This is a genomic window from Streptomyces sp. NPDC058457 (genome assembly GCF_042720695.1).
GTDB lineage: Bacteria > Actinomycetota > Actinomycetes > Streptomycetales > Streptomycetaceae > Streptomyces.
The window spans coordinates 1-42,163 of the sequence record NZ_JBHXLU010000101.1 but is presented as its reverse complement, the minus strand read 5'-3'; the positions used below and the strand labels follow the sequence as shown (position 1 = coordinate 42,163).

The following is a 42,163-nucleotide window of genomic DNA, read 5'->3' as shown; positions in this document are numbered from 1 at the left end:
CATCGGGGCGGGGTTCACCGGCTCCGAGATCGCCTCCGTCTGCCGGGAGCGGGACATCCCGGTGACCGTCGCCGAACTCGCGCCGTACCCGCTGGCCGGGGCGTTCGGCGCGATGATCGGCGAGGTGGCGGCGGAGATGCAGCGCGCCCACGGTGTCGACCTGCGGTGCGGGGTCAAGGTCACCCGGCTGGAGAGCGACGCACAGGGGCGGCTGCGCCGTGCCCACTTCGACGACGGCGGCACGGTCGACGCCGACGTGGCGGTGGTGGCACTCGGAAGCATCCGCAACACCGAGTGGCTGCAGGGCTCCGGACTGGCGGCGGGCGTGTGGGGAGTCACCTGTGACACGGGGTGCCGCGCCCTCGACGTCAACGGCCGCGTCACCGACGACGTCTTCGCCGCGGGAGACGTGGCACTCTGCCCGAACCCCCACTACGAATCCCGGCTCATCGCACTGGAGCACTGGGCCAACGCCGTGGAGCAGGCCGAGGTGGCCGCCCACAACATGGTCAGCGCCCCGGCGGACCGCCGCCCCCACGTGTCCGTCCCGCGGTTCTGGTCGATCCAGTTCGGTGTCAACATCAAGTCCGTCGGCGTGCCGACCCTCTCCGACGAGATGGCCGTCGTCCAGGGATCGCTGGACGACCACCGTTTCGTCACGGCATATGGCTGTCGGGGCCGCGTCACGGCCGCCGTGAGCTTCGACAACGGCAAGCGGCTCGACCACTACCGGCGGTTGATCGAGACGGCCGCGCCCTTCCCGCCGCCCTGCCCCACGCCCGACCGGCCGGCCGACGGCAAACCGGTGCCCGTCGACTTCCCCGACCCCGCCCTGCTCGCGCGGGGCGCCACGGTGGTCGTCACAGGCGATGCCCCGGGTGAACCCCGCGTCACGGCCGTACACCGGCATCGGCGGGAGGTGGGCCGGACGGCCACGACCGGGACGGCCGACACACTGCAACGGATCTTCGACCAGTCCGCCCGGGCCGACCCCTACCCGCTGTATGCCGAGTTGCGCAGGACGCCGGTGGCCCGGAAGGAGGACGGCAGTTACGTCGTCAGCACGTATCGCGAGATCACAGACGTGCTGAACGACCCGCATCTGAGTTCTGACGTGCGCAATCTGTCGCGCCCGATGCCCTCGGACGACGGAGGGCCCCCGTCGTCGTTCATCCACATGGACTCGCCCGAGCACGACCGTCTGCGGCGGATGGCGACGCGCCGGTTCGGCCCCCCGCACACCCCTGGACTGGTGACCGGGCTCGAAGGCTTCCTGACCGCCACCGTCGGCAACCTGATCGACGATGTGGCGGGCAAGGAGCGGATCGACGTCGTCGACGATCTCGCCGTCCCGTTCCCCGTGACCGTGACCTGCCACCTGCTCGGCGTGCCCCGCGAGGACGAGCCGAGGTTCCACCTCTGGGTGAACGACATCATGAACTCGATCGACTACAACCCGGCGACCGACCCGAAGGAGAGACTGGACAAGGGCGAACAGGCCCGCAAGGACCTGCTCCAGTGCCTCGGCGCGCTGGTGGAGCAGAGTCACAGCCGGCCGGCAGCCGGCCTGCTGGCACGGTTGGCCAACGACGACGGGCCGGACGGGCGGATGACCGACGCCGATATCGTCGCCACCGCCAGACTGCTCCTCATCGCCGGCCACGAGACCACCGTCAACCTCATCACCAACGGCATGCTGACGCTGCTGCGCCACCCGCAGATCCTGGAACGACTGCGCGGCGAACCGGACCTGGTCGTGCCGCTGGTCGAGGAACTGCTGCGCTACGAGCCGCCCGTGCACGTCATTCCCTGGCGGGCGGCGTACAGCGACATCACCGTCGCCGACACCGTCATCCCCAAGGGCTCGCAGGTCATGCTGATGCTGGCCTCGGGCAGCCGCGATCCGGACCGCTTCCACGAGCCGGACCGCTTCGACCCCGACCGGCGTGACAACCAGCACCTCGGCTTCGGCAGCGGCATCCACCTGTGCTTCGGCGGCCCGCTGGCCCGACGGGAGGCCCAGATCGCACTGGGCGAGCTGGTACGCCGCCTCGACCACCCGGCACTGCTCGCCGACCCGCCACCGTACCGGCGCAGCCCCGTGCTGCGCGGGCCGATCCATCTGCCGGTCGAGCAGGGTGACGATCGGCGCGGCAGCCGAGGGCAGTAGGGGCAGCGTCACTGCGACGGCGCCACTGCGGCGGCCGGCGTCCCCGGGTCAGCGCAACGCCAGCTCCAGCATCTCGATGCCCTCGACCTCGACGGAGGTCTCCGAAGTCTCCATGGACGCGGCCACCGTGGGCACCTCCAGCATCGGCACCGTCGTCCGGGCGTTGTGCCACAGCCACAGCACGTCCCGCCCGAAGGACCACACCAGGGAGCCGAGCGCCAGCAGCACCACGCCCAGGTTGGCCAGGTGGGGCAGCAGGTCCGCGCCGGCCAGCAGCAGGCAGATGCCCTGCATCGCGGCGACCGTCTTGCGGGCCATGGAGTGCGGCAGCGGGGCGTTCAGCCAGGGCGCCGCCTTCGCGGCCGCGACGAACGCGTAGCGCATCCCGCCGATGAGGAGGACCCACGGGCCCAGCTGCGTCGACACGTACACGCTCAGCACCAGGATCAGGAACGCGTCGACCTCCATGTCGAAGCGGGCGCCCAGCGCGGTCGACGTGCCCGTGCGGCGGGCCACCTTGCCGTCCACGCCGTCGAGGATGAGGGCCACGGCCGTCAGGCCGACCAGGAGGGTGACCGGCGGGGAGCTCTCGAAGGAGTCGGCGACCAGGGCGGTCACACCGCCGACCAGGATCGCGCGGCCGAGGGTCACCCGGTTGGCGGGGCCGAAGGAGCGGGGGCGAGTGCGGTGCAGGGCCCGGGAGAGGACCGCCCAGGTGGCCATCGCGAACGCGAGACCCGTCAGCCAGCCGGCCGGCCCCATGCCGATCGCCGTCCCGAGCAGGGCCAGCAACAGGATCTGCACGCCCGCTCCCACAGCGGTCTCCTGCTGGACCAGCCTGGCTTCGTAAGTGTTGTTCAGGGCCACCGCACGTCCTCCGGCCGAATGACAGAGTCGATCAACGCCGCGTACTGTGCGCGGCCTGTGCACTTCTCGCTGTGCACATCTCGGTACGTGAACCACTTCCCGATCGTTCAGGAGGATGCCGATGAACTCCTCGGCCCGCGCGTTCTGGCTCCGCTCTCCGGGCCACGGAGAGCTGCGAGACCTCACCCTCGCGGAGCCCGGCGAGGGCGAGGTCCTGGTGCGCTCGCTGTACTCGGGAGTCAGCCGTGGCACCGAGACACTGGTGTTCCGTGGCGGGGTGCCGGAGAGCCAACACGCCGTGATGCGGGCGCCGTTCCAGGAGGGCGAGTTCCCCGGTCCGGTGAAGTACGGCTACCTCAGCGTCGGCGTGGTCGAGCAGGGTCCCGATGGGCTGATCGGGCGTACGGTCTTCTGTCTGTATCCGCATCAGACGCGTTACGTCGTTCCGGTGAGCGCGGTGACGGTGGTACCGGAGCGGGTACCCCCGGCGCGTGCGGTACTCGCGGGCACGGTCGAGACCGCCGTGAACGCCCTGTGGGACGCGGCGCCGCTGGTCGGCGACCGGATCGCGGTGATCGGCGGCGGCATGGTCGGCTGCTCGGTCGCCGCCCTGCTCGCCCGCTTCCCCGGCCTGCGGCTCCAGCTGGTCGACGCCGACCCGGCCCGGGCCAGGACCGCGGAGGCCCTCGGCGTGGACTTCGCGGCCCCCGAGGACGCCCTCGGCGACTGCGACCTGGTCGTGCACGCCAGCGCCACCGAGCAGGGCCTCACCCGCGCGCTGGAACTCCTCGCGCCGGAGGGCACGGTCCTCGACCTGAGTTGGTACGGCGACCGGCGGATCGCCCTCCCGCTCGGCGAGGCCTTCCACTCCCGCCGCCTCACCGTGCGCAGCAGCCAGGTCGGCACCGTCTCCCCGGCCGCCCGCGCCGGCCGCACGTACGCCGACCGGCTCGCCCTGGCCCTGGACCTGCTGGCCGATCCGGCGCTGGACGCCCTCATCACGGGGGAAAGCGCGTTCGAAGAGCTGCCGGAGGTGCTCCCTAAACTCGCCTCCGGGGAGATCCCGGCCCTCTGCCACCGGGTCCGCTACGGCGACAACGGCTGACGGAACGTCCAATAACGGCCGATGCGGCCGCCAAGAGGTCCTGACCTGAGAAAAGAGTGAGAGTGGACTGAACGCGGGGAAGCCAAGAGCCGTATTAAGGGCATCCCCCGGCAGGGATCAGCCGGGGGACCAGACGCGCCGCACCTGGAGGGTCGTCCGTTGTTCAGCATCACCGTCCGCGATCACATCATGATCGCCCACAGCTTCCGCGGCGAGGTGTTCGGGCCCGCGCAGCGACTGCACGGCGCCACGTTCCTGGTGGACGCCACCTTCCGCCGTGAACAGCTGGACGACGACAACATCGTCGTCGACATCGGTCTTGCCACCCAGGAACTCGGCGCCGTGGTCAGCGAGCTGAACTACAGAAACCTGGACAGCGAGCCCGACTTCGCCGGGATCAACACCTCCACGGAGTTCCTCGCGAAGGTCATCGCCGACCGGCTCGCCGAACGCATCGAGAAGGGCGCGCTGGGCGAGGGTGCCAAAGGCCTCGCCGGACTGACCGTCACCCTCCACGAGTCGCACGTCGCCTGGGCGAGTTACGAGCGTGCCCTGTGACCGACATGGCCATCGGCCGCCCGTCGGCCCTCACCTACGTGCCCGCGCAGCGCGCGGCCACCGCCGACAGCGAAGCCCCCGCGAACATCGGGATCCTCCCCATGTCCCTGCGCACCGTGCACTTCGTCATGCCGGGCGGTGTCGACGACCCGGCCCAGCCGAGCGGCGGCAACGCCTACGACCGGCGGGTCTGCCTGGACCTGCCCGGCTTCGGCTGGCAGGTCACCCGGCACGTGGTGTCCGGCTCCTGGCCGCGCCCCGAGCAGGCCGCCCGGGACGGCCTCGCCCGCACCCTGCGGGAACTGCCCGACGGCGCGGCCGTCCTGCTTGACGGCCTGGTCGCCTGCGGCGTCCCGGAGATCGTCGTCCCCGAGGCGGAGCGGCTGCGGCTCGCCGTCCTCGTGCACCTGCCGCTCGGCGACGAGACCGGGCTCGACCGGGCCGTGGCCGCAGACCTGGACGCCCGCGAGCGCGCCGTCCTGCGCGCCGTACCGGCCGTGATCGCGACCAGCGACTGGGCGGTACGACGGCTGGTCTCGCACCACGGCCTGGCCCCCGACCGGGTCCATGTCGCCGCCCCGGGCGCCGACATCGCCCCGCTGGCCGGCGGCACCGACGGCGTCTCGCACCTGCTGTGCGTCGCCGCCGTCACCCCTCGCAAGGGCCAGCACCGGCTGGTCGAGGCGCTCGCGGCGGTCCGGGACCTGCCGTGGACCTGTACCTGCGTCGGCGGACTCGGCCAGGACCCCGAGTACGTCGCCCACCTGCGGGCGCTCATCGCCGAGCACGGCCTGACCGACCGGCTGCACCTCGCGGGTCCCCGCGCCGGCGCCGACCTCGACGCCAGCTACGCGGCCGCCGACCTGATGGTCCTCACCTCGTACGCCGAGACCTACGGCATGGCGGTCACCGAGGCCCTCGCCCGCGGCATCCCGGTGCTCGCCACCGACGTCGGCGGGCTGCCCGAGGCGGTCGGCCGCGCCCCCGACGGCGGGGTGCCCGGCATCCTCGTGCCGCCGGAGGACCCCGCCGCGCTCGCCGCCGAACTGCGCGGCTGGTTCGGCGAGGCGGACGTACGCCGCCGCCTCAAGGCCGCCGCGCGCGGCCGCCGGGCGGCGCTCGACGGCTGGGCGACCACCGCCCGCAGCCTTGCCGGAGTCCTGCTGAGGCTCCCTGACGAACCCCGGAGGGCGGCATGACCAGCGAGACCACCACCACGACTCCGGTCGGCGCGATCCCCGCGCAGCCCGGGCCGACGGATGTTACGGATGCAGGAGTGGGACGAGAACGCGAACAGGCGCCCTCCGAGGTGATCGCCGGGGCCGGTCCCGTCGTCCGTCCGGGCGAGCGGGCCACCGTACGGCTGCGGGAGACCGGGCCCGAGGAGCCGCCGCGGTACGCCCCCGAGTGGCTGGAGTTGCGGGAGAGCGCCGACGCGGCCGCCCGGGCGCACGACCTGCTGGACCCGCTGCGGATCCGGCTGGCCAACCTGCCCGGCAAGGCGGGCGGCGTGGTCGTGCACGACCTGGGCTGCGGCACCGGGTCCATGGGCCGCTGGCTGGCGCCCCGCCTGGACGGCGCCCAGCACTGGATCCTGCACGACCGCGACCCCTACCTGCTGCACTTCGCCGCCGTCGCCTCGCCGCGTGCGGCCGCCGACGGCAGCCGGGTCACCGTGGAGACCCGGCGCGGTGACGTCGCCCGCCTCACCCCGGACGCGCTGATCGGCGCCTCCCTGGTCACCGCGTCCGCGCTGCTTGACGTGCTCACCCGGGAGGAGGTCGACATACTCGCCGAGGCCTGCGCCGGGGCCGGCTGCCCCGCGCTGCTCACCCTGTCGGTGGCCGGACGGGTCGAGCTGACCCCCTCCCACCCGCTGGACGCGGAGCTCGCCGAGGCGTTCAACGCCCACCAGCGGCGCGGCGGGATGCTCGGCCCGGACGCGGTCACGGCCGCCTGCGAGGCGTTCGCCGACCGGGGCGCCACCGTCAAGGTGCACCCCAGCGCCTGGCGGCTCGGCCCCGACGAGAAGGCGCTCACCGAGCAGTGGCTGCGCGGCTGGGTCGGTGCGGCCGTCGAGCAGCGCCCCGAACTGGCCGAGCGCGCCGACGTGTACCTGGCCGAGCGGCTCGCCGCCAACGCGGCCGGTGAACTGCGGGTCGTCGTGCACCACAGTGACCTGCTCGCGCTCGCCCGGCCGACCGGAGGCACCTCATGAGCAGCCCCACCCTGGTCCGGGAGACCGCGCCCGTCGCCCCGCTCGCCGTGCCCCGGCGCCTCAACCTCCGCGCCCTCCGCACCCACCTGGGCACCCTCGCCGGAGCCGCGATCATCGCCGTGCTGCTGTGGCGGCTCGGCACCGGCGTCTTCCTCGACGGGCTGCGCCGGATCGACACCCCGACGCTGGTCATCGGCCTGGCGGTCGGCGTGGTCACCACCGTACTGAGCGCCTGGCGCTGGCAGTTGGTGGCCCGCAGCCTCGGCCTGCGGCTGCCGCTCGGACCTGCCGTCGGCGACTACTACCGGGCGCTGTTCCTGAACGCGGCCCTGCCCGGCGGGGTGCTCGGCGACGTGCACCGGGCGGTCAAGCACGGGCAGAGCGAGGGCGACATCGGGCGCGGGGTCCGCGCGGTCGTCCTCGAACGCACCGCGGGACAGATCGCGTTGACCGTGTTCGGCGCGGGCGCGCTGCTGATCCTGCCCTCGCCGGTCCGCGACGAGGTGCGCAGCTTCGCCCCGCTGGCGGCGGCCGGGGTGGCCGGCGCGTGCGCGATCGTGCTCGCCGTCCGTATGAACAAGTCCCCGGGCAAGCGCGGCGGTGCGCTGCGCGCCACCCTCGGCGAGGCCCGCCGAGCGCTGCTGTCGCGGCGGAACGGGCCGGGCGTCGCGCTGTCCTCGGCGGCCATCCTCGCCGGGCACGTCGGGATGTTCGTGGTGGCCGCCCGGGTCGCGGGCTCGGCCGCCTCCGTGGCCGTCCTCGTCCCGATCGCGGTCCTCGCCCTGGTCGCCATGGGCCTGCCGCTGAACGTCGGCGGCTGGGGTCCCCGGGAGGGCGTCACCGCCTGGGCGTTCGCCGCGGCCGGCCTCGGCGCGGACAGCGGCTTCGCCACCGCGGTCGTCTACGGTGTCCTCAGCTTCGTGGCGGCCCTGCCGGGTCTGGTGGTCCTGGTGGTCCGCTGGTACGCCGGACTGCGCTACTCCCGCCCGGCGGTGAGCAGTTCGAAAATCGCGCCGAAGGAATCCGCGAGGCTCGACAGGAGTTCCTTCCCCTTTTCCGCCGATCCGAGGGAAGGGCGGCCGATGACGCCCGACTCGGTATAGGCGGACATTCCCAGGGTGAGGAGATGACGACGGTCGTCAGCGGTGAAATCGGCGGACTCGTAACCAGGGCGGACCAATTCGGGATGAGCGTGCAGCAGAATGGAGGTCTCGATTTCTCCGGCATGCATGTCGGTGAGCGCCGAGGTCTCCACCCCGGCCCCTGCGAGCGCCGTCTCCCAGTCCTCCGCGGCCGGGTACAGCGCCAGCCGCTCGCCCCGCGCGGACGCCTCCTGCACGACGTTGCCCAGCACGTAGTTGCCGCCGTGGCCGTTGACCACGACCAGCGCCTCGACGCCCGAGCGGCGCAGGGAGGCGCCGATGTCGGTCACCACCGCGTGCAGCGTCACCGCGGAGATGCTGACCGTTCCCGGCCAGGCGGCGTGCTCGTGCGAGCAGGAGACCGTCACCGGTGGCAGGAGGTGCACCGGGTACGCGGCGGCGATCTCCCGGGCGACGGCACAGGCGACAAGGGTGTCCGTCGCCAGCGGAAGGTAGCGGCCGTGCTGTTCGAAGCTCCCCACGGGAAGGACCGCGACCTGTGTTGAAACGCCCGCCCCCCTGGTCCGTACCTCTTCCGTGGTGTCCGTCGGCAACAAGCCGTACGCCGCCGTACGCGCGCCCGAACCACTCATCTTTTCACGGCCTTTCGTCTCTGCTTAGGAATCAGATCATGACAGAAAACATCGGCGTACTCGGCACCAAGTCCCCACGGCGTTCGGGCGTGGAACGCGTCGTGAATGCACCGCTGCCCACGGTGTACGGGAAATTCCAGGCGATCGGCTACCTGGACCACGACCGCGGTGACGAGCAAGTCGCCCTGGTCTACGGGGACATCGACAGCGACCGGGTGCTGACCCGGCTGCACTCGGAGTGCCTGACCGGGGACGCCTTCGGCTCCCAGCACTGCGAGTGCGGTGACCAGCTGGCCGCCGCGCTGCGCGCGGTCGTAGCCGAGGGCAGCGGCATCGTCGTCTACCTGCGGGGTCACGAGGGCCGCGGGATCGGCCTGCTCGGCAAGCTGCGCGCGATGGCCCTGCAGGCCGAGGGCCTGGACACGGTCGAGGCCAACCTCGCGCTCGGACTGCCCGTCGACGCCCGCGACTACGGCGTCGCCGCCGGCATCCTGAGCGACCTCGGGGTGCGTTCGGTACGCCTGATGTCCAACAACCCGCGCAAGCGCGAGTCCCTGGTACGGCACGGCATCGAGGTTGCGGAAACGGTCCCGCTGCTGATCGAGCCGTGCGAGAACAACATCACCTACCTGCGGACGAAGCGCGAGCGTCTCGACCACGTGCTGCCCCACCTGGACGCGGTGGCGCACTGGTCCTGAGGTACCGGGCGGCCTCCCGGGGAAGGATCGGGGGAGACCGACAGGAGGTACACGCGTGAATCTTCGGGCCCAGGTCGTGATCATCGGCGGCGGGGTGATGGGCACCAGCATCGCCTGGCATCTGGCGAGTGCGGGCGTCCGCGACGTCGTCCTCGTCGAACGCGACGAACTCGCCGCCGGATCCACCTCGAAGGCCGCCGGCGGGGTGCGCGCCCAGTTCTCCGACGAGCTCAACATCCAGCTGGGCGCGCGCAGCTTGGAGGCCTTCGCCCGCTTCGGCGAGGAGATCGGGTACGACATCGGGCTGCACCGCGTCGGCTACCTCTTCCTCCTCTCCACCCCCGAGGAGGTCGCCTCCTTCGAGGCGGGCGTCCGGCTGCAGAACCACCTCGGCGTGCCCAGCCGGATGCTCACCCCGAAAGAGGCGGCCCGGCTCTCCCCGCTGATCACCACCGACGGACTGCTGGCCGCCGCGTACTCCCCGGACGACGGCCACTGCACACCCGAGTCCGTCGTGCACGGCTATGCGGCCGCCGCCCGCGCGCACGGCGCCCGCGTCCTGCGCCACACCGAGGTCACCGGCATCGAACGGGACGGCGGGTACCTCACCGCCGTGCACACCACCCTCGGCCGGATCGCCACCGACACGGTGATCTGCGCGGCCGGCGCCTGGTCGCGGGCGGTCGGCGCGATGGCCGGCGTCGACTTACCGGTGCAGCCGCTGCGCCGCCAGATCGCGGTGACGGAACCGGTGCCGGGGCTGCCGCCGACGCTTCCCATGACGATCGACTTCACCACCAGCCTGTACTTCCACGCCGAGGGCCCGGGACTGCTGCTCGGCATGTCCGACCCCGACGAGCGGCCGGGCTTCGCCACCGACACCCACGACCGCTGGATCCCGCGCCTGTACGCGGCGATGGAACACCGCGCCCCGGCCCTGCTCGACCTGCGCCGCACCGGCGGCTGGGCGGGTCTGTACGAGAACACCCCGGACCACAACGCCCTGATCGGCGAGGCGAGTTCGGTCTCCCGGTTCCTGTACGCCACCGGGTTCTCCGGCCACGGCTTCCTGCAGGCACCGGCCGTCGGCGAGGTGATCCGCGACCTGTACCTGGGCCGGGCACCCTTCCTGGACGTCCGCCCGCTCGGCGTCGGCCGGTTCGCGGCCGACGCCCCACGCCCGGAGGCCAATCGGGTCTGACCCGGTGCCCGGCCGGGGATCGCTCAGCCCAGGATCGACTCGTGGACCAGCCGGCGCAGCTCCGGGAAGATCTTCAGGGTCTTCGGCCGCACCTGGGTGTGGAACTGCACGGTCAGGTCGTGGGCGGGGTCCACCCAGAACGCGGTGGTGGCCGCGCCGGTCCAGCCGTAGGTGCCGGCGCTGCTCGGGGCGAGGGTGCGGTCCGGGTCGATCACCACGGAGACGCCCAGACCGAAGCCGAGCCCGTCGTTGCCGGGTTCCCGGTGGACCGGGGCGCCGAAGGCCCGCAGATCGGCCCCGCCGGGCAGGTGGTTGCCGGCGAGCAGCCGCACCGAGGCGGGGGACAGCAGCCGGACGCCGTCCAGTTCGCCGCCCCGGCGCAGCATCTCCGCGAAGCGGTGGTAGTCGTACGCCGTCGCCGCGAGGCCGCCGCTGCCGGACAGGAAGCGGGGCCGGCCGCGCAACGGCAGGCCGGGGATCGCCTCGATGCCGCCGCCCTCCGTCTCGCCGTACAACTCGGAGAGCCGGTCGGCCTGTTCGGGCACGATGTGCAGGCCCGCGTCCGGCATGCCGAGCGGGCGGAAGATCCGGTCGGCGAAGAACTCGTCGAGTCGCTGTCCGGAGACCACCTCGATGACGCGGCTGAGCACGTTGAAGCCGACGGAGTAGTTCCACTGGGAGCCCGGCTCGAACTGGAGCGGCATGCGGGCGTACACCGCCATCGCCTCGGCGAGGTCCGCGCCGGCCGGCACCGAGAACTCCAGACCCGCCTCGCGGTAGAGGGCGTCCACCGGGTGGGTGTGGTAGAAGGCGAAGGTCAACCCGGCGGTGTGGGTGAGCAGATGACGGATCCGGATCGGGCCGTCGGCCGGCCGGGTCACCATGTCGGCGCCCGAACCGGACACATGGACCCGCGGTTCGGCGAACTCCGGCAGGAAACGGTCGACGGGATCGTCCAGCGACAGCAGCCCGTCCTCCACGAGCAGCAGCACGGCGACCGCGGTGACCGGTTTGGTCATGGAGTAGATCCGCCAGATGGTGTCCGGCTCGACCGGCAGTCCGGCCGCGCGGTCGCGGTGGCCCTGCGTGGTGAGGTGGGCGACCCGGCCGCCGCGTGCCACGGCCACCAGGTAACCGGGCAGGCGCCCTTCGTCGACGTAGTGGGCGAAGTGCTGGTCGAGGCGGTCCAGCGCCTTCACGTCCAGCCCGACCTCACTGGGGTCGACTTCCTGTCGCAGCTGTGCCATCGCTCTCCTCCGGTCGTGTCGTCCGCGGTGCGGTGCGACCTCGGACCTCATCGTCGCGCAGGAAGAGGGGAACGGTCCCGCTCATCCGCGTGTGGTGTGACGGACGCTATAGAAGAGGCGCCGGGAAGCGGACGCGCCGCCGCCACGCCGACCACGGCCCGAGCAGCGCTTTCACGCTCCAGGAGCCCGGCGGCGCGCAGGCCACGGCGTCCATGGCACTGCTCGCCGGCGCCGGCCGCCGGTTCACCGCCCGGCTCCCAGGTGGGCGTCCAGCGCCGCGTCCAGCAGCGGGCCGAAGTCGTCGGCCCCGGTGGCGAGCCGGAGACTGCCCCAGGCCCGCAGCTGGGCGATGCCGTGCAGGTTCGCCCACAGGGCACCCGCGACGAGCCGCGCGTCCATGCCGGGGCGGGCCCGGCCGACCAGGTCGGCGAGCAGCCCGAACAGCGGCAGGCTGGTCTCCCGCAGCCGCAGGTGGCCGCTCGCCAGCAGGTCATGGCGGAACATCAATTCGTACATGCCCGGGTTGTCCCGCGCGAACTCCAGGTACACCCGGGCCAGTGCGGCGACTTGCGCGCCCGGCGCGGCCGTACCGTCGCCCAGCGCCTCCTCCGCGCGCACGGCCAGCTCGGTGAAGCCCCGGCGTGCGATGGCCGAGAGCAGTTCGAGATGGGTGGGGAACCAGCGGCGGGGCGCCCCGTGCGAGACCCCCGCACGGCGGGCGATCTCCCGCAGGGTCAGTGCCTGGGCGCCCTCGGCGGCCGCCAGCTCCACGCCGACGTCGAGCAGCCGGTCTCGGAGGCTCGTGTCGGACTCGGTCATAGACGCTGTCTACCACCCGGTCGCAGACAATGTCTACGGAACTGTTGGGGGCGGGAATGACCGAGGGCCGGGACGGGGTTTCACCTGACATGACCCAGGACGCTCTTCTGAAGCTGCTCTCCGAAGGCCGCGACGGGGTGCTGGTCACCCTCAAGAGCGACGGCCGCCCCCAGTTGTCCAATGTCAACCATGCGTACTACCCCGCCGAGCGGACCGTGCGCGTCTCGATCACCGACGACCGCGCCAAGACCCGCAACCTGCGCCGCGACCCCCGTGCCTCGTACCATGTGACCAGCCCGGACCGCTGGGCCTACACGGTCGCCGAGGGCACCGCCGAACTCTCGCCGGTCGCCGAGGACCCCTACGACGCGACCGTCGAGGAGCTCATCCGCCTCTACCGCGACGTGCGCGGCGAGCACCCCGACTGGGACGACTACCGCGCCGCGATGGTCCGCGACCGCCGCCTGGTGCTGCGGCTGCGCGTGGAGCGGGCGTACGGCATCCCGCGCGCCTGATGGCGGGGGCGGCGGGGCCCGCGGCCCGGCGGTGGTGCTTGCAGCCGCGGCGTCCCGGGGCTAGCCTCCGCGCGTGATCAATGGGGCACATGTGGTGATCTACACGCGCGACGCCGAGGCGGACCGTGAGTTCCTCCGGGACGTGCTGGGCTGGCCGCACGTCGACGCCGGACACGGCTGGCTGGTCTTCCGGCTGCCGCCGGCCGAGGTGGCCTGCCATCCGGCCGACGGCGAGCCGTCGCACGAACTGATGCTGATGTGCGACGACCTGGACGACACGATCGCCGAACTCATGACCAAGGGCGTGGAGTTCAGCCGACCCGTCCAGGTCGCGGCCTGGGGCCGGGTGACGGGCTTCCGGTTGCCGGGCGGAGGCGAGGTCGCCCTGTACGAGCCGCGTCACCCGCGCGCCTAGGCCCGGCCTCCTCCCGCGCCCAGGTCTCCAGCCACTGTGTGAACTCGGCCGCCTTGTCAGGCCAGTTGAAGTGAGTGAGGGCCGCCTCGCGACCGCGCTGGGCCGCGGTGTGGCGCAGGATCGCGTCGGTGCTCAGCCTGTGTATCGCCGCGGCCGCCGCGGGCGGATCCTCGTACGGGACGACGAGCCCGCAGCCGTGCCGCTGGACCATGTCCGCGGCCAGCGGGGTGGGGGTGGTGATGACGGGGACGCCGTGGGCCATGTACTCGACGACCTTGGTGGGCCGGGAGTGGCGGTAGTTGGGCTGGTCGTGCAGGAGCGAGAGACCCGCCAGGGCGCCGGGGAACAGGGCGAGGGCGCGGTCGTTGGGCAGGAAGCCGTGCCAGCGCAGGACACCGTCCCGGTCGGCGGCCGTGAGCGCGTCCCGGACGTCGGGGTCGGCCGCGCCGGCCACCTCGACGCGCACACCGGGTCCCAGGTGCCGGGCCGTCTCTATCAGGTCCAGCGCGCCGCGCGCCCGGGACAGGTGGCCGACGTAGACCACTCGTTCGGTGCCGGGCGGCTCGGGTGCCCCGGTCGGGGCGGTGGTGAAGTTCGGCACCACGGGGTGGGTGCGGCGGAACCGCTCCTGGTAGGCGTCCTCGGCGAGCAGCAGCCGCAGATGGCGTTCCGCCAGCCGTTCGGCCGCGCGGACGCCGAGCCGCAGCGGTGGCCGCAGCGGCCCCGGCACCCAGCGTTTCATGGCGAGCGCGGCCGCGGTGTCCTCGTGGACGTCCCAGACGACCACCGGACCGGTCCCGGACCGCCGCCAGCGGCGCAGGGTACCCGGCAGGGTCAGCAGTAGTTCCGGGTCGTGGAGCAGCACCACGTCCGCCTCGTGGCCGCGTTCGGCCAGCAGGTTCCGGGCCGCCCGCACCGCCGTGCGGCGGCTGCGGCCCACCGCGCGGGGCAGGTCGATGCCCTCCAGGTCCGGGCGCGGCCGTACCTCGCGGGCCGAGAACGGCGCCGCGTAGACGACGTGGTGTCCGCGGTCCCGCAGTGCGCTGATCTGCCGGTGCAGGATGCGCGCGTCCTCGGGGTGGTGGACGACGGTGACGACGAGTATCCGCATCTGAGCGCCTTTCGACTCCGCGGCCCGGAGTCCTTCGACTCCGGTCCGCGGAAGGGGAGTTGCCGCAGAGGTCCGGCAGTGGCCGGTTACAGCACCTCGACACCGGGCCGGAAGATCCGCCCCCGGGTGTCGAAGAGCAGGCGGGCCTCGTCCCCGAGGGCCGGGAGGTCGTACACGGAGTGGTCCTGGAGCAGGATCGTCAGGTCGTGCGAGCGCACGGCGGCCATGACGTCGGTGACGCGTGGCACGCCCTCCCCGTCCACGAACCAGGCCGGTACGAACGGGTCGTGGAAGGCGATCTCGGCCTCCCGCTCCCGCAGCAGCCGGGCCACCGGCACCGCCGGCGCCTCGCGCTGGTCGGCGACGTCCGGCTTGTAGGTGACGCCGAGAAGCAGCACCCGGGAGCCGTGCAGCGCGCGGCCCTCGTGGTTGAGCAGGTCCTGGGCGCGTCGGACGACGTACTCCGGCATGTGCGCGTTGATCTCCCGGGCGAGCTCCACGAACCGGAACTCGTAGCCGATCGAACGCACCTTGTAGGAGAGGTAGTTGGGGTCGATCGGAATGCAGTGGCCGCCCACCCCGGCGCTCGGCCGAAAGGGCTGGAAACCGAACGGCTTCGTCCCGGCGCAGCGGATCGCGTCCCACACGTCGACCTTCAACTCGCGGCAGAGAATGGCCAGTTCGTTGACCAGGGCGATGTTGACATGCCGGTAGGTGTTCTCGAGCAGCTTGGCCATCTCGGCCTCGCGGGTGCCCTTCGCCTGCACGACCGTGTCGACGAGCTTGCCGTAGAAGGCGGCGGCCTTCGCCGCGCACGCCGGAGTGCAGCCGCCGACCACCTTCGGTGTCTCGCGCAGCCCGTGGGTGGTGTTGCCGGGGTCGATGCGCTCCGGTGAGAAGGCCAGGGCGAAGTCCTCGCCGGCCCGCAGCCCCGACTCCTCCAGGAGCGGCTTGACGATCTCCTCGGTGGTGCCCGGATAGGTGGTCGACTCCAGGACGACGAGCCGTCCGGGGCGCAGCCTGCCCGCCACCGTCCGCACCGCGGAGGTCACCGCGCCCAGATCGGGGCCGCCGTCCTCGCTGAGCGGGGTCGGCACGCAGATCACCACGGTCTGCGCCCGGGCCAGGCACTTGTCGTCGGTGTACGCGGTGAACCCGGCCGCCCGCATCCGGGCGACGTCCTCGTCGGAGACGTCGTCGACATGGGAGTGGCCGGCGTTGAGGCCCTCCACGACCCGTGGGTCGAGGTCGAGCCCGGCCACTCTCAGGCCGACCAGCGACGCCTCCCGCGCGAGCGGGAGTCCGACGTAGCCGAGCCCGATGACGGCCAGTTCGAAACTGTCGGGCTGTTCCTCATCCCCGAGCGATGCGCTCGATTCCCCGAGCGGTACGGCCTTTTCGACCTGCATAGGGATTCACTCCGCCCTCGACGGCAGCAACGGCAGACGCCGTATGGATCCGAAGAGCCCGGACGGTGAGCGGTTCCGGGCGCGGGGTCTCAGACACATCCAAGAGCGCGATACGCCTCTCGGGTCGTGGCAGCGACCCTTTTCCAGGTGCGTTCACGCGCCACCAGCGCGCGGGCGGATGCTCCCCATTCATTCCGCCGTTTTCGACTGTAGAGCAATACTTCGAGAGCTTCTGCCCAAGCCTGCGGAGATTCAGGCCGGATTAGCCGCCCGTTCACTTCGTCTTCGACCAGTTCTCGTAGGGCTGTGACATCACTGGCCGCCACGGGAATACCGCTCGCCATCGCTTCGACCGGCTTGAGTGGGGTGACCAGATGGCAGACCCGTTCGTCGGTGCGCGGCACCGCGAAGACATCCAGAACCGCGTGGTAGGCGCGCACTTGGCGGTGCGGCACGCGGCCGGTGAACAGGGCGACGCCGTCGTCGAGCCCGAGCCGTCCGGCCAGCGCCTGGAGCCTGCCGCGCTCGGGTCCGTCGCCGACGATCAGCAGCCGCAGCGGGACACCCCGGCGGCGCAGTTCGGCACCCGCATGGAGCAATGTGCCGATTCCCTCGTGTGGAGTAAGGCTGCTCACGGTGCCCACCACGTAGTCGTCCGCCGCGATGCCGAGCCGGGTGCGCAGTTCCGCCCCGTCCGGCGGCGGCGCGAGGAAGGCGTCGTCCACCGCGTTGGGCACGATCAGGACCCGCTCCTCGGGCACCCCGCGGGCCACGATCTCGGCCTTCATCGCCGTGCCCAGCGTCAGCACCAGATCGGCCCCGCGCATGCAGTACGTCTCCAGGGCGCGCCGGGCCCGGTACGACGCGTCGTCCGTGGTGCGGCCGGGCGCCTGGGTCAGCCAGGTCTCCTCCAGGAAGCCCCGCACCTCGTACACGACCGGCAGCCGGTAGGTCTCCCGCAGGGCCAGCGCCACCCGCCCGTTGCCGTGGTCGGTGGCCGCGTGCAGCACGGCCGGCCGCAGCCGCTCCACCAGGCGTCCGGCCAGTTCGGCGTTGCGGGCGAGGACCGCCGCCTGGCCGTAGGGCAGCGCGTACGGCAGCAGCCGGTGCTGCGGCACCCCGTTCACGATCTGCAACGGGCGGGCGTCCAGGACGCCCTGCGCCACCGGGAACCCGATGCGGGTCACCACGTGCGGATCGAGCCCGGCGGCCCGCTGGGCCTCGGCGAGGGCCTGGGTCCGCACGGTGTAGCCGGCGTGCTTGAACGGCAGCCCGTTGGTGACCAGATGGAGCACCCGGCCGGGCTCGGGCCGCACCGTCCGCCCGGCGGGCGCCGGTACCCGGGCCGGGGACGGGCCGGCGGTGGGCCCGGTCGCGCGGGCCCGGGCGGCGAGCCGTTTCTCGACGGGTCCCAGCCCGCTCCGCACCCGCCCCGGCAGCAGCCGTACGCCGAGCAGCGCGGCCCGGGCGGGGTCGTGCCGCAACTCGCCCCAGGCGACGGATGCGGCCAAGCTGATTGCACGGGGGAACGGAAGAACACCACGCGGCAGGTGCCGGGACGGACGTCTGGCCATGTCGCCAAGGTAGGCCGACAGAGCGGAGAACGTACGACATGAACGGCCGCGTACTCCATGTCGTAGGGACCAGGCCGAACTTCGTGAAGGCCGCGCCCGTCGTCGCCGCCCTGCAGGCGACCGGGCACGACCAGGTCCTGGTGCACACGGGTCAGCACTACGACGAACGGATGTCGCAGATCTTCTTCCGGGAGCTGGGCCTGCCCGCCCCGGACACCGACCTGGGCGTCGGCTCCGGCAGCCACGCCCGGCAGACCGCCGACCTGCTGGTGGCCCTGGAGGGCGAGCTGCTCGCCCGCGCCCCGGCCCTGGTCGTCGTCTACGGCGACGTGAACTCGACCCTGGCCGCGGCCCTGGTCGCCGCCAAGCTGGGCATCCCGGTCGCCCATGTCGAGGCGGGCCTGCGCAGCTTCGACATGGCGATGCCGGAGGAGGTCAACCGGCGCCTCGTCGACCAGCTGGCCGAGCTGCTCTTCGTCACCAGCCCGGAAGCCGTCGGCCACCTCGCCCGCGAGGGCGTCGACCCGGCCCGGGTGCACTTCGTCGGCAACCCCATGATCGACACCCTGCTCACCCATCTGGAGCATTTCGACCCGGCCGCCGCCCGCGCCGCCCACGCCCTGCCCGAACGGTACGGCGTGGTCACCCTGCACCGGCCGGCCAACGTCGACGACCCCGAGGCCGCCGCGGCCGCCGCCCGCGCCCTCACCGAGGCCGCCGGCCACCTCGACCTCGCCGTCCCCCTGCACCCGCGCGGCCGCGAGGCGCTGCGCAGGGCCGGCCTCGCCGACGCGCCCGGCATCCACCTCCTCGACCCGCTCGGCTACGTCGAGTTCATGGGCCTGGTCCGCGGGGCCGCCGTCGTGATCACCGACTCGGGCGGCGTCCAGGAGGAGACCACCGTGCTCGGCGTGCCCTGCCTGACGCTGCGCACCACGACCGAACGCCCGGTCACCGTCACCCACGGCACCAACCGCCTGGTCCGGCACGGCGAACTGGTGCCCGCCCTGCGCAAGGTCCTCGACGGGCAGACGGCGGCCGACCCCGAGGGGCCGCCGCTGTGGGACGGCAAGGCGGGCCCCCGGATCGCCCGCGTGCTCACCGAGTGGCTGGAGCGCCACGACTACCGAGTGGCTGGAGCGCCATGACTGACGCCACCCGTACCCATACCGACGCCCCGCTCACCTACTGGGACACCCGGCACCGCGAACGCGACGACCTCGCCTCCGGCGGCCACATCGGCCTGGACCGACCCGGCAACGAGATCTTCTACGCGATCCGGCTCGGCCAGCTCCTCACCCTGATCGGCGACCTGTCCAGCCCCGCCTCCCCGCTGTTCGTCCTCGACGCGGGCTGCGGCAAGGGGCACTTCGCCCGCTCCCTGGCCCGCTGCGGCCACCACGTCGACGCCTTCGACGCCAGCGAGGCGGCCGTCACCCACGCGCGGGCCGAGGGCGGCGGCCCCCGTTACGCCGTCGCCGCCCTCGACGAGTGGCGCAGCCCCTGGCTCTACGACGTGGTGCTCTGCGTGGACGTCCTCTTCCACGTCCTGGACGATGCGCAGTGGGCGGCCGGCCTGCGCAACCTCGCCTCACTCGTCCGCATCACCGGCCGGCTGATCGTCACCGACGAGCACAACGACGAGCCCGTCCCGCGCGGCGACTACATCCTGCACCGGCCGGTCGCCGCCTACCGCGAGGAGCTCGAACCCCTGGGACTGAGCCACAGCCACTTCCGGCCCTACGGCTTCCGCGAGAACCGGGTCGGCTTCCACGTCTTCACGAGGACCCGCTGATGCGCCTGACCGATCTGCTCCACCCGCACCTGGACGACGTGACCTCCGTCGTGGACGCGACGAGCGGCGGGCTGCGTCTCGACCCCTACCTCCACCTGCCGCCCGGCGTCGCCCCGACCCGGCACGAACAGCCGGTCGGCCCAGGGGAGCTGATGCTCCTCTGCTACGGCCCCGACCCCGCCCTGCACGGCGACGAGGCGGACTGCCTGGCCGCACTGGAACGGATGCGGCCCGGCGGCCGCGGCCTGATCGTCTTCGGCCACCCCGGCACCGACCTGCCCTACCACCGCCTCCTCGACGCCCTGGTGGCACACCGCTGCCAGGTGCTGCACGCCGCCTCGCTCGGCTACACGCATCTGCACGCCGGCGCGGTGTTCGCGTGCACCGAGGAACTCCTGCCGCCGCACGACTGGTTCGGCCACCCGCTGCCGGCCGACGGCTTCGCCACCGCCCTCCGGATCGCCGACGAGTACGTCCTCGCCGACTTCGTCTCCCGCTCCCAGCGGGCCCGCCTGATCGACCTGGAACGGGCCGCCGAGGAGAGCGCCCGCGCCCTGGAGACCGCCCGTGAGGACGGCCTCGCCGAACGGCTCGCCGCCGCCCTGCGGGACAAGGACCAGCTCACCTCCGAACTGCGCCGGGCCCGGGCCCGGACCGGCGTACTGGAGTCGCGGGTGACCATGCTGGAGGGCTCCACCTCGCTGCGGGTCGGCAAGGCACTGGTGTCGGCGGCCCGGTCCCCGAAGCGCCGCGCCGCCCGGCTGCCGGGGGAGCTGTACGGGCTGTGGCGGCAGCGGAAGGCCAAGGGCCGCCCCGCCGGCTCCCCGGCCCGCGCCGCCGCCCTCGCGCCGGAGCCGCAGGCCGACGACCGCTTCTACCTCTCCCACCGCGCCGTGTCCGTGGCGCCCCGCGACCGGCTGGTGATCACCGGCGTGCTCACCGACCGCACCGCCCAGGACTTCGCGGCGGACGCCGTGGTCGGCCGGGTGCTGCCGCACGACGGGCGGCTGCTGGTCGAGCGCACCGACCCGGACGTCTTCCTGGTCCAGCTGAGCGCGTGTGCGGCCCAGGACGGCCCCTGGTCGCTCACCGGCACCGGACTCGCCCCCGACCTGGACCGGCGGCTGGCCGAACTGGCCGCCCGGGCGAGGGGACTCGGCCGCGCGGCCGTGCTGTGGCGGGACGGTCCTGAGTCGTCCGCCCCGGGCCTGTCCCTGCTGCCCTGGGACACCGTCCTCGACGGCGACACCGGGACGGCGCTCTTCCGCCTCGACCCGGTCACCGACGGCCGGGACCGGCTCCGGGACGTCTTCCTGCAGGACAGCACCCGGGTCCGGCTGGCCCGGCTCGCCGCACTCACCGGCGGCCCCGACCCGCTCGCCGAACGCCGGATCGCCGTCCTCGCCGCACCCCGGGACGCCACCGACGTGGCCCGGCTCGTCGCCCAGGCGCTCGGCCAGCTGCACCGGCCGGCCGAGGTGGTCGTCGCCGACCCGGCGGGCCTCGCCCTCGACGAACTCACCGCCGCCTCGGTCGCCGTGCACGCCGGACCGCCCACCGCACCCTGGGTCGCCGACTGGACGGACCTGACCGAGGACCGCCCGGACACCCTGCTGCTCGACCTGCTCTGCGCCCAGGAGTTCTCGGGCGCCGACGCGGTGGGCCACACCCCCGCCGCCGACGACTACGCCTTCGTACCGGCCCTGCACCCGCTGCTCGTGCGCCGCTCGCTCCTGGACTCCGGTGCCCCGCCGGACAGTTGGTCGCGTGCCGGGCACCGCCTGTTCGCCGTGCGTGGAAAGGAACCGTCATGACCCGCACCCTGAGGGCGCTCGTCTACGGCGACGTGGACCTCAACCTCATCGACGGCTCCGCCGTCTGGGCCCAGTCGACGGTGCAGGCACTGTCCCGCGCGGGCTGCCGGACCCGCCTCGTCCTCAAGGCCCCGGTCGAGACCGGCCGGCTGACCGACCCGCTGGCCGGACTGCCCGGCGTCACCGTGGTCCGCCCGTACGAGGAGCATCTCGTCCCCGGCCAGGGCGCGCACCCCCTCTCGCCCTTCCAGGCCTCGCAGCTGCTCGCCCGGCTCGACGCGGAGGAGCCCTGCGACCTGCTGGTGCTGCGCGGCCGGCGGCTGGTCAAGCAGATCGTCGGCGACGGCGCCTTCGAAGGCCGTGTCTGGGCCTACCTCACCGACATCCCGCAGTCCCCGGCCGAGATGACCGAGGAGGCCCGCGCCGACCTCGCCCGCATCGCCACCGCCTCCCGGCAGCTCCTCTGCCAGACCGAGGAGCTGCGCTGTTTCCTGGAGGCCTGGGTGCCGGAGGCCTGCGGCCGGTCCGTGCTCTGTCCGCCCGCGGTGCCCGAGCCAGGCTTCCCGGTCCCGAAGCGGAACGGCCTGCACGATCCCGTACGCCTCGTGTACACCGGCAAGTTCGCGCCCCGCTGGAACACCCTGCCCATGACCCGGCTGCCCGCACTGCTGGCCGAACGCGGCATCCGGACCGAGCTGCACGCCGTCGGCGACAAGATCCACAAGGATCCGGCCCACCCCGGCTTCGACACCGCCATGGCCGAGGCGCTGCGCACCACCCCCGAGGTCGTCCACCACGGCGGCGTACCGCGCGAGGAGGCCATGCGCCTCGCCGCCGACTGCGACCTCGGCCTCGGCTGGCGCGCCGCCTCCCTCGACGCCAGCCTCGAACTCTCCACCAAGGTCCTGGAGTTCGGCTCCCTGGGCCTGCCCGTCGTGCTCAACCGCACCCCCGCCCACGAGGCCCTGCTCGGCGCCGACTACCCCTTGTTCGTACCGGGCACCGCCACCCTCGCGGACGCGGCGGACGCCGTCTCCCTCGCCGTACGCGACACCGAGGCCCGGCACCTCGCCGCCGACCGGTGCGCGGCGGCCGCCCGGGAGTACACCATGGAGGCCGCGGCGGCCCGTTGGCGCGGCCACCTCGACCGCGCCTTCCCCGCCGCGCCCGCCGCCGTCGCCACCCGGGCCCGCCCGCTGCGGGTCGGCGTCGCCGGCCACGACCTGAAGTTCCTCACCCGCCTCCTCGACCACCTCCGCGCGCTGCCCGGCGTCGACGTCCGGATCGACGCCTGGCCCGCGCTCGCCCGGCACGACGCGGCCGCCAGCCGTGAACTCGCCGACTGGGCCGACGTGGTGGTCGTCGAGTGGTGCGGCCCCGCGGCGATCTGGTACAGCCGCCACAAGCGGCGCGGCAGCAGGCTGATCGTGCGCCTGCACCGCTTCGAACTCGACGCCGGATACCCGCGCCAGGTCGACATCGACGCCGTCGACCGGGTGGTGTGCGTCAGCCCGTACTACGCCCGCGCGACCCGGGACCGCACCGGCTGGCCCGCCGCGAAGATCACCACGATCGGCAACTGGGTCGACGTCGACCAGCTCGACCGGCCCAAGGCGCCCGGCGCCCGCCACCGGCTGGGCATGATCGGCATCGCGCCCAGCCGCAAACGCCTCGACCTCGGCCTCGACGTCCTCGAAGCACTGCGGGCCCGCGACCGGCGCTGGCACCTCTCGGTCAAGTCCAAGCCGCCGTGGGAGTACTGGTGGATCTGGAACAAGCCCGAGGAACGCGAGCACTACGAGGCGATCCTGCGCCGGATGCAGACCTCGCCGCTGCTCGAAGGGGCCGTCGTCTTCGACCAGTTCGGCCCCGACGTGCCCAACTGGCTGCGCCGCATCGGCCATGTGCTGTCCACCAGCGACGACGAGAGTTTCCACCTCGCCCCGGCCGAGGGCATGGCCTCCGGCGCCGTACCGGCGCTGCTGCCGTGGCCGGGCGCGGACGAGATCTACGACCGGCGCTGGATCCACGACACCCCGGAGGCGATGGCCGACGCGATCGCCGGACTCGCCGAACAGGAGGACTGGCAGTCCGCGGGGGCGGTGGCCCGGGAACAGGTGCGGGAGGGGTTCTCGCTGGAGCGGGTGGCCAAGGACTGGACGGAGCTGCTGGTGTCCGCCTGAAGAACCCTGCGCCGTGGAAGGCCTCGGCCGGAACAGGCGCCGGGCCCGCCCGGGTCGTGGAAAACCCGTTGGCGGAACCACGGCGGCCGCTGCTACTTTTCCGGCGGCCGTGCGAGAGAACGAGGAGGTGGTACCCGTGAACGCAGTATCGACATGGGTGCTCCCCTCCGGGGTCACGGTCGGACGCTAGGTCGTCCGGGAGCGCCACTCCGAGCACTCCCGAAAGGCACGACCGTGCACTTCACTTCCGAACAGCGCCTCGACGACGGCGTCATCGAGCGCGAATTCACCCTCGGCGAGATCCCCGGCACCCTGTGGACGCCTGGATCCGCCGCACCGGCCCCGCTGATCCTGATGGCCCACAACAACGGCCTGCCCAAGAGCCAGGCCCGGCTGGTGGCCCGGGGCCGGCACACCGCGGCGTACGGATACGCGGTGGCCACCATCGACGCCGCCGGGTGCGGTGACCGGCCCCGTTCCGCCGCCGACGAGCAGGCCCGCACCGACCTCCGCCGGGCGATGCAGGCCGGCGAGCCGGTCGACGAGATCTTCGAGTCCCTCGTCGGCCCGCTGGTCGAAAAGGCGGCCCCGGAATGGCGGACCACCCTGGACGCCCTCCTTGCGCTGCCCGAGATCGGCGGCCCGGTCGGGTACTCGGGGTGGATGGCCCTCGGCATCCGGCTCGCGGTGGCCGAACCGCGCATCGCCGCCGCCGGCTTCTTCGCCGGGGGTTACGTGCCCCGCGCCCAGCGCGAGGAGGCCCGGCAGGTCACCCTTCCGCTGCTGATGCTGCTGCAGTGGGACGACGAGGGGAACCCCCGGCAGCGGGCCCTGGACCTGTTCGACGCCTTCGGCACCAAGGAGAAGACGCTGCACGCCAATCTGGGCGGGCACACCGGCACCCCGTGGTTCGAGGGGGAGGACGCGAACCGGTTCTACGGCCGGCACCTGAAGTGAGGCCGGGCCGTCAGGCCGGCACCGGGCGGTAGGTGACGCCGGCCGGGATGCCGCTCGTCGAGGACAGGTTCCGTCCCTCCTCGATGAGCGGTGGCCGGCGGGCGCACGACCGCCCCGATCGCGGTGGTCCGAGGGGCGTCAGGCGGCGGACTCCTGCCGGCCGGCCGGCTCGGGCAGCAGCCGGGCGCCGAGGCGGTCCGGGTCCGGCCAGCGGACGTCGTGGGCCCAGCCCAGCTGCTCGAACACCCGGATCAGACGTGCTGACGGGTCGAGCTGGCCCGGCAGCACGCCGTGCCGCGCGCCCGTGGGGTCGGCGTGATGCGAGTTGTGCCAGCTCTCGCCGAAGGACAACAGGGCGAGCGGCCAGAAGTTGGTGGCCTTGTCCCGGGCGGCGAACGGGCGCCGGCCCGCGACGTGGCAGACCGAGTTCACCGACCAGGTGACGTGGTGCAGCAGCGCCATCCGCATCACGCCTGCCCAGAAGAACCCGGTCAGCGCACCGGTCCAGGTACCGGTGGCCAGCCCGCCGACCAGCGCGGGGGCCAGGAGCGAGAGGACGGTCAGCGGTCCGAAGAGCCGGCCGACGACGCGCAGGTCGCGATCGGCGGCGATGTCGGGCGCGAACCTGGCCCGGTTGCTCAGTTCCCGCTTGAGCATCCACCCGATGTGCGCGTGCAGCAGCCCCCTGAGTAGCGCGCGGGTGTCGGTGCCGAAGCGCCAGGGCGAGTGCGGGTCGCCCTCGCGGTCGGCGAAGGCGTGGTGGCGGCGGTGGTTCGCCACCCATTGCACCGGCGAGCCCTCCACCCCCAGCGAGCCCGCGACGGCCAGGGCGATGCGCAGCCCGCGCTTCGCCTTGAACGAGCGGTGCGTGAAGAGGCGGTGATAGCCGACCGTGAGGCCGAAGCCGGACACGAGGTAGGCGACCACGGCCATGGCGACGTCCAGCGCCGACAGGCCCCGCCCCCACACCAGCGGCACCGCGACGACCAGGCAGACCAGCGGGCCGACCACGAAGATCCACATCGCGATGCCGGCCGCGGCGGTCTGCGGGGCGTCGAGCAGCGGCCTGATCCCGGCCGCGGTGTCGGTGCCGCCTTCGGTGACGGCCTGCTCAGGACGGTCAGCTGTGCTCGGGCTCATCGGTTCCCCGCCGTTGCTCGAATCGAGGGTGTCGGACACGCTGACGCCCACACCACACCCTCGCACCGAACGGCATCCCCGCAGGTCATCGCTTATGTCCAGGGTGTGAACGGCGCGGGACCAAATCTCCTTCGGCCGGGCTCCGGGAACGCTTGATCTCAAGTCCGCTCGAGGTTCTAGAGTCGACTGAGCTGACGCCGATGCAGGGGAGGGGAACGGTCATGAGGACGCTGGTGCTCGGAAGGACGCCCGCCAGGGTGACGGCCGTGCTGGACACGCTACGCGCGGACGGTTTCGACGCCGAGGGGGTGAGCACCGACGAGGAGGCCCGCAAGCTGCTGGAGACCGGGGAGTTCGGGGTGCTGATCATCGGCGGGGGCGTGGGGCCCGACTCCCGCGCCGCGATCAAGGAGCTGGCCGCGGGGCACCGGGTGCGGCGCGTGATCGACGGGGCGCTGGCGGAGCCGTTCGACGCCTACGTACGGCGGGAGTTCGAGCCACTGATCCGGGAGGCCGCCGCAGGGTGACGGCGACCGTCCGCCCGGGCGCCGGCCCGGGCGGACGTATGCCTGTTCCTCCTCGCGCGACCGGCTCAGGCCGTCACGGTCTCCGGCCGGGACGCCTCGCGGGGGATGCGTGACCCGAGGTCCTCCGTGGCCAGGGTGTGGGTCTCACGTGCCGACAGGGCGGCGATGACCGGAGGCACGCACAGCGCCGCCGTGAACAGGGCCACCGCCGACCAGTCGTCGCCGCCCGGACCCGCGATCTGCGCCGCGAAGGTCACCGCGAACCCGGCCACCGCGAACCCGATCTGGGTACCGATCGCCATGCCCGAAAGCCGTACCCGGGTCGAGAACATCTCGCCGTAGAAGGACGGCCAGACACCGTTCGCCGCGCTGTAGACGACACCGAAGGCGACGATCCCGAGGAGCATGATCAGCGGGTAGGAGCCGGTGGAGATCGCCCACAGGTAGCCGAACATCGCCACCGCGCTGCCCACCGCGCCGATCAGGTACACCGGCCGCCGGCCGATCCGGTCCGACAGCGTGGCCCACGCCGGGATCGCACCCAGCGCCACCAGGTTCGCCAGCGCACCGACCCACAGCATCGACGTCCTGGACATCCCGACCGAGTCGCTCGTCGCGTACGCCAGCGCCCACACCGTGAAGATCGTGCTCACCGAGGCGATCAGCGCGCCCCCGATCACCCGCAGCACGTCCGCCCAGTGGTGCCGCAGCAGCGTCACCAGCGGCAGCCGTACGACACCCTCGCCCGCCGCCTGCTCGGCGAAGGCCGGGGTCTCCTGGAGTTTGCGCCGGATGAACCAGCCGGCCACGGCCACCGCGACACTCAGCCAGAACGGCACCCGCCAGCCCCAGGACATCAGCTGGTCCTCGGGCAGCTGGGAGACCGCGATGAAGACCAGGGTGGCGATCAGCTGGCCGCCCTGGGTGCCGCTGAGGGTGAAGCTGGTGAAGAAGCCGCGCCGGTTCGGCGGCGCGTGTTCCAGGCTCATCGAACTGGCGCTGGCCTGCTCGCCGGCGGCCGAGATGCCCTGCAGCACCCGGCACAGCACCAGGAGCACCGGGGCGAGGCCCCCCACCTGGGCGCGGGTCGGCAGACAGCCGATCAGGAACGTCGACAGGCCCATCAGCAGCAGCGTGAAGACCATGATCTTCTTGCGGCCGATCCGGTCCCCGAAGTGCCCGAGGAACAGCGCGCCGACCGGGCGGGCCGCGTACGCCACGCCGAAGGTGGCGAGCGAGAGCAGGGTCGCGGTGGCCGGGTCGGACTCGTCGAAGAAGACCTTCGGGAAGATCAGCGCGGCCGCGCTGCCGTAGATGAAGAAGTCGTAGTACTCCAGGGCGCTGCCGATCCAGGCGGCCATGGCGGCCTTCTTCGGCTGGCCACCGGGTGGTACGGCGGTGGCGGCGGACTGGGCGGGGACGGACACGGCGGTGCTCCTTCGGGGAACTCCAACGTAAGCGGAGTGAGCGGCGGGGGAGAAGGCCGGATCCCAGGGATGACGGGGTCGGCGGGCCAGGGGGTCGGTGCTAATTAACCCACTGGGTAGTTAGTCGCGATGGGTACGGATGTTGCGCTCGCGTTTCCCCGGTGTCAAGAGGTCCTGCCGGTCCCGTTCGGCCGCGGCCGTGCTGCGCCCCCGGCTTCGCCCCGTCCTGCCCCCGCGGCGGTCAGTCCGCCGCGCGCTCCGCGGTGAGGTAGGCGATCACCATGTCGCCGAGCATGGCCCGGTAGTGCGCGCGCTGCGCCGGATCCACCAGGTCGCGGCCGAAGAGGACGCCGAAGGTGTGCCGGTTCGCCACCCGGAAGAAGCAGAACGAGCTGATCATCGCGTGCAGGTCGACGGCGTCGACATCGGCCGTGAACAGGCCGGACTCCTGCCCGGTGGCCAGGATCCGGCGGATCACCTCGAGCGCCGGCGAGCCGATCCTGCCGAGCTTCGCGGAGGCCGCGATGTGCTCGGCGCCGTGGATGTTCTCGATGCTGACCAGACGGATGAAGTCCGGATGCTGCTCGTGGTGGTCGAAGGTCAGCTCGGCGAGCCGGCGGATCGCCGCGACCGGGTCCAGATGCTCGACGTCCAGCTGCTGCTCGGCCTCGCGGATCACGCCGTACGCGCGCTCCAGGACCGCCGTGAACAGCTGCTCCTTGCCGCCGAAGTAGTAGTAGATCATCCGCTTCGTGGTGCGGGTGCGGGCCGCGATCTCGTCGACGCGGGCCCCGTCGTAGCCGGCCCGGGCGAACTCCTGTGTGGCCACGTCGAGGATCTCGGCCTGGGTGCGAGCGGCGTCACGGAGCCGTCCGGTGGTCTGTGCCGGTTCGTCGACGCTGGTCATCGGGTTCCTATCGGGTTCCTTCGAGGGAGAGGCCGGTGCGGTGATTGTAGAAGCCCGTGCCGCGGGTGTTGTCGACGAGGTCTTCCCTTGCCGTGGCCTCCGGTGTTATAGCTAACGTACTAGTTCGTACATTAGCGATGCCGCTCAGGAGGGCCACGTGGCCAAGGACTCGTATCTCGTCGGACTGATCGGTTCCGGCATCGGCCCGTCGCTCAGTCCGGCCCTGCACGAGCGCGAGGCCGACCGGCAGGGACTGCGGTACCTGTACCGGCTGATCGACATCGACGTGGTCGGCGTTCCGCCGGAGGCCGTGGGGGAGCTGGTGCGGGCGGCGCGTGATCTCGGCTTCGACGGGCTGAACATCACGCACCCCTGCAAGCAGCTGGTCATCGAGCACCTGGACGCGCTCGCCCCGCAGGCCGAGGCGCTCGGCGCGGTCAACACGGTGGTCTTCGAGGCCGACGGGAGCGCCGTCGGCCACAACACGGACGTGACCGGGTTCGCGGCGTCGTTCGCGCGGGGCCTGCCGGATGCCTCGCTGGAGCGGGTGGTGCAGCTCGGCGCCGGGGGCGCGGGGGCCGCCGTCGCGCATGCGACGCTCACGCTGGGGGCCGAGCGGGTCACCGTGGTGGACGCGGTGGCCGACCGGGCGGCCGGGCTGGCCGAGCAGCTGTGCGGGCAGTTCGGGGCGGGCCGCGCGGTGGCCACGGGTCTGGAGCGGCTGCCGGAATCGCTGGCCGGTGCGGACGGGCTCGTCCATGCGACGCCCACCGGGATGGCTGCGCATCCGGGGCTGCCGGTGCCTGCGGAGTTGCTGCATCCCGGGCTGTGGGTGGCTGAGGTCGTGTATCGGCCGCTGGAGACCGAACTGGTCCGTACCGCACGGGCGTTGGGGTGTGCCGTGCTCGACGGGGGTGGGATGGCTGTGTTCCAGGCCGTGGATGCGTTTCGGTTGTTCACGGGGCGGGAGCCGGACAGTGGGCGGATGCTGGCCGACATCGGGGAGTTGGCCGGGAAATCGGCGGGGCAGGTCGTGTGACGGGTGCGGACCGGTTGTGGCTGGTCGCGCCCACGCGGCGGCAGCCGCAAATTGATACAGCCCCGCGCCCCTGAAGGGGTGCGTTGCAGTGGACGTAAGGAAAAAGGTCATGCGTACTTCCATCGCTACTGTCTCGCTCAGTGGGTCACTGACCGAGAAGCTCACCGCCGCCTCGCGGGCCGGGTTCGACGGTGTGGAGATCTTCGAGAACGACCTGCTCGCCAGTCCGCTGTCTCCCCGCGAGATACGGGCTCGGTGTGCCGACCTCGGGCTCACCGTCGACCTCTATCAGCCCATGCGGGACATCGAAGCCGTTCCGGACGACGAGTTCGCGCGCAACCTTCGCCGCGCCCGGCACAAGTTCGGGCTGATGCGGGAGTTGGGGGCCGACACCGTTCTCGTCTGTTCCTCCGTCTCCCCGCTCGGGATCGACGACGACGATCTCGCGGCCGAGCAGCTCTCCCGACTGGCAACGCTCGCGCAGGACTTCGGGATCCGTGTCGCCTACGAGGCGCTCGCCTGGGGGCGGCATGTCAGTACGTACGACCACGCCTGGCGGATCGTCGAGGCGGCCGGGCATCCCGCGCTCGGGACCTGTCTCGACAGCTTTCACATCCTCTCCCGGGGGTCCGATCCCAAGGGCATCGAGGACATCCCCGGTGCGAAGATCTTCTTCCTCCAGCTGGCCGATGCCCCGCTGCTCGCCATGGACGTGCTCCAGTGGAGCCGGCACTACCGGTGCTTCCCGGGGCAGGGCGGGTTCGACGTCGCCGGGCTGGTAGGGCATGTGCTGCGCACGGGGTACGACGGGCCGCTCTCCCTCGAAGTCTTCAACGACGTCTTCCGGCAGGCCGAGGCCGGGCCGACCGCCGTCGACGCGCACCGTTCGCTGCTGGTGCTGCAGGAGGCCGTCGGAGCGGGGGAGTTGCCCGCGCCGGTGGCGCCGACGGGAGTCGCCTTCGCCGAACTCGTCACGCCGGACGCCGAACCCGTGTCGGCGTTGCTCGGCGCGCTCGGCTTCGCCCGGACCGCGCGTCATCGGAGCAAGCCCGTCGATCTGTGGGAGCAGGGCGAGGCCCGGATCCTGGTGAACACGGGCCCGGCCGCCCGCCGTGACGGCACCGGACTCGCCGCCGTCGGCCTGGAGTCACCGGACCCGCGGGCCGCCGCCCGCCGCGCCGAGGCCCTGCTCGCCCCCGTGCTGCCCCGCCGCCGCGCCCCCGAGGACGCCCCGCTCGACGCGGTCGCCGCCCCCGACGGCACGGAACTGTTCTTCTGTGCCACCGGTCGCGGCCCCGAACTCCCGGACTGGCGGGCCGACTTCGCTGAGGTACCGCACGAGCCGGGGGCGGCTGCGGCGCGCATCGACCACCTCGCGCTCGTCCAGCCCTGGCACCAGTACGACGAGGCGACCCTCTTCCACCGCAGCGTCCTCGGCCTGCACGCCCAGGAGAGCGTCGACGTCGCCGACCCCTACGGGCTGCTGCGCTCCCGTGCCGTCACCAACGCCGACGGCAGCGTCCGGATCGCCCTCGGGGTCGGCGCGGCCCCGGCCGACGACACCCTGCACGCCCAGCACATCGCCCTGGCCGTCGAGGACGTGGTCGCCGCGGCCCGGGCCTTCCGCGCCGCCGGTGGCGGGCTGCTGCCCATCCCCGCCAACTACCACGACGACCTCGCCGCCCGGTACGAGTTCGCCGACGGCGAGCTGGAGACGTACCGCGACCTCGGCATCCTCTACGACCACGATGCGGGCGGTGTCTTCCGGCACTGCTACACACGGACGGTCGGACGGGTGTTCTTCGAACTGGTCGAGCGGGATCCCGGGTATCGCGGATACGGCGCCCAGAACGCCCCGGTGCGCCTCGCGGCCCAGCACGCCGGGCGGCCGGCCCGCTGAAACGGTGCCGGGTGAGCTTGCAGTGAGAGGGCGGTGAGACACCGGCAGGGTTCAGGATCCTTACAGCTTCCACGACCGATACTCACGAACATCCTGAATGTTCCTTGACATTCCGGATGTGACGTTCGTCGAGATCCAGTCGTCCTAGAGGCCGTAGAAGTCCAGGGCGTTCTGGAAGTCCTGGATACACGGGAGTCCTGGAGGCCGTCCGCGATGCCGAGCCCTGTCAGCGCCGAGCCGCTCGTCCATGTCGAGGGGCCACCGCCCCCGCCGACCCGGGCGCGGAGCCGTACCCAGCGCTACGAGCGCCCGATCCTCGCCGGCATCGCCACCGTCGCCGCGCTGCTCTTCTTCTGGGGCATCTGGCACAGCGCGTACCACGCCTTCTACGCGAGCGCGGTCCGCAGCATGACCGACAACCCGGTGGCCTTCCTCTACGGCTCCTTCGACCCGGGCAACTCCATCACGCTGGACAAGCTGCCCGGCTTCCTGTGGCCGCAGGCCCTGTCGGCGCTGGTCCTCGGCTTCCACCCCTGGTCCCTGGTGGTCCCGCAGGCCCTGGAGGGCGTGGCCTCGGTGGTCCTGCTCCACGTGGTCGTACGGCGCTGGGCCGGCGTACCGGCCGGGCTGCTGGCCGCCGCCTTCCTCACGCTCACCCCGGTGACCGTGGGCCTCGGCCGTTCCGTCACCGAGGACGCGCCGTTCGTCCTGCTGTTGCTGCTGGCCGTCGAAGCGACCCAGCGGGCCACCGCCCACGCCCGGCTGCGCACCCTCGTCCTGGCCGGCGTATGGGTCGGGGCGGCCTTCCAGTGCAAGATGCTGGAGGCCTGGGCGGTGCTGCCCGCGCTGGCCGCGACCTATCTGGTGGCCGCTCCGACCACGCTGCGCCGCCGGATCCGGGACCTCGCCGTGTCCGGGGCGGTCATGCTGGCGGTGTCCCTGTCCTGGATGCTGGCCGCCGGCCTCACCCCGGCCGCCGCCCGCCCCTACCTCGACGGCACGACCGACAACTCGCCGATCGCCCTGGTCGTCGGCTACAACTTCCTGACCCGCTTCCAGGCGCTGGGCGTCGACGCGGCCGGCACCGGGAGCATCGTCGCCGACCGGGCGCACGGCAGGGCGTCGGCGGGGATGGGGGACAGCGTCTGGAAGATGTTCAGCCCCGGGCTGGCCAGTCAGACCGGCTGGCTGTACCCGCTGGCGGCGCTGGGCCTGGCCGCCGGGCTGGTCACGCTGTGGCGTCGCCGCCCGCAGCGCACCGATCCGTTCCTGGCCGGGTACCTGCTGTGGGGCGTCTGGCTGGTGACGTTCTTCCTGGTCTTCAGCTTCGGCAGCGTGACCGGACACACCTACTACATGGGTGTGGTGGCGGTCGGCCTGTCGGCCCTGGCCGCGACGGCCGTGACCCGGGTGCGGCGCCGGAACGTGCTGTGCGCGGTCCTCGCCGTCAACGTCGGCTGGTGCGCGGCCCTCACCCTGTACTACCCGCGCTTCTTCACCTGGTCGGTCGGTGTCGCCGCGGTCCTCGCCCTGCCGGCGCTGGTCCTCTTCGCCGTCGGCGGGTCCCGTCCGCGCAGGACCGCCCTGGCCGTCGCCCTCGCGGCCGTCCTGGTCGTCCCCGCCGTCTGGTCCGTGTCGGCGACCTCCCTGCGCTACAACCAGCCCGGCGGCTTCGGCCGGATCGGCCCGGGCAGCATCGCCACCCGCAACGGCGCCTCCGCCCTGACCCCGGCCCAGCAGCGCGTCCTCGCCTACCTCACCGCCCACCGCGACGGCGCCCGCTACCTGGCCGCCGTGCCCCGCTGGCAGATGGCGGCGCCGTACATCCTCTCGGACAACGCCGCCATCCTCCCGCTCGGCGGCTTCACCGCCCATGTGCCGTACCCCGCAGCCGGTACCTTCCACCACCTGATCGACACCGGCCGGCTCCGCTACGTCCTGCTCTCCGCGGCCGACCTCACCCACCGCGCCCGGGGCGCGAAGACCCCGGGCCGGGCCCTGGTCCGCTGGGCCATCGGCCACTGCTCGCCCATCCACGTCTCGCGCTACACCCTGTACCGCTGCGGGGCCGCCGGGCACGGACGCTGAGCGGACCGAAGGCCCCGGACCACGCACGGTCCGGGGCCTTCCAGGGCGGAGCGGATCAGCCGATGTCCGAGAACACGAAGGAGAACTCGGCCGGTCCGGCGTGGAGCTGGTACTGCGGCAGGACGCCCGGGCCGCAGGACTGCGAGCCGATGCCGTGCTGGCCGTGGTCCAGGTTGACCCACACCCCCGCGGCGGAGCCGCTGTCGGATGCAGCGTCGGCGACGAGGTCGGTGCGGTGTTCCGCAGCATCCAGCTGTTCGGTGGTCCAGCGGCGGGCCGTGAACCAGAACTCCGGGTCGCCCTCGATCCGCAGGCCGCCGAGCTCCGCCCAACGGACGTCCGCCCGGGCGCCGTTCTCCTGCGGACGGACGTACGGCGTCTGCAGGTCGTCCACCGTCGACTGCCAACGGCCCAGCACCGACGCCGTCCTGGTGTCCGGATACGCCTCGCCCGGCCCGCCGCCGAACCACTGCACACGGTCGGCCGCCGGCAGTCCGAAGCGGACGCCCAGCCGGGGCAGCGGCACCGTCCAGTCGCCGTCCGGGGTCACGGACACGGTGAGCCGCAGGCGGCTGCCGTCCGTGGTCCAGCGGTAGACCGTCACAAGACCGAACTCCCAGGCGGCGGGCGCCACCCGGGTGCGCACGGTCAGGGCGTCGCCGGCCGGCTCCACCGCGTCCAGGCGGTGCCGCATGCGGTGCAGACCGAACTTCCGCCACAGGGTGCCGTAGCGGATGTCGCTCTGCCAGGCCGCGCCGTCGTCGTTGTCGGTCGTCGCCCGCCACACGTCCAGACGCAGTCCGGTCACGGCCACCGAGCCGATGCTCCGCAACGCGCCGCTGCGCGCGTCGAAGACGGCGGGGCCGAGGGTGACCAGCCCGTCGCCGGACACCACCGGTCCGGCGGAGGTGGCGAAGGACGGCAACTGCCGCCCCGAGACGGGGATCTGACCCCAGGCCACCACATGGCCGCGCGGTCCCCAGACGGTGTCCGCCGCCAGCAGGGCCCGTACCGTCCACTGCGTCTCGCCGCTGCCCGTGGCGACCGGCGGCTCCGGCAGCTTCACCTCCGCCGACTCACCTGCCGCCAGGGCCGGTACGGCCAGACTGCCGGACTCGACGGTCTCGCCGCCGACCTGGTACGACCACTCGAAGTCCAGCGCCGACAGATCGGCGAAGTCCTGCCTGTTGGTGACGCGGACGGTGGCGCCGTCGCCCTCGATGCGGACGGGCTCGATCACCTTCTTGTACTCCACAAGCCCGGGGGAGGGCCGCCGGTCGGGGAAGACCAGTCCGTCGCAGACGAAGTTCCCGTCGTGCAGCTCCTCGCCGAAGTCGCCGCCGTAGGCGTAGTCGTAGCGGTCGTCTTTGATGCCGTGGTCGATCCACTCCCAGATGAAGCCGCCCTGGAGCCGGTCGTACGACTCGAAGATCCGCTGGTAGTCGGCGAGGCCACCGGGGCCGTTGCCCATCGCGTGCCCGTACTCGCAGAGAATGAAGGGGAGTTGACGGCGCTTGTGGGTGCCGCCGTCCAGGCCCCGGCCGATCCGCTCGACCTCGGCGTGGTCGGCGTACATCCGCGAGTACACGTCCGTGTCACGGCAGTCGATGTCACCCTCGTAGTGCACGAGCCGCGAAGCGTCCCGGCCGTGGATCCACTCGGCCATCGCGGTCAGGCCGCGTCCGGTGCCGGCCTCGTTGCCCAGGGACCAGATCACCACCGACGGGTGGTTCTTGTCGCGCTCGACCATCCGGGCGGCCCGGTCGAGCAGGGCCGGGGTCCAGCGGTCGTCGTCGACCGGGTTGTCCCGCCAGGCCTGCTCGGTGAAGCCGTGGGTCTCCAGGTCGCACTCGTCGATCACCCACAGGCCGTACTCGTCGCACAGGTCGAGGAAGGCCGGGTGCGGCGGGTAGTGGGAGGTGCGGACCGCGTTGATGTTGTGCCGCTTCATCAGCAGCACGTCCGCGCGCATGGTCTCCAGGTCGAGCGCGCGGCCCCGCTCGGGGTGCCACTCGTGCCGGTTGACGCCCTTGAAGAGGACGGGCCTGCCGTTGACCTTGATCAGGCCGTCGGCGAGCTCCACCGTCCGGAAGCCGATGCGCAGCGGCACCTGCTCGCCCTCGGTGGCCAGCACCCCGTCGTACAGCCTGGGGGTCTCGGCCGTCCACGCCTCGACCGGGACGGTCACCGGCTCGCCGGTGGCGATGTCGATACCCAGGTCCGGCACGGTGACCCGGCCGGCCACGTCGGAGTCGACGCGCAGTGTGCCCGCGCCGGCGACATGGTCGTAGGAGGCGTGCACGAAGAAGTCGAGGACGCTGCCGGCCGGGCGGTGCAGCAGGGTCACGTCCCGGAAGATGCCGGGCAGCCACCACTGGTCCTGGTCCTCCAGGTAGGAGCCGGCCGACCACTGGTGGACGCGGACGGCGAGCACGTTGCCGGCCGGCTTCAGCAGCCGGCCGACGGCGAACTCGTGCGGCAGCCGGGAGCCCTTGAACTCGCCGATGTCCGTGCCGTTCAGCCACACCCGGGCGCAGGACTCGACGCCGTCGAAGCGCAGCACCGTCCCACCGTCCGCCGGGTCCCAGCCCTCGGGCAGGTCGAAGAACCGCAGGTGGTCACCGGTGGGGTTCTCGGTCGGGACCCGGGGCGGGTCGACCGGGAACGGGTAGAGGTGGTTCGTGTAGATCGGCGCGCCATGCCCCTGGAGTACCCAGTGCCCCGGGACCGGGACCTCCGCCCAGCCGCCGGCGTCGTACCCCGGCTCGGCGAACGAGTCGTCCTCGGCGTCGGCCGTGGGCGACAGCCGGAAGCGCCAACTGCCGTTCAGAGAGAGGGACGTGGCGTCCGAGGCGGGGTACCAGGCGCGAGGCGGCAGAGCCCCGGAGCCCGGCGAGACGTCCTCGACGTAGCCGACAGCCGTGGCGGAGCGGAAAGACATCGGTCTCCAGGTCTTTCGAGGTGTTTTCGAGGCGTGTTCGAGGTGTGTCAGCCCTTGATGCCGGTCTGCGCGATCCCCTGGACCAGCCAGCGCTGGAGGAAGAGGAAGACGAACACCAGCGGCAGGATGGAGACGGCGGTGGCCATGAAGATCAGGTGGAAGTTGACGGTCTGGTTGGTCATGAAGGAGGAGAGCGCGATCTGCACGGTCCAGGAGCTCGGGTCCTGGCCGATGACCAGCGGCCACAGGAAGGAGTTCCAGGCGCTGATGAAGGTGATCGTGGCGATCGCCGCGAAGAAGTTCAGCGAGTTGGGTACGACGATCCGCCAGTACGCGCCCCAGTAGCCGAGCCCGTCCACGCGTGCCGCCTCCTCCAGCTCCTTCGGGAATCCGAGGAAGTACTGCCGGAAAAGGAAGCAGGTGAAACCACTGAACAGGCCCGGAATGATCAGACCGCGGTAGGTGTCCACCCAGCCGAGTGACGAGACCAGCACGAAGCTGGGCACGAAGGTGACGGCCGTGGGGACCATCAGTGTGGCCAGGACCGCGTAGAAGACCTTGTTGGCGTGCCGGTACGGGATGCGGGCCAGGCCGTAGCCGGCCAGGGAGCACACCAGGAGCGTGCCGACCGTGGTCAGGACGGCGACGACCAGCGAGTTCACCATGGAGCGGCCGAACTCGACCGTGGGGTCGTCGAACAGCTCGGAGATGTTGCCCCACTGGAAGGAGGGCAGCAGCTTCCAGTTCTCGCCCGTGATCTCCAGGTCCGTGGAGAGGGCGTTGCGGACGATCAGGTAGAAGGGGATGAGGAAGAGCAGGGCGGCGATGCCGACGGCGACGTACAGACCCGTGTTGCCGAAGACGCCCCCGCCCTTCCTGCGTCGCTTGCCGACCCGAGGTGCGGTGGTGGTCACTTGGACTCATCCCCCCTTCCGAATCCCATGAACTTGCCCTGGACCAGGGTGACGAGGCAGATGAGCAGCGACAGGATGACCGCGCCGGCGCTGCCCGCGCCGTAGTCCTGGCTGGTGCCGAGGGCCGTCTTGTAGAGCTCCATGAGCGGCGTCTGCGCCCAGGTCGCCTTCTGTCCGACGATGTTGAAGAACTCGTCGAACGCCTGGTAGGCGGCGATGAGCAGCAGCAGGATCACCGCGGTCGAGGTGGCGCGCAGCTGCGGCAGCGTGATGTACCGGAAGGTCTGCCAGCCCCGCTTGGCGCCGTCGATGGCGGCGGCCTCGTACAGCTCGGCCGGGATGTTCTGCAGTGCGGCCAGGAACAGGATCATGTAGAAGCCCGACTGGATCCACAGCCGCAGGGTCACGATGACCAGCCAGTACCAGGGCGGAGTGGGGTTGGACATCCACGCGATGGTGTCGGCGCCGAACCAGCCGATGACCGTGTTCGCGAGTCCGAAGCGGACACCGCTGAAGATGGACATCTTCCAGATCAGGGCGGCGGCCACGTACGAGACGGCGGTCGGCAGGAAGAACACCGACCGGAAGAAGGCCCGCATGAACCGCAGCTGGTTCACCAGCAGCGCCAGTCCGAGCGACAGCGCCCAGGTGGTCGGCACGATGAACGCGGCGAACACGGTGAACGTCAGCAGCGAGTCGGGGAAGCCGCTGTTGGTGAGGATCTGCTTGTAGTTGTCGAAGCCGATGAAATGGCTCGGCGTGACGGTGTAGCGGGCGTCGAAGAAGCTGAGCCAGACGCTCCAGCCGATCGGCACGATGACGAAGATCGCCAGGCCGATGAGGAAGGGCCCGGTGAAGAGCCAGAAGTTCACGGTCGGGTTGCCCCGCAGGCCCCGCCGCGGCCGGGCCTGGGAGGCCTTGGCCGGGGCGGGCTGGGCGACCCCGCGTGTGGTGGTGGTCGACATGTCGTGGTCTTCCCGGTGGCCTATCCGAACAGCTTCTTGAGCTCGACGTTGACCTTCTTGTCGCAGGTGTCGAGCGCCGCCTCGGGGTCGCCGTTCTTGCGGACGGAGGACGCGATCACGTCGGCGAACGCGGTCTGCATGGTCTGGTCGTAGGCGATGTTGTCGAAGTGGCCGTAGTCGGTGAAGAGCTTCACGCCCTCGGCGGCCAGGCCCGACTTGAGCTTGGTGGCCCCGCTGGCGATCGAGGTGCGCGGCGGGATGTGGAAGCCGTACGAGGTGGCCCAGTCCTCCTGGTACTTCTTCTGGTCGATCCACAGCCACTTCACGTACTCCTTGGCCGCGTCGACGTTCTTGCCCTTGGCGTTGACGAAGATCGACCAGCCGCCGTTGTAGACGGACGGCTTGCCGGCGCTGCCGATCTTCGGGAACGGGAAGATGCCGAGGTCGTCGCCGAGGGCCTTCTGCATGGCCGGCATGGACCACATGCCGCCCCACTGGATGGCGCACAGGCCCTGGTTGAGCGAGGACGGGTCCCAGAAGTCGGTCGGTGCGTCCAGGAGCACGTTGCCGCTGGTGAACAGGGTGCGGAGCTGCTTCAGACCCCCGACGACACCGTCCGTGTGGTAGGCGATCTCGTTCTTGTCGTTGATGGTGTCGGCGCCGGCGGACCAGATGATGGGGTTCTGGATCGCGCTGAAGTCGTTGCCGAGGAAGACGCCCTTGACCTTGCTGGTGGTGAGCTTGGCGGCGGCCTCTATCAGTTCGTCGAGGGTGGTCGGGACGTCGACCTTGGCCTTCTCCAGCATCGACTTGCGGTAGTAGAAGAACTGCGGGTCGTCGATCATCCGGATCCCGTAGATCTTCCCGTCGACCGTGTGGGAGTTGATGTCGTTCGGGTTGAAGTCGTCCTTGACCGGGTCGATGATGTCGCTCAGGTCCGCCACCTGGCCGCTCTTGACGAGCTGGAGCTGCGGGTGGAACTCGAAGACGTCGGGCGCCTTCTTGGTGAGCAGGGCCGCGAACAGCGCGGACTCGAAGTTGTTGCCCGTGATCCAGTTGGTGCTCACGTCGGCCTTCTTGTACGCCGCCGCGTAGCGCTTGAGGGCCTGCTCCGTCCCCGCCTCGCCGTAGGCGTGGAAGTACTGGGTGAGCTGGGTGCCCGACCCGCTCCCCCCGCCTCTGCCGTTGTTGCTGCCGCACGCCGCCAGCGTGCCGGCGGCGGCCATGCCCGCCGCCGCCCGGAAGAGGGACCGGCGGGACCAGTTGTTGTTGCTGAGTGCCGACATGCTGACGTCCTTGTCTGTCGAGTGCGGCTGTGCCTCTACGGCCCGTGGGACCTCGGAACCAGATGGCTGAAATTGCGTTGCGGAGCGGGACGTTAACCTTCGGCTAATACTTCGGCAAGAGGTTGGACGAAGTCTGCGTGAAACGTTGCACCCGGTTCGGGATGACGAACAGGTGGGAAAGCAGAGCGAGTTGAGGACCGCCGGGTCAGGGGGTGGCCGGCGGCCCTCGGTCGGGGCGGTGCGGTGCGGTTACTGCCTGGTCCAGGCCTCGTTGGCGCCGCTGTTGCAGCTGTAGAGGATCACCCTGCTGCCGTCTGCGGTGGCCTGCCCGCTGACGTCCAGGCACTTGCCGGACGCCTCGCTGAGGATCTGCCCGTTGGCGTTCAGCAGCCAGCGCTGGCTTGCGTCACCGGTGTAGCCGGCGGTGGCCGACAGGCCGGAACCGGAGGCCGTCAGATAGCCGTTCGGGCCCTTCAGGGCGCCCTTCGCGTCGTACGACCAGGACTGGTCCGCCGCGCCCGTGCAGGTGGCGATCGCGGCCCCGGAGGCGTCCGCCGTCAGGCACTTGCCGGACTGCTTGCCCGCCAGCGCGCCGGCCACGGCCGAACTGCCGTGTCCCTTCTGGTCGAAGACGTACGTCGTGATCGAGCGGGCGCCGAGGGTGGCGGACAGCGTGCCCGAACTCACCGACGGTTTCGCGACGTCGGCCCAGTCCTCGGTGGCCGAGGTCCGCACCGCCTCCCTGGCCCGCACCGGTGTCGCGTTGTTGAAGTGCAGACTCAGCGGGGTGTCGGTGGTGTTCTGGTTGTTCACCACGACCACCCACTTGCCGCCGCTGTCGTAGGCCGACACCTCGACCCCGTCCGGCGCCCCGGTCACGTTGTGCGCGACCGAGCCGGGTTTCACGAACTTGCTGTACTGGCCGAGGGCGTAGTACCGCTTGGTGAAGTACAGCGTCTGGTTGCCGTCGGTCGCATAGTCGGGGTCGTAGTAGATCAGGCCGTCGTTCCAGCCCTCGTCGTTCTTCGTGTACGGGTCGCTGCCGTACCCGCTGGCGAGCGCCACCCACCACTGGAAGGCCGAGTCGTGGGCGCTCGCGAAGTCCTTGTAGATGATCCGGGACATCAGCAGGGCGTTGTCGATGGACGGGTCGTACTCCTGGTTCCAGCCCGTCGAGCCCTTGCCGAAGCAGCAGATCTCCGAGGCCCAGGACGTCTTGCCGGCCGTCCTCGCGGTCTCGTAGACGTTGCCGAGCTGGCCGTCGGTCGGGTTGTTGTACGTGTGGTGGGCGAGCGCGGACACGTACTGCGCGGTGTCCGGCTGGGACAGCCACTGCGGGACCTCGGTGCTGAACAGCGCGGTGCTGCTGGACTCGTCGGCGATGATGCCCGTCTTCTGCTGCCGGGCCCGCTGCTCGGCGCCGAGCGCCCGCACGATGTCGTCGCGCTGGTCGACGGTGACCTGCATGCCCTCCTGGCCGCACGAACCGAAGTCGTTGTCCGGCTCGTTGAAGGGGCTGATGTAGTCCAGTTCCACGCCCTGGCGGGAGAAGTGGTCCGTGACGTCGGCGATGTACCCGGCGTAGGCGGTCTCGTCCTCCGCCTTCAACTGGCCGCCGCAGCTCTGCCCGTTGGTGGTCCACTGGGCGGGCGCGCTGTTGACGAAGCCGATCAGGTCCTCGACGCCGTACTTCGCGGCGTACTTGAGGAAGTCCTGACCGCCCTTGTCCTTGCTCCAGTCGTACGAGCCGTCGGAGTTGAGGAAGTCCTCGGCGGCCCGGGCCGGGGTGGTGACCGCGGCCCCGCCGCCGCCGATGTTGTAGCGGTACGAGCTGAGGTCCAGGCCCTGCATGGAGAAGAGCAGCTTCGCCACCCGGGCCTGGACCTTGGGGGAGAAGTTCTGCAGGTCGTTGACCCACCAGGCGCCCGAGGCACCGATGTCGTCGATGGTCTGGGCGGCGTGCGGGGAGACCTCGGCGGCGGTGCCGGTGGCGGCCGAAGCGGGCGGTGCTGATATCAGGGGTCCGGCGACGGCCATTACGGCTGCGGCCGTCAGGAGGACCGATCTACTGCGGTGGGGGTGAGACACGTGCATCCCTTCCGTCGTCATGAAGGCGGTGCGGTGCGGTACGGCTCCTTGCGGGGGTGGTGCGTTTCGGTGACCTCTGTCCCACGGCCTGCAGGGCGCCCTCCAGGGCGAACGTGGCCGCGCCCAGACAGACCGGGTCGGTGGGGACGGGAGAGAGGACGATCTCGGTGGCGGCGAACGGCCGCTGCAGCGCGTGCCGGCGGACGGCCTCGCGCACTTCGTCGAGCAGTGGCGTGCCCAGCTTCCTGGCGACCCAGCTGCTGAGCACGACCACCTCGGGGTTGTACAGGTTCACCAGGTCCGCGATGCCCGCGCCCAGGTAACGGGCGGTGTCGCGGACCACCTTGACGGCCACCGGGTCGCCCGCGGCGACCCCCCGGCTCAGGGCGTCGATGGTGGCCGTCTGGTCCTCGGGGTGCAACAGCGTGGAGCGGGGGCTGAGTTCGCGCAGGTTGAGCATGATGCCGGGGGCGCCCACGTACGTCTCGACGCAGCCGTGGTTGCCGCAGTGGCACAGCCGGCCGTCCAGGACGAGCGTCGTGTGCCCCCA

At 71.9% G+C, this 42,163-nt stretch carries 34 protein-coding genes and 2 pseudogenes; 20 read left to right on the top strand and 16 right to left on the bottom strand.

Going from position 1 to position 42,163, the window contains the following annotated elements:
* Together ACFWPS_RS45540 and ACFWPS_RS45535 are read left to right on the top strand one after the other, a co-directional pair.
* Window positions 1-895, top strand: a pseudogene (locus ACFWPS_RS45540) (FAD-dependent oxidoreductase); the annotation flags it as partial.
* 240 nt (window positions 896-1,135) lie between these two features.
* A complete protein-coding gene (locus tag ACFWPS_RS45535) occupies window positions 1,136-2,170 on the top strand; it encodes a cytochrome P450 (RefSeq protein ID WP_383717829.1) in 1,035 nt (344 codons plus the stop codon).
* Between the two features lie 48 nt (window positions 2,171-2,218).
* Here ACFWPS_RS45535 and ACFWPS_RS45530 read toward each other — a convergent pair whose 3' ends face one another.
* The gene (locus tag ACFWPS_RS45530) at window positions 2,219-3,037 is read right to left on the bottom strand and encodes a CDP-alcohol phosphatidyltransferase family protein (RefSeq protein WP_383717820.1); all 819 of its coding nucleotides are present in this window, start codon (window positions 3,035-3,037) and stop codon (window positions 2,219-2,221) included.
* Between the two features lie 121 nt (window positions 3,038-3,158).
* Between ACFWPS_RS45530 and ACFWPS_RS45525 the strand changes: the two genes are divergently transcribed.
* The 5 genes and pseudogenes from ACFWPS_RS45525 to ACFWPS_RS45505 form a co-directional block, all read left to right on the top strand.
* Entirely contained in the window at window positions 3,159-4,142 is a 984-nt protein-coding gene (locus tag ACFWPS_RS45525) for a dehydrogenase (protein ID WP_383717818.1), read from the top strand.
* A 159-nt stretch (window positions 4,143-4,301) separates the two neighbouring features.
* Window positions 4,302-4,700, top strand: coding sequence for a 6-pyruvoyl tetrahydropterin synthase family protein (locus ACFWPS_RS45520; protein ID WP_383717815.1), 399 nt, complete (start codon window positions 4,302-4,304; stop codon window positions 4,698-4,700).
* Window positions 4,701-4,705: 5 nt separating this feature from the next.
* On the top strand, window positions 4,706-5,899 hold the full coding sequence (locus ACFWPS_RS45515) for a glycosyltransferase family 4 protein (protein ID WP_383717826.1): 1,194 nt from the start codon (window positions 4,706-4,708) through the stop codon (window positions 5,897-5,899).
* Complete coding sequence (locus ACFWPS_RS45510) at window positions 5,896-6,918, top strand: trans-aconitate methyltransferase (protein WP_383717813.1); 1,023 nt, start codon at window positions 5,896-5,898, stop codon at window positions 6,916-6,918. The genes ACFWPS_RS45515 and ACFWPS_RS45510 overlap by 4 nt, the downstream gene beginning before the upstream one ends.
* A pseudogene (locus tag ACFWPS_RS45505) lies at window positions 6,915-7,796 on the top strand (YbhN family protein); the annotation flags it as partial. The gene ACFWPS_RS45510 and the pseudogene ACFWPS_RS45505, both read left to right, overlap by 4 nt.
* Before the next feature lie 98 nt (window positions 7,797-7,894).
* On the opposite strand, the gene ACFWPS_RS45500 reads toward ACFWPS_RS45505, so the two are convergent.
* Window positions 7,895-8,653 carry a creatininase family protein gene (locus ACFWPS_RS45500; RefSeq protein ID WP_383717811.1) on the bottom strand — a complete coding sequence of 253 codons (759 nt, stop codon included), beginning with the start codon at window positions 8,651-8,653 and terminating at the stop codon, window positions 7,895-7,897.
* A gap of 38 nt (window positions 8,654-8,691) precedes the next feature.
* Between ACFWPS_RS45500 and ribA the strand changes: the two genes are divergently transcribed.
* Window positions 8,692-9,351 (top strand): GTP cyclohydrolase II, encoded by a 660-nt coding sequence (ribA, locus tag ACFWPS_RS45495; RefSeq protein WP_361302153.1) that lies wholly within the window; start codon window positions 8,692-8,694, stop codon window positions 9,349-9,351.
* 55 nt (window positions 9,352-9,406) lie between these two features.
* Window positions 9,407-10,552 carry an NAD(P)/FAD-dependent oxidoreductase gene (locus ACFWPS_RS45490; protein ID WP_383717809.1) on the top strand — a complete coding sequence of 382 codons (1,146 nt, stop codon included), beginning with the start codon at window positions 9,407-9,409 and terminating at the stop codon, window positions 10,550-10,552.
* 23 nt (window positions 10,553-10,575) lie between these two features.
* Here the strand turns inward: ACFWPS_RS45490 and ACFWPS_RS45485 are convergent, their stop codons facing one another.
* Window positions 10,576-11,799, bottom strand: coding sequence for a serine hydrolase domain-containing protein (locus tag ACFWPS_RS45485; RefSeq protein WP_383717807.1), 1,224 nt, complete (start codon window positions 11,797-11,799; stop codon window positions 10,576-10,578).
* Window positions 11,800-12,042: 243 nt separating this feature from the next.
* Window positions 12,043-12,618: a TetR/AcrR family transcriptional regulator gene (locus tag ACFWPS_RS45480; protein WP_383717804.1), complete on the bottom strand. Its 576-nt coding sequence runs from the start codon at window positions 12,616-12,618 to the stop codon at window positions 12,043-12,045.
* 89 nt (window positions 12,619-12,707) lie between these two features.
* Between ACFWPS_RS45480 and ACFWPS_RS45475 the strand changes: the two genes are divergently transcribed.
* Complete coding sequence (locus ACFWPS_RS45475; protein ID WP_383717801.1) at window positions 12,708-13,133, top strand: PPOX class F420-dependent oxidoreductase; 426 nt, start codon at window positions 12,708-12,710, stop codon at window positions 13,131-13,133.
* A 73-nt stretch (window positions 13,134-13,206) separates the two neighbouring features.
* Window positions 13,207-13,548: a VOC family protein gene (locus ACFWPS_RS45470; protein ID WP_383717799.1), complete on the top strand. Its 342-nt coding sequence runs from the start codon at window positions 13,207-13,209 to the stop codon at window positions 13,546-13,548.
* Here ACFWPS_RS45470 and ACFWPS_RS45465 read toward each other — a convergent pair.
* The 3 genes from ACFWPS_RS45465 to ACFWPS_RS45455 all read right to left on the bottom strand — a co-directional run bounded on the left by ACFWPS_RS45465 (window position 13,445) and on the right by ACFWPS_RS45455 (window position 17,579).
* On the bottom strand, window positions 13,445-14,659 hold the full coding sequence (locus ACFWPS_RS45465; RefSeq protein ID WP_383717796.1) for a glycosyltransferase: 1,215 nt from the start codon (window positions 14,657-14,659) through the stop codon (window positions 13,445-13,447). The two genes, ACFWPS_RS45470 and ACFWPS_RS45465, sit on opposite strands and share 104 nt — an antisense overlap.
* A gap of 86 nt (window positions 14,660-14,745) precedes the next feature.
* Window positions 14,746-16,068 (bottom strand): nucleotide sugar dehydrogenase, encoded by a 1,323-nt coding sequence (locus ACFWPS_RS45460; protein WP_383717793.1) that lies wholly within the window; start codon window positions 16,066-16,068, stop codon window positions 14,746-14,748.
* Between the two features lie 89 nt (window positions 16,069-16,157).
* Window positions 16,158-17,579 (bottom strand): glycosyltransferase family 4 protein, encoded by a 1,422-nt coding sequence (locus ACFWPS_RS45455; RefSeq protein WP_383717790.1) that lies wholly within the window; start codon window positions 17,577-17,579, stop codon window positions 16,158-16,160.
* Between the two features lie 101 nt (window positions 17,580-17,680).
* On the opposite strand from ACFWPS_RS45455, the gene wecB reads away from it, so the two are divergent.
* The 5 genes from wecB to ACFWPS_RS45430 all read left to right on the top strand — a co-directional run bounded on the left by wecB (window position 17,681) and on the right by ACFWPS_RS45430 (window position 24,391).
* On the top strand, window positions 17,681-18,790 hold the full coding sequence (gene wecB, locus ACFWPS_RS45450) for a non-hydrolyzing UDP-N-acetylglucosamine 2-epimerase (protein WP_383717787.1): 1,110 nt from the start codon (window positions 17,681-17,683) through the stop codon (window positions 18,788-18,790).
* A complete protein-coding gene (locus ACFWPS_RS45445; protein WP_383717784.1) occupies window positions 18,787-19,437 on the top strand; it encodes a class I SAM-dependent methyltransferase in 651 nt (216 codons plus the stop codon). The genes wecB and ACFWPS_RS45445 overlap by 4 nt, the downstream gene beginning before the upstream one ends.
* The gene (locus ACFWPS_RS45440) at window positions 19,437-21,251 is read left to right on the top strand and encodes a hypothetical protein (RefSeq protein WP_383717781.1); all 1,815 of its coding nucleotides are present in this window, start codon (window positions 19,437-19,439) and stop codon (window positions 21,249-21,251) included. Before ACFWPS_RS45445 ends, ACFWPS_RS45440 begins: the two co-directional genes overlap by 1 nt.
* Window positions 21,248-23,434: a glycosyltransferase gene (locus ACFWPS_RS45435; RefSeq protein WP_383717779.1), complete on the top strand. Its 2,187-nt coding sequence runs from the start codon at window positions 21,248-21,250 to the stop codon at window positions 23,432-23,434. Before ACFWPS_RS45440 ends, ACFWPS_RS45435 begins: the two co-directional genes overlap by 4 nt.
* A 234-nt stretch (window positions 23,435-23,668) precedes the next feature.
* Window positions 23,669-24,391: a dienelactone hydrolase family protein gene (locus ACFWPS_RS45430; protein WP_383717777.1), complete on the top strand. Its 723-nt coding sequence runs from the start codon at window positions 23,669-23,671 to the stop codon at window positions 24,389-24,391.
* A 138-nt stretch (window positions 24,392-24,529) separates the two neighbouring features.
* Here the strand turns inward: ACFWPS_RS45430 and ACFWPS_RS45425 are convergent, their stop codons facing one another.
* Window positions 24,530-25,531, bottom strand: a complete 1,002-nt coding sequence (locus tag ACFWPS_RS45425) for an acyl-CoA desaturase (protein ID WP_383717774.1) — start codon at window positions 25,529-25,531, stop codon at window positions 24,530-24,532.
* A gap of 221 nt (window positions 25,532-25,752) precedes the next feature.
* Here ACFWPS_RS45425 and ACFWPS_RS45420 point away from each other — a divergent pair, with 221 nt between their 5' ends.
* Window positions 25,753-26,058 (top strand): hypothetical protein, encoded by a 306-nt coding sequence (locus tag ACFWPS_RS45420; RefSeq protein WP_383717772.1) that lies wholly within the window; start codon window positions 25,753-25,755, stop codon window positions 26,056-26,058.
* Between the two features lie 65 nt (window positions 26,059-26,123).
* Here ACFWPS_RS45420 and ACFWPS_RS45415 read toward each other — a convergent pair whose 3' ends face one another.
* Both ACFWPS_RS45415 and ACFWPS_RS45410 read right to left on the bottom strand, forming a co-directional pair.
* A complete protein-coding gene (locus ACFWPS_RS45415) occupies window positions 26,124-27,419 on the bottom strand; it encodes an MFS transporter (RefSeq protein WP_383717823.1) in 1,296 nt (431 codons plus the stop codon).
* Window positions 27,420-27,726: 307 nt separating this feature from the next.
* Window positions 27,727-28,392 carry a TetR/AcrR family transcriptional regulator gene (locus ACFWPS_RS45410; protein ID WP_383717770.1) on the bottom strand — a complete coding sequence of 222 codons (666 nt, stop codon included), beginning with the start codon at window positions 28,390-28,392 and terminating at the stop codon, window positions 27,727-27,729.
* Window positions 28,393-28,549: 157 nt separating this feature from the next.
* Between ACFWPS_RS45410 and ACFWPS_RS45405 the strand changes: the two genes are divergently transcribed.
* The 3 genes from ACFWPS_RS45405 (at window position 28,550) to ACFWPS_RS45395 (ending at window position 33,419) form a co-directional block, all read left to right on the top strand.
* Window positions 28,550-29,431: a shikimate dehydrogenase gene (locus ACFWPS_RS45405; RefSeq protein ID WP_383717768.1), complete on the top strand. Its 882-nt coding sequence runs from the start codon at window positions 28,550-28,552 to the stop codon at window positions 29,429-29,431.
* 109 nt (window positions 29,432-29,540) lie between these two features.
* Window positions 29,541-31,331, top strand: a complete 1,791-nt coding sequence (locus ACFWPS_RS45400) for a bifunctional sugar phosphate isomerase/epimerase/4-hydroxyphenylpyruvate dioxygenase family protein (RefSeq protein WP_383717765.1) — start codon at window positions 29,541-29,543, stop codon at window positions 31,329-31,331.
* A gap of 213 nt (window positions 31,332-31,544) precedes the next feature.
* Window positions 31,545-33,419: an ArnT family glycosyltransferase gene (locus ACFWPS_RS45395; RefSeq protein WP_383717762.1), complete on the top strand. Its 1,875-nt coding sequence runs from the start codon at window positions 31,545-31,547 to the stop codon at window positions 33,417-33,419.
* Between the two features lie 55 nt (window positions 33,420-33,474).
* Here the strand turns inward: ACFWPS_RS45395 and ACFWPS_RS45390 are convergent, their stop codons facing one another.
* The 6 genes from ACFWPS_RS45390 to ACFWPS_RS45365 all read right to left on the bottom strand — a co-directional run.
* Complete coding sequence (locus ACFWPS_RS45390) at window positions 33,475-36,360, bottom strand: glycoside hydrolase family 2 TIM barrel-domain containing protein (protein WP_383717759.1); 2,886 nt, start codon at window positions 36,358-36,360, stop codon at window positions 33,475-33,477.
* Between the two features lie 47 nt (window positions 36,361-36,407).
* The gene (locus ACFWPS_RS45385; protein WP_383717757.1) at window positions 36,408-37,274 is read right to left on the bottom strand and encodes a carbohydrate ABC transporter permease; all 867 of its coding nucleotides are present in this window, start codon (window positions 37,272-37,274) and stop codon (window positions 36,408-36,410) included.
* Window positions 37,271-38,239 carry a carbohydrate ABC transporter permease gene (locus ACFWPS_RS45380; protein ID WP_383717754.1) on the bottom strand — a complete coding sequence of 323 codons (969 nt, stop codon included), beginning with the start codon at window positions 38,237-38,239 and terminating at the stop codon, window positions 37,271-37,273. Before ACFWPS_RS45380 ends, ACFWPS_RS45385 begins: the two co-directional genes overlap by 4 nt.
* A 20-nt stretch (window positions 38,240-38,259) precedes the next feature.
* The gene (locus ACFWPS_RS45375; protein ID WP_383717752.1) at window positions 38,260-39,525 is read right to left on the bottom strand and encodes an ABC transporter substrate-binding protein; all 1,266 of its coding nucleotides are present in this window, start codon (window positions 39,523-39,525) and stop codon (window positions 38,260-38,262) included.
* 249 nt (window positions 39,526-39,774) lie between these two features.
* Window positions 39,775-41,619, bottom strand: coding sequence for a glycoside hydrolase (locus ACFWPS_RS45370; protein ID WP_383717750.1), 1,845 nt, complete (start codon window positions 41,617-41,619; stop codon window positions 39,775-39,777).
* Window positions 41,591-42,163: ROK family protein (locus ACFWPS_RS45365; protein ID WP_383717748.1), on the bottom strand; the 573-nt coding region annotated here is incomplete at its 5' end. The genes ACFWPS_RS45365 and ACFWPS_RS45370, both read right to left, overlap by 29 nt.

What these genes read in the sequence shown, in the direction of transcription:
- ACFWPS_RS45535 (WP_383717829.1), top strand. Translation starts at nt 1,136, where the DNA reads ATGCCCTCGGACGACGGAGGGCCCCCGTCGTCGTTCATCCACATGGAC.
- ACFWPS_RS45525 (WP_383717818.1), top strand. Translation starts at nt 3,159, where the DNA reads ATGAACTCCTCGGCCCGCGCGTTCTGGCTCCGCTCTCCGGGCCACGGA.
- ACFWPS_RS45515 (WP_383717826.1), top strand. Translation starts at nt 4,706, where the DNA reads ATGGCCATCGGCCGCCCGTCGGCCCTCACCTACGTGCCCGCGCAGCGC.
- ACFWPS_RS45510 (WP_383717813.1), top strand. Translation starts at nt 5,896, where the DNA reads ATGACCAGCGAGACCACCACCACGACTCCGGTCGGCGCGATCCCCGCG.
- ACFWPS_RS45500 (WP_383717811.1), bottom strand. Translation starts at nt 8,653, where the DNA reads ATGAGTGGTTCGGGCGCGCGTACGGCGGCGTACGGCTTGTTGCCGACG.
- ribA (WP_361302153.1), top strand. Translation starts at nt 8,692, where the DNA reads ATGACAGAAAACATCGGCGTACTCGGCACCAAGTCCCCACGGCGTTCG.
- ACFWPS_RS45485 (WP_383717807.1), bottom strand. Translation starts at nt 11,799, where the DNA reads ATGGCACAGCTGCGACAGGAAGTCGACCCCAGTGAGGTCGGGCTGGAC.
- ACFWPS_RS45480 (WP_383717804.1), bottom strand. Translation starts at nt 12,618, where the DNA reads ATGACCGAGTCCGACACGAGCCTCCGAGACCGGCTGCTCGACGTCGGC.
- ACFWPS_RS45475 (WP_383717801.1), top strand. Translation starts at nt 12,708, where the DNA reads ATGACCCAGGACGCTCTTCTGAAGCTGCTCTCCGAAGGCCGCGACGGG.
- ACFWPS_RS45465 (WP_383717796.1), bottom strand. Translation starts at nt 14,659, where the DNA reads ATGCGGATACTCGTCGTCACCGTCGTCCACCACCCCGAGGACGCGCGC.
- ACFWPS_RS45460 (WP_383717793.1), bottom strand. Translation starts at nt 16,068, where the DNA reads ATGCAGGTCGAAAAGGCCGTACCGCTCGGGGAATCGAGCGCATCGCTC.
- wecB (WP_383717787.1), top strand. Translation starts at nt 17,681, where the DNA reads ATGAACGGCCGCGTACTCCATGTCGTAGGGACCAGGCCGAACTTCGTG.
- ACFWPS_RS45445 (WP_383717784.1), top strand. Translation starts at nt 18,787, where the DNA reads ATGACTGACGCCACCCGTACCCATACCGACGCCCCGCTCACCTACTGG.
- ACFWPS_RS45440 (WP_383717781.1), top strand. Translation starts at nt 19,437, where the DNA reads ATGCGCCTGACCGATCTGCTCCACCCGCACCTGGACGACGTGACCTCC.
- ACFWPS_RS45435 (WP_383717779.1), top strand. Translation starts at nt 21,248, where the DNA reads ATGACCCGCACCCTGAGGGCGCTCGTCTACGGCGACGTGGACCTCAAC.
- ACFWPS_RS45425 (WP_383717774.1), bottom strand. Translation starts at nt 25,531, where the DNA reads ATGAGCCCGAGCACAGCTGACCGTCCTGAGCAGGCCGTCACCGAAGGC.
- ACFWPS_RS45420 (WP_383717772.1), top strand. Translation starts at nt 25,753, where the DNA reads ATGAGGACGCTGGTGCTCGGAAGGACGCCCGCCAGGGTGACGGCCGTG.
- ACFWPS_RS45415 (WP_383717823.1), bottom strand. Translation starts at nt 27,419, where the DNA reads ATGGCCGCCTGGATCGGCAGCGCCCTGGAGTACTACGACTTCTTCATC.
- ACFWPS_RS45410 (WP_383717770.1), bottom strand. Translation starts at nt 28,392, where the DNA reads ATGACCAGCGTCGACGAACCGGCACAGACCACCGGACGGCTCCGTGAC.
- ACFWPS_RS45400 (WP_383717765.1), top strand. Translation starts at nt 29,541, where the DNA reads ATGCGTACTTCCATCGCTACTGTCTCGCTCAGTGGGTCACTGACCGAG.
- ACFWPS_RS45395 (WP_383717762.1), top strand. Translation starts at nt 31,545, where the DNA reads ATGCCGAGCCCTGTCAGCGCCGAGCCGCTCGTCCATGTCGAGGGGCCA.
- ACFWPS_RS45390 (WP_383717759.1), bottom strand. Translation starts at nt 36,360, where the DNA reads ATGTCTTTCCGCTCCGCCACGGCTGTCGGCTACGTCGAGGACGTCTCG.
- ACFWPS_RS45380 (WP_383717754.1), bottom strand. Translation starts at nt 38,239, where the DNA reads ATGTCGACCACCACCACACGCGGGGTCGCCCAGCCCGCCCCGGCCAAG.
- ACFWPS_RS45375 (WP_383717752.1), bottom strand. Translation starts at nt 39,525, where the DNA reads ATGTCGGCACTCAGCAACAACAACTGGTCCCGCCGGTCCCTCTTCCGG.
- ACFWPS_RS45370 (WP_383717750.1), bottom strand. Translation starts at nt 41,619, where the DNA reads ATGCACGTGTCTCACCCCCACCGCAGTAGATCGGTCCTCCTGACGGCC.